Here is a 41,921-nt window from a genome sequence, read left to right on the forward strand (position 1 = left end):
AGATTGTGTTTGGGGGCGGTGTGCCGCATCGTGAGATTCTCTTCCCCTTAGTTCGAGAGAGCTTTGCTGAACAGATGAGTGATTATTTAGATGTTCCACCATTGGATGATTATATTGTGCCAGTGGCAAACGGTGATAATGCCGGCATCTTGGGTTGCTTCTACTTGGCGAAAACTTTGCTATAATGAACAAAAATCGGCAAACTAGTCATTAGTTTGCCGATTTTTTAATGCTTGTAACGCTAAGTTGTGGGCACCAAGATTGTCTTTTTCTGGCAACCATTGGCTGAATACGAGCCGGTGGGACGCTAATAGGGATAAAATGCGATCGACTTCGTCTTGATAATGCTTGGCGTAATGTTTGTGTAGCGCTTCAATGAGTAGTTTTGAATCACTATAGACGGTTAAAATATCCTGATGATCAGTTAATTGTTCTAAAGCCCAAATTAAGCCCTGAAATTCCGCTGCATGGTTGTCCAAGGATTGAAATACCGGGGATTTAAATTGTTGTTGTGCTTTTTGTTGGATGAGCACAGCACCAGCTGCACTTAAACCAGTATTTGGTTCACGAGCAGCGTCAACGTATAGCGTTAGCAATGAAATTTCCTCTTAAATTGACTGCATTTTTTAATTGTAATAGCAGTAAGTCGCATCATATTGGTTAAATTATACCTTTTTTTCTGGAAAATGTGATTAAAATACCAAGAGAATACATGGTAAAATAGTAGGTAGTGAATTCAAAAAACGATTAGTCTATCATACAAAAATCATCACGAGGCAAAAACATGATTCCAAAACGCGGGTTCTTTCAACCCTTAGAAATAACAGGACAAATTGGTTGGTTATGGTGGGGCATTGCTTTAATGGCTGGCCTAATTACATGGAGTGAGTTGGAATTCAAATTAGAAATTGTGGTTTTGGTTTACATTCTAGTCGTGTTAATGCTTGGTGTGATTTTAGTTGTTCGGCGCCGAATTTACATTGCCGGACCACGGCTGTTTTTAGCACATGTTTTGTCATCTGAATATGAGGAAATCTCACTATTGACACTTGAAAATTGGCAACTCAACGGCCATGTATTAAGTTTTACTCGGGCTGGTCGCGAACGCAAATATTGGTTAAGCAAGAATATAACGCAACAAATTAAGGAATATACAGAAACCCATGACGGACGCAATCACAATTAATATTACAGATCAAACTGGCCGTATTGATGCCATTTTGGCAAATGAAAACCTACCGTATTCACGGACAGTTTTGGCTAGTTGGATACAATCAGGCGAAGTGTTGGTCAATGGCCAACGGGTAAAGCGGTCATATCAAGTCGTTTCAGGCGATGTGATTCATATTTTACCACCGGCAGTCCAGACAACAGAGATTGTGCCAGAAGCAATTCCGCTTGACGTCCTCTATGAAGATGACGATTTATTGGTGGTGAATAAACCGCAAGGAATGGTTGTTCATCCAGCTGCAGGGCACACGTCTGGGACGTTGGTCAACGCGCTACTACATCACGCACCATTGTCTACAATTAATGGGGAATTTAGACCAGGAATTGTGCATCGGATCGATCGTGATACGAGTGGTCTGTTGATGGTTGCCAAAAATGATCAAGCACATCAGGCCTTATCGGCACAATTAAAAGCTCATAAGAATGAACGAATTTACTACGCGCTGGTACGCGGTGAATTTGAAGAAAATTCAGGTACGGTCAATGCACCAATTGCACGTCATCCGGTGGATCGCAAAAAACAGGCTATCCAAGAAAATGGTCGCGAAGCCGTAACGCACTTTGAAGTCATCACGCGCTATGTGGGTTATACTTTACTGAAAGTGCGATTGGAGACAGGGCGCACGCATCAGATTCGTGTCCATATGACATATATTGGGCATCCAATTGTTGGTGACCCTGTCTATGGTTCAGCACAGAAGTTGCCAGGTGTGTCATTAGCTGGTCAATTATTACATGCAAAGACCTTGTCATTGACCCAGCCAACGACTGGTGAAAATCTCACATTTGATAGTCCGCTACCTGATAATTTTGAACGTGCTTTAGCCACATTAACCCCCATTAATCCCAATCATGATTGATGACAGCATATGAAAGGAGCTGTGTGGTCAGTAATCACACAACAAAAATATGGCAAATAAAGAAGTTTTGGATAATGCGTCATTACAACGCGCATTAACGCGTATTACCTATGAAATTATTGAACGCAATAAGGGTGGTCAAGATCTCGTCTTGGTGGGAATCAAAACGCGCGGGGAGTTTTTAGCACATCGCATTGCGAATCGATTGGAGCAATTAGAAGGGGTTAAAATCCCGGTAATGGCCATTGATATCACAAATTTTCGGGATGACGTATTAAATCACGATGATAGTTTGGGCTTAAACGAAGAAGAAAAAACCAATATTGCGGACAAAAATATCGTCCTAATTGATGATGTCTTGTTTACAGGTCGGACCATTCGGGCCGCGTTGGATGCTTTGATTCATATTGGTCGACCAAATACGATTGCGTTAGCTGTCTTGGTTGATCGCGGGCATCGCGAACTACCAATTCGCGCTGACTTTGTTGGAAAAAATATTCCAACAGCGCAAAATGAAAAAATTAAAGTCTTTGTCCAAGAAATCGATGGGCGCGATGCCGTCGAAATTGTCCATTAAGAGGAGATAAGATAGGGTATGCCATTGTGGCTGACCTATTATAAGTAATACATATGATGCAACGGCATTTGATTCTTGAAGATGGCACGGTATTTCAAGGCTTAGGCTTTGGTGCACCCGCAACCACTTTTGGCGAAATTATTTTTCATACAGCCATGACCGGCTATCAAGAAATCATCACCGATCCAATCTATGATGGGCAGATGATTGTTTTTGCGATGCCTGTAGTTGGTGCTGCCGGTATTCACGCCGAAGCTTATGAATCGGTCAAACCAACGATTCGCGGGATGATTGTGCATGATTTGGCAGAGGTGTCTGTGAATCGACAACGACGCATGAATTTGGACCGGTTTTTAAAGCAGCACAACATTCCTGGGTTGTATCAGGTGGATACCCGGCAGTTAATTCGTCATTTGCGCGAAACTGGTCCACAAAAGGCGACCATTGTGGATTATGCGGATGAACACGCGGTAGACCAATTGGTTGCGACTGTTTTGACGAACAAACAGGTTCAAAATACGGCGACACCTAAACCTTATGCCAATCCTGGTCGGGGTCGGCACATTGTGGTGATTGATTTTGGCCTCAAGCACGGCATTTTGCGGATGCTTGGGGACTATGATGCCAATGTGTCCGTATTACCCTATACGGCTACCGTCGAAGAGGTCTTAACACTTGATCCTGACGGCATTATTTTGTCTACTGGGCCTGGGGATCCGAGGACGTTACCGGAAAGTGTGCTGACACTAATTCGTGTCTTGCAAACCAAAGTCCCAATGCTTGGGATTGGTTTGGGACACGAATTATTTGCCATGGCCAATGACGCCGAATTGATGCCATTGCCATCAGAGCATCATGGGATGAATCACCCGATTCAAGAAATTATTTCCCAGCAGATTTTTTATGCGATGCAAGGCCAAGGTTATGCGGTGGATGAAACCACGATTAATCGCAAAAAGCTCTTTGTGACGTATCGCGATCTAGTTGATGGGGCAGTCCAAGGCTTAAGACATCGTGAATTTCCCGCCTTTAGCGTCCAATTTTTCCCGGATGCTGCACCAGGCCCACTTGAGGCAACTGCAGTATTTGCAGATTTCTTTGAAACGGTAGAAGATTATGTCGAACATTACAATCAATACTAATATAAAAAAACTGCTGTTTATTGGCGCAGGGGCCAATGATTTTGGGCGCGAGGCGGAACATGATGCTGCCATTTATCAAGTGATGCCAGAATTACGCGGCCACGGAATTGACGTTTTTGTGATTGACGAAAATCCGTACGCATTATCATTGGAAAGTCTAGCCGCAACCAGTTTTTGGCAACCATTAACCGTTGACAATATTAAAATGATTATCCAAGCCAACCAGATTGATACGGTTGTCCCATTGTTTGGCGGGGAAGCCTCGTTACGCATTTGGGCAGAAGTTGTTCAGAGCTGGTCGCATGGGGATGGGGCATTACCGAATACACTTGGACTCAGCATTGATATGCTGTTAAAAGTGAATAATATTCCCGCCATGACGGCTTTTATGGCGGATAATGGCTTGCCGGTGATAAAAAACTATGTGTTAAAAGCCCAAGATGAAGCCAATGAACTCTTGCGGACATTACAATTACCCTTGATGGTGCGAGCGTTACATCCCAACCAGACGAACACGCGACACATTATTGAGCGATTGGATGACTTTGAAGCAGCCATTCATTTGGCAAAGTCCCAGTCAGTCACGCAAGAAGTCATTCTTTCGCGGGCGATTAATGGGTTGAAAGAAGTGAGTTTAGAGGTGTTGCGAGATGTTCGTGGCAATAAAATGCAGATTGGTGCGAGCGAAGATATGGATCCAATCGGTATTCATACTGCCGATTCGCTGAGCGTTTCGCCTATTTTAACCATTCAAGATCAACTCATTAGTCGCATGCGTGACTACGCCTTTCGGGTGGCGGATATGTTGCAATTGCAAGGAATTATGCATGTGCAATTTGCCGTTGATGATGACACGGATAAAATCTATATCATCAAAGTATCCCCCTATATTGATCAAATGGCGTCACGTATGGCGTTAGCAACAGGTTATCCCACGATGCTGGTTGCGATGAATCTGGCGATGGGTGTGCCTTTAGAAGCCATTGTGTTACCTCACAATTTTGGGCCGCAAGCCGCGATGATGGAGCCAATGATGGACCATGTCGTGGTTAAATTACCAGTTTTTCCATTTGGTGAATTGGCCGAAACAGGGATACATGTTAACCGGCAATTAAATAGTGTCCAAAAATCAGTCGGTTCGACACTTGGGTTTGGCCGAACGTTTATTGAAGCCTTGGAAAAAGCCATTCGCTCAGCGCATTTTAACAATGCGAGTTTTTCACCAACCAATATGGCCCACATTAACGATGATGAATTAATTCAGCAACTTATTCATCCCCAAGATAACCGGGTCTTATTGCTAATTGAAGCGATAAAGCGTGGATATGAAATTGACGAATTGGCTGAACTAACGGCTATTGATGAATTCTTTTTCCACCAGTTACAACATTTACATCAATTGGAATCAGAAATTGAGGCGGATGCTGATAGTATTACGTCGCTGAAACGAGGCAAAAAATATGGGCTGTCTGACGGTTTGTTGGCCCGTTTCTGGCATACAGATTTTAAAATTATCCGAACGTTAGCGCAAACCAACAAAATCGAGGTCACATATAAGGCAGTTGAACCATCTGCTGGTGAATTTCCCGAAAATGCCCGCCAATACTATGCCACGTTTGAATCAGAAAATGAGTCAATGCAAGTGGCCGAAGATGCGATTTTAGTCATTGGCTCTGGGGCATTTCGCATGGGAGATGCAGCGTCGGGTGGTTATGCGACAACCATTACCATGTCTGAGCTGCATCGTCTCCAACACCCCACCATCATCATGAATAATAATCCCAGTGATGCGACCTTACTGCCACATCTTGCTGATAAGCAGTATTTGGAACCACTGGAGATTTCTGATGTGATGAAAGTGGTTGAACTTGAACAGCCCAAAACCATAATTATCCCAGGAAATCGTCGAAAATTAATACGCGCCTTACGCGAATTAGGACAACAGGTTGTCATTTTGCCCAAGGAAAAACATACCCCTGGCGGCCCAGATGAAAACGAATCCGAGTTTGCATTAAACCTCTTCTTTGATGGGGAAGAGGTTTATCCAATCAATATCACGCAGCATATGGCAGGTGAAATGCGGGTGATTGCCCCAGTCAACGCAATGCCTAGCACGTTGACATTCACTGCGCTTGAAAATCCAGGGGTTTATCAAATTATTTGGTATGAAAGAACGGTGCTGTGGCGTCAGGCCGTGGACTTTACGCGCATTCAAGAGGCCTCCTGGCTGCGACCAATGCCATTTGGTCAAATTGCTTTTTTGACCAAGGCGATGTGTGTTGAGTGGCTGCGGTTGACAATTCGGGCGGCATTGCATGAGCTGACGGCGCAAGACCGGACGTTGCTGGCTAATGTCCACGATTGGGTTATACCAGAACCAATCGCGATTGTGGCTGCTGATGTGAATTATCGTCTGCACCTACAGCCGAGTGAAGTGATTGATGGGACAAGATTTGAAATTGGGGTCAGTGTGAGTGATTATGGGCGATCGTAAAAAGTATGTCACACATTTATTTGACGGTGTGATTGTTGAACAAAATTTATCTGGGCACTTTGAGCCCAAATCAGATGCCGTACCGCACACTTGGCGAACAGGTAAGCATACCAAGGGCCAATTTAAGCAGATAGGTCAGGTGTTTTTAACAGAGAACGGCCAAATGGTCGCTGTATTACGGCAGACACCATTGGCGTTCAACCAACGCCATGACTATTCGCCACTGCAACGTTGGACCTCAGAACAAGTTGCGCCTGAGTTGTTACAGCAATGGCTTTAAAAAAGACCTGAACAAACGTTCAGGTCTTTTTATGTCGTTTTTGGTTTGATATGTTGACTTGTAAAGTGAAATAGGGTGGCGTTGATGATAATGATCACGGCACTAAAGATGAAAATGGCCCGGTAATCAAAAAGACTGGCAATGACTGCGCCCATCATTGGGCCCATGACCGAACCGAGGGACTGAAAACTCTGATTATAACTAAAAATACGGCTGGTCATTTCAGTGGGTGAATTTTTAGACAATAAGGTTTGGACGGCTGGTAACATTGTGGCATCACTGATACCCACTAAAAATCGGAAGAACATGAGCATGGTGATGCTGGTAACAAATGCCGTTGGAATGAATGCGATCACGGCAATCATGAAACCGATTTTGATCATCCGCTGGGTCCCAACGCGATCCCCAATCCGGCCAAATTGTGGCGCCGCGATCACAGTGGCGATACCGGGCATGGCGGCGACAATACCAGCAATAAAAGTTGTATCCGAAGCGTGTTGCATCAATTCACGAACGAAGAGACTTATGATGGGATTGATTGCCGTGTTGACAGTTTGAACTAACATGGTTGTGACGAAAAGACCAACAATGAGTGGCTTATTGGGAATATTTTGCCACATGGTTTTGGTTGAGACGCGTGCAACACGAATTGAAGCCGGGCGTGGGGCCTCTTTGACGAGAAACAATGTGAATAAAAAGACCAAAAATAAGATGACACCAGTAATATGAAAGGACGTCCGATAGCTAAAGAACGTTGCTAAAACGCCACCAAATAATGGGCCAATAAGATTACCCGCAGTCATACCAGTAACTAAAATACCTAAGGCTTTACCGGCATGTACTTTGGGTGTTTGCGTGGCCACAAGCGCATTGGCATTTGAGATGAAGCCGCCCATGGCCCCTTGCAGGGCACGAAGGACAAAAAGTTCCCAGACGTTTGTGACGTTTCCCATGAGAAACAACACAATGGACATACCCAGTGCTGCGCGTAAAAGCATTAGCTTACGGCCTTTTCGATCGGCTAATTTGCCCCAAAAAGGGGAAACAACAGCAGTGACGAGAAATGAAACTGCGAAGATGGCACCCGAGTAAAAGCTTAGTTCGTTTTTACTAAAGTGACCCAGCGTGTCAATGAAAAGGGATAAGAAAGGCATGACCTCGCTTAAAGCCACCCCTGTCATGAACACGCCAAACCAAAGCACAAAGACGTTTTGCCGCCACAAAGGCTCGCCGTCAGACTGGGCCTCTTGCTTGTTTTCAGGCATATACATTTTCCTCCGAAAAAAATTAATAGTCTTAGTTTATGCTTATTTGTAAAAATATGCACGTTATAAGACTTAACTTGTGAATGCATTAAATTTTTATTATAATAAAGCTACGTTTGAAAACGTAATAAGGCAGATTGCGGTTTAAAAAATAGTGATGTGTCTTCCGGAAATTATGAAGGGAATGTGCTTGCATGCGTTTGTTTGCAGGACATCGGCGATTTTTGGCGATGCATCAAACGACTGGGTGCACGATAGCACGCAAAAATTATGGCAAGAACAAAAAGCTATACGGGCCAAGAGGTGCTCGATCTTGTAGGGCAATACATGGCGCCAGCAGATGCTGACAAAGTCAAATTGGCCTATGAGTGGGCATCGGACTTGCATCATGAGCAATTCCGAAAATCAGGCGAACCCTATATTATTCATCCAATTCAGGTAGCAGGCATTCTGGCCGAACTCAAGATGGATACGGCGACGGTGATCTCGGGTTATTTGCATGATGTTGTCGAAGATACACCCGCAAGTTTAAAAGACATTGAAGATAAGTTTGGCCCAACAATTGCCCAAATTATCGACGGTGTGACCAAAATTAGTAAAATTCAATATCAAAATTCACAAGAACAGCTGGCGGAGAATCACCGTAAGCTGCTTTTAGCCATGTCAAAAGACATTCGTGTCATTATTGTTAAACTAGCAGACCGCTTGCATAATATGCGAACCTTAGGGGCCTTGCGTGAGGAAAAGCAGCGCCGAATTGCCAGTGAAACATTGGATATTTATGCACCACTAGCAGACCGTTTAGGTATTAGTACCATTAAATGGGAGCTTGAAGATCTAGCGTTGAGCTACTTAGATCCTGAAAAATACTATATGATTGCGTCACAGATGAATATGAAGCGTGACGAACGTATTCAGTATGTGCAAGAAGCTGTCTCAGAAATCACACAAGCGATTCAAGATCTTGAGTTGGAAAACGTGAGTGTTTACGGCCGACCTAAACATATCTATTCCATTTATCGGAAAATGACAGATAAGCACAAGGCCTTTGAGGAAATCTATGATTTATCCGCTGTGCGTGTGCTGACCGAAAACATTCCTGATACCTATGCCGTGCTGGGGGCTATCCACTCAAAATGGATGCCTTTGCCCGGACGATTTAAAGACTATATTGCTTTACCAAAGGCCAATGGTTACCAAAGTTTGCACACGACGGTCATTGGACCAAGTGGTCGGCCGTTAGAGGTCCAGATTCGGACGCATGCCATGCATGAAGTGGCGGAATACGGGGTAGCGGCGCATTGGGCATATAAGAAAAACAAAGGTTCCAACAAAGAAGCAAAAGTTAAAGACCATAACCAACAAGCATTGAATGTAATTCAAGGCATTTTGGAATTACAAGAAGATGCGAAGAACGCCGAAGACTTTATGGCTGGTGTCCAAGGGGATCTCTTTAGTGATCGCGTCTATGCGTTTACACCACGTGGGGATGTTTTTGAATTGGCTAAAGGCGCCGGACCGCTTGACATGGCCTTCTCAATTCATACGAATGTTGGGATCAAAACCACTGGCGCCAAGGTCAACGGGCGCATTGTTCCTTTAGATTATAAAATTAAAACTGGGGATATTATTGAAATCATTACCAGTTCAACCGCTAAGCCCAGCCGAGATTGGCTAGACTTAGTATCGACACGGCGCGCGCGCAACAAAATTAAGCAGTATTTTAAACAATTGGATCGCGATGACAACATTGAAGCCGGGCGCGAATTGTTATCGCGTATTCTACGAGAAACCGGTTTTGAACCGTCACATCTTCTAACCATTGAGCGGTTGATTACAACCGCTGATATGTTGCACTATCATACCTATGAAGATATGCTTGCTGCTATCGGGTATGGCGATGTGGCCGTCCCAGGCGTTGCCAATAAGCTCACAGAAGCCATTCGCGAAGCACAACAAGAAGCAGAAACTGCTGAGTTACAACGTGAATTGTTAGAAGAAGGGCACGAAATTAAACGAGACGAGACGGCCTTGACCCAACGGCAAAAGGCGACCGCAGATGATATTGTCATCGCTGGGGTTGATAATTTGCTTGTACGCTTGGGGCGTTGCTGTACACCAGTACCAGGGGATGCAGTCAAAGGTTATATTACCAAAGGGCGTGGTATTTCTGTTCATCGGGTCGGTTGCCCAAATATTCGCGCCGCTGAGACGCAAGGACAACGGTTAGTCGATGTTCAATGGGAAGATGAAAAAGGGCTGAAGCCAAATTATGATGCCGATCTGACAGTGCATGGGGAAAACCGCAATGGTTTATTAAATGATGTTTTGCGGTCCGTGAATGGGCGGACGAAATTCGTTAATTCAGTGAATGGTCATGTCACCAAAAATGGCATGGCGCAAGTTTCCTTATCTATTGGGGTCAAAAACAATGAACAACTCGGATTGATTATGGATGCTTTAAATAACCTACCAGCAGTTTATGATGTGGAGCGGGCTTTTCATTAAAATGGCTGGGGTGAGCTTTTTATCGAACGATAAGGCTTGAATCCATGCTATATTTTAAATCATAATAATGATTTGAAACGAGAGCAAAATGAAAACCCCAATTTTAATGGCTATTGCCCCCATTCAACAAGCTAATCAAAACGGCGTGTTACTTGTTGACAAACAAGCTAAACAGGCTTATTTTACAGCGCAACAATTACCGACCGCCAAAGCACAAAAGTGGCTGTTGTGGTTACTCATTTTCAGCAGTATTTTGGTGACCCCTTACTGGTTGTTTGATCGGATGTTACACTTACCACACTTTCCAATCCATCAACCTATCATTTGGTGGTTGGTGTTAGCACTGACGCTTGGATTACCAATTGTTGCCTGGTATGTCGGGCGACAACGCGCGCATTATGATTTCCAGCGCGTCACGCCGTTGGCAGTTGATCAAGCCACATTGGATCAAGCGCTGAAATACTGGTGGTTTGAACGGTTGTGGGTTGCATTCGTGTTGCTATTACTACCGCCAACGTCAGTGTTATTTTTGGTGTTGTATGTGATTAAAAGTGATCCGCTAGATGCCTTGTTAATTACTGTCCATGCGACGCTCTTTATGCGGCGGTTGATTCCGCATGCATTTTCTCGAATTATGGTATCTAAACAAGCAATACAGGAGTGGCAAAATGAAAGTCGTATTACAACGGGTAACGTCAGCACAAGTGTCAATTGACGATCAAATTGTTGGCCAGATTCAGGCAGGCTATGTCCTACTAGTTGGGGTCGCAGATGGTGATACAGCGACAGATATTGCTTATTTAGTCCGGAAAATTAGTCAGTTGCGTGTGTTTGAAGATGACCAAGGTCGCATGAATTTAAGCATTCAAGCTATTGATGGTGCAATCTTATCGATTTCACAATTCACATTATTTGCAGAGACAAAAAAAGGGAACCGGCCTAGCTTTACCAAAGCGGGCGAACCAGCCTTTGCACGAACAATGTACGCGCAATTTAATGCTGCCTTACGTGAGGTTGGGTTACCTGTTGAAACGGGCGAATTTGGCGCTGATATGGCAGTTAGTCTAGTGAATGACGGGCCAGTTACAATTCTATTTGATACCAATGACAAATAAAAAAGGTCCGGCTCAGTGTGGCGTACCCTAAAAGTGACTTTAACTTTTGGGATATACCGCACAGCCGGACCTTTTTATTTATGATGTGTTTGTTGATAGTGATGATACCAACCAAAGGGCACGGTGCTTTCCGTGCCGTTTATAATGCGCTGAATATTGCTGCGGTGACGATAAAAGACAAAACCAGTCAAGACAGCAGCCACAACGGTTAAAATCCAATCATGGTAGAAAAACGATGTGACTAAGGCAAAGCTAAAGCCAACCATTGAACTGACCGATACCATTGAAGTCAGCAGCAACATCACAATGAAGACGGTTGCAACCATGAAGAAAAATTGCTGGTTATAAGCAAGCAAAACGCCAGCAGAAGTTGCGACAGCCTTGCCACCTTTGAATTTTAGCCAAATGGAGAAAGTGTGTCCAAGAATGGCTGCAATCCCAACGAGCATTGGATTAATTGTACTATGAAAAACGATGGGCAAAAGTCCGGCAGCTGTCCCTTTTAACAGATCTAATACCAATGTGGCAGTCCCGGCAACGGGGCCAAGGACACGAAATGAATTGGTCGTGCCGATGTTACCAGAACCTTCATCGCGAATATCTTTGTGATAAAAGATTAAGCCAATCCAAAATCCTGGTAAAAGTGACCCGAGCAAGTAAGCACAGGCAAACATTATTAGTGTTGAAAACATTTTTAAACTCCTCAATGTTGTGAATAAACACAAAGTTAATTCTATCATAAAAAAAGATTGTAAAGGGGGTAATGGGTTGAAAATGTCATTTTGAGACTTGTCAGAATAACTTTTTTCATCTATGATAATATAGATTGACGCATGGTATCGAACAATTGTTCAATCATGACAATGTTTTAAAATAAGAAAGATATGAGTATTCATGGCAGAAAAAAATCACTATGATTCAGATTCAATAAAAATTCTTGAAGGGTTAGAGGCGGTGCGTAAGCGACCTGGAATGTACATTGGGTCGACTGACGGCCGTGGTTTGCATCACCTAGTTTATGAAATTGTTGACAATGCAGTTGATGAAGCCTTAGGTGGCTATGGTAACGATATCCGGGTGACAATCCATGAAAACAATGCCATTACGGTACAAGATTTTGGTCGTGGGATGCCAGTCGGGATGCATGCATCTGGGAAGCCAACGCCCGAAGTTATTTTAACAGTTTTGCACGCCGGTGGTAAATTTGGCCAAGGGGGCTATGCCACTTCAGGTGGTTTGCATGGTGTTGGTTCATCGGTTGTTAACGCGCTGTCTGAAAGTTTACAAGTCACGATTGTACGCGATGGGCACAAATGGCAAGAAGACTTTATCACAGGGGGGCAACCTGTCGGCACCTTACGTGACCTCGGGGTTACCAAAGAACATACGGGCACCACTGTCACCTTTAAGCCAGACCCTACGTTGTTTAGTGCAACCGTGTATAAGTATGACACGTTGTCTGAACGGTTACGTGAATCGGCCTTTTTGATGTCAGGGGTGAAATTCACCTTGACGGACGAACGTGTGACCCCAGCACGTGTCGAAACGTACCATTATGAAAAAGGCCTTGAAGCATTTGTTGGCTTTTTGAATGAAGATAAAGAAACCATCGGCCCAGTCATGACTTTTGAGGGGAGCCAAAGTGGTATTGCAGTGGAAGTTGCTGCCCAATATAATGATGGTTACTCTGAAACGTTGCTTTCTTTTGTCAATAACGTGCGGACGCAAGACGGTGGGACGCATGAAGTTGGTTTCCGAACAGCTTGGACGAAAGCCTTTAATGAATACGCCCGTAAAGTGAACTTGTTGAAAGAAAAAGACAAGAACTTAGAAGGGACAGATGTTCGTGAAGGTTTGGCAGCTGTCATCTCGTTGCGTGTGCCAGAGCAATTCTTGCAGTTTGAAGGGCAAACCAAGGATAAGTTGGGGACGCCTGAAGCTCGTGGAATTGTAGACGCTGTGGTCAATGAGACGCTTGGGCGTTTCTTGATGGAAAACGGTGATTTTGGACAAAACTTGATTCGTAAGGCAATCCGAGCCCGTGAAGCACGAGAGGCTGCGCGCAAGGCACGTGATGAAAGCCGGACAGGTAAGTCGAAAGGGCAAAAAGAACGGCTATTGTCTGGGAAATTAGCACCAGCACAATCTAAAAATGCGGCACGCAATGAACTGTTCTTAGTCGAGGGTGATTCGGCCGGTGGCTCAGCCAAGCAGGGGCGAGATCGTAAGTTCCAAGCGATTTTGCCACTTCGCGGGAAGGTATTGAATACTGAGAAGGCGAAGTTAGTTGATATTTTAAAAAATGAAGAAATTTCAACGTTGATTTATGCGATTGGTGGCGGCGTTGGCAATGACTTTAAAGTCGCCGACACGGCCTTTGATAAAATTATCATCATGACTGATGCTGATGATGATGGGGCACACATTCAGACGTTGTTATTAACGTTCTTTTACAAGTATATGCGCCCCCTTATTGAAGCTGGACGCGTGTATATTGCGTTACCACCACTTTATCGTGTCAAGTACGCTTCAAAGAAATTTGAAGATCAGTTTGCTTGGACCAATGATGAATTAGAAACGATTACCAGTCGCAATGATGCGCGTTATGAACTCACCCGCTTTAAGGGACTGGGGGAAATGAATGCACCATTACTCTGGGAAACAACCATGAACCCAGAAACACGAACGTTGATTCGTGTCAAAATTGATGATGCCGTCTTAGCCGAAAAACGCGTCACAACTTTGATGGGGGACAAAGTGGAACCTCGCCGTGATTGGATTGAGGCCAACGTCCACTTTACATTAGATGAAGCTGGGTCAATTTTGGACACAGTGGATGGTGAACAAACCAATGCCAGTGATGTCTTTGAAAAGGCACGCCAGCACGAAAACAAGCAAGCAACAGCGACGGAGTCAACGACCACAACCGGGCCAGTCATTACAAATTGGCAAAACGGGCAAGGCGCAGGTGCTTGATTTTTGCGTTGTCAGTCACTAGGCGTGACGGCTGCTTGTCAGCAGATTATTTGAAAGGAAATGTGTTCAATCCATTGATGATGGAGCACAAGTATATATGGCAGATCGTATCACTGAACTGTCACTGGAAGCAGTGATGGGCGAGCGCTTTGGGCGCTATTCAAAATATATTATTCAAGAACGCGCGTTGCCGGATATTCGTGATGGCTTGAAGCCGGTTCAACGCCGTATTCTTTTTGCGATGGCCCAAGATGGCAACACCTATGACCATCCCTATCGTAAGTCTGCAAAGTCCGTCGGGAATGTCATGGGTAATTTTCACCCGCACGGCGATTCTTCAATTTATGAGGCAATGGTGCGGTTGTCACAGGATTGGAAAGTCCGTGAACCATTAATTGATATGAACGGTAACAACGGCTCTGTGGATAATGATCCAGCTGCCGCCATGCGTTATACTGAAGCGCGCTTATCAAAAATTGCTGGCGAAATGATGGCGGATTTGGGCCAAGAAACAGTTGATATGGTGTTGAATTTTGATGATACAACCTATGAACCAACGGTTTTGCCATCACGCATTCCAAGCCTATTGATTAACGGGGCCACGGGGATTTCAGCAGGTTATGCGACGGAAATTCCGCCGCATAACTTGAAGGAAATCAATGCCGCACTCACGTATTTGTTAGACCATCCGGAAGCCCCATTGTCTACATTGATGCGTTACGTTAAAGGGCCTGATTTCCCAACCGGAGGGATTATTCAAGGTCTTGATGGGATTAAAAAAGCCTATAAAACTGGCCGTGGGAAAATTGTTGTCCGCGCCAAAACAGCAATTTCTGAATTGAAGGGCGGTAAGAAAAAGATTGAAATTACCGAGTTGCCTTATGAAGTTGTGAAGTCGACTTTAGTGTCAAAAATTGATGGTATTCGTTTGAATAAAGAGGTTGCCGGTATTGTCGAAGTACGTGATGAATCTGATCGCGAAGGCATGTCGATTGTCATTGAACTCAATAAAGACGCCAATGCCGATGGCATTTTAACTTATTTGTTTAAAAAGACGGATCTGCAAATTTCTTATAACTTCAATATGGTGGCAATTCACGACCAACGACCTGTCTCAGTGAGCCTCAAACAAGGACTGGAAGCATTTTTGGATTTCCGCAAGGAAGTCGTGTTAAAACGTGCCGCCTTTGAGTTAGCGAAAGCACAAGCCCGCCAACATATTGTGTCAGGCTTGATTCGGATGTTGTCAATTCTAGATGAGGTCGTGGCTGCTATTCGTGCATCTAAGAACCGGAAGGATGCCACACAAAATTTGATTGATCAATTTCAATTCACACAGCCACAAGCAGAAGCCATTGTGACCTTGCAACTTTATCGTTTGACCAATACAGATGTCACCCAATTGGAAGAAGAATTTGCAACGTTGACCGCTAAAATCAATCATTTGAATCTCATTTTGACAGAAGAATCTGCTTTGAAAGATGTGATTCGTGAAGAAATTGCCGCCATTACCCAGGCTTACACGTCACCACGCCGATCACAAATTGAAGCAGAAGTGGAAGATTTGGTCATTGACACCGCAGTCACAATTGCTGAAGAAGATGTGCAGGTTTTGGTGTCGCGCAATGGCTATTATAAGCGCGCGTCTTTGCGTTCATATAAGGCTTCTGATGCTGATAATGGTTTGGCAGATGATGATTTACCAGTTTTTGTTGGTCAGTTGAATACAACGCAACACTTATTTATGTTTACCAATAAAGGGAATGTCATTTATCGCCCAGTGCATGAATTGCCAGACTCTAAATGGAAAGATACTGGCGAACATTTCTCCCAGCAACTTGCCAACTGGCGCCCAGATGAGTATGTGCTGCAAGTCATTGCGATTTCAGACTTGGCGCAAGGCGGGGCCTTTATGATTGTGGCCAATGATGGCTTCATCAAGCAAACGGCACTGGCAGATATGGTACCTAAGACCTATAAGAAGAAGACAGCAATGGCCATTAAGCTCAAAACAGCAACAAGTGCTGTGGTCAATGTGGTGTACAGCCAAGCGGTGACAGATCAAGATGTACTCTTGTTATCACATCATGGGGTTGGGTTACGCTTTAGTTTGACTGATGTGCCAGAAATTGGGGCGCGGACAGCTGGTGTCAAAGCGATGGATCTGCGTGGTGATGACACAATCGCTGCAGCCTTGCTGATTACTTCCGCTGCACAGCAAGTGGCCATTGCCGCAGAAAATGGGGCTTTCAAATACATGCCTGTCGCGGAAATTACCCATTCAAAACGTGCTAACAAAGGGCTTTTGATTTTCACGCAAAAGAAGACGGTTGCCTACTATGTCGCTGCTGCCACACTATTTGATGCTGATGTCAGTGCACTAGAAATTTTGACAACGCGTTGGCAAGTCCAGGATTTGCAATTAAGTGATTATCGACCATCTCAACGTATTGGCAATGGCCAATATGTTGTCGATGTCGATAAAAATGGCGCCCCTTGGCTGATTCGCCCATTGAAGATAGCAACGACAAATGCATGATTTTCTGATAAAATAAACGTATTACGAACTAGGAGAGTTTCACTCATGGCTAAGACATTAGTTTTCGGGCATAAGAACCCTGATACAGATACAATCGCTTCAGCAATTGCTGCAAGCTATTTCTTAAACCAAATTGGTGAAGGGGCCGAAGCGGTTGCCCAAGGTACACCAAATGCGGAAACACAATTTGCTTTGGATTACTTCAAAGTTGCTGCGCCACGGGTGATTACTTCAGCAGATACAGATACAGTCGTTTTGGTCGATCATAACGAAGCCGCGCAATCAGTTGATAACTTAGCAGATGTCACAGTCGCTGGTATTTATGACCACCACAAGTTCTCATTTACAAATACAACACCACTCTATATCACGGCGAAGCCATGGGGTTCAGTTGCGACAATTTTGTACTATGAATTCAAGCAAGCACAATTTGACATCCCAACTGAAATTGCTGGTCTATTAGCTTCAGCGATTATTTCAGATACGTTGTTGTTAAAGAGCCCAACCACGACAAACTTTGATGAAACAGCTTTGAAGGCTTTGGCTGATATTGCTGGTCTTGAAGATTACGAAGCTTATGGCTTAGACTTGTTGAAGGCAGGCACAGACTTGTCATCACGCACTGATCAAGAATTAATTGATGGCGACGCCAAGTCATTTGATATGGGTGGTCATCAATTCCGCATTGGTCAAGTTAACACGGTTGCCATTGAAGATGTGTTGTCACGTCAAGCAGGCATTGAAGCTGCGATGACAGCAGAAGGTTATGATAACTTTTTGTTTGTCATCACTGACATCTTGAATTCAAATTCAAAAGCCGTTTTCTTGGGCGAAGCAACAGCTGAAGTTGAAGCTGCATTTGCTGGTCAATTGGTCAATAACGTGATTGATTTGCCTGGTGTTGTTTCACGTAAGAAGCAAGTTGTGCCACCATTGGAAGGTCAATTTTAAATCAGGATCTAGCAGTAAGAGATGGCTGAGATAATAGCTTTTGTCGAACAAATTTTCGTCAAAATTTATCAAAACGCTTTACACTGATGCTGGTATCATGTATAATAACTATTTGTATTGACAAGCAAATAATTTTAACAAACCACACTAAGGAGTAAGGATATGCGTATTCACGTTGTTCTAGGAAATGATGAAACTGGTGAACGTATTTACTTGACGTCAAAAAACCGTCGTAATACACCAGATCGTCTTGAGTTGAAGAAGTACTCACCAAAACTTCGCAAAGTTGTAACATTTAAGGAGATTAAGTAACATGGCAAAAAAGTCAAAAATTGCTAAGGCACAAAAGCGTGAAGCTTTGGTTGCAAAGTACGCTGACAAGCGTGCAGCATTGAAGGCAGCTGGCGATTACATCGGTTTGGCTGCTTTGCCAAAGGATTCATCTCCAGTGCGCGTACACAACCGCGATTTGATTGATGGCCGTCCACACGCTTACATGCGTGAATTTGGTATGTCACGTTTGAACTTCCGTCAATTGGCACACAAGGGTCAAATTCCTGGTGTGCGTAAGGCTTCTTGGTAACATTAAGTTTTCGTTGAAATTGCGTAACTTACACCAGTAAGCATTACGTGGGCGCGTTAAAAGTCAATTATTATAGCATCAGCTAAATACAGTGACTGCCTCAATGAGCATAGCGAATGGGGTCATAAAGGTTCACACACGAGTTAAAACCACAGCGATGTGGTTTTTTATTTTGTTTAAAAGTATTGAAGTTTGCAATTTCTTAAAAATTGCGTTATACTTAAGTTTGTTAATTTACATAGATATTGTAAATGAGCGGGTCACAGCAATGCGGCCGGCTCATTTTTTATGAAATTGGCGCTTGCTTGCAATACAGGGTACAAATTCATCAAAGGAGGGTAGGTAAATGGCAAATAAAGTCGAACAAGCAATTGTTCAATTGATCACACCGATCGTGGCCGAACAAAATAATTTGTTATGGGATTTAACTTTTAGCAAAGAAGGCGGTCAAAAGATTTTACGCATCATGGTGGATAAGCCAGATCATGCCTTGATTACGATGGCAGAAATCACGGACTTTACCCAAGCAGTGAACGAACTTTTGGATACGGTCGAACCAGATCCAATTCCAGAAGCGTATTTATTAGATATTTCATCTCCCGGTGCAGACCGGCCGTTAAAGCAACCATGGCATTACCAATGGGTGCAGGAAGCTGATGAAACCATTTTAGTGGCGCTTTTTGTGGCTAAGTCAGGTCAGAAAAAGTGGCAAGGCAAAGTGAAGTCGGTGACTGAAACGGGTGTCGTCTTGTCCACGACACAAGGTGAGATCGCACTGCAATTTGATGAAATTGCTAAAGCAGTGCTGGATATCCAGTTTTAACCCCCAAGTGTTGCAAATTGTTGCCGAGGTAAATTGGCAGCTTGGTTAAACACCTGTTGGTAATCGTTGCCATAAGCAGCACACTATTAATTAAATGAGGATAGGCGAATGAGTAAAGAATTAGTCGACGCGCTCGATGCCCTTGAAGCTGAACGCGGGATTGAACGCACGATCGTGATCGAAGCATTAGAAGATGCTTTAAGAGCTGCTTATAAAAAGCAATATAATGCAGAACAAAATGTTGAAGCCATTTTTGATACCAAAAAAGGTAATGTTGCGATCAAACAAGTCAAAGTCGTTGTCTTAGACGAAGATTTTGAAAACGAAGATACTGAAATGGCTTTGGAAGATGCCTTGGCCATCAACCGTGCCTATGAACCAGGCGATGAAATTCGTTTTGACGTGACGCCTAAGGACTTTGGTCGCATGGCCGCACAAGCAGCTAAACAAGTGATTGTGCAAAAAATGCGTGAAGCTAGTCGTGAAGCGATTTATAATAAATTTGCAGACTATCAAGATGAAATCATCACAGGTGAAGTGGATCGTCAAGACACACGTTTCTTGTATTTGACGTTGCCAGGCAACCAAGAAGCCGCCATGGCACCGGCTGACCAAATGCCAAATGAACATTACCGGATGGGTGATCGGATCAAGGTTTTGGTCAACAAAGTTGAAAATAACGCTAAGGGGCCACAAATTTTTGTTTCACGAACAGCACCTGACTTGGTGAAGCGTTTGTTTGAACAAGAAGTGCCAGAAGTGTATGACGGCACCGTTGAAATCATGAGTATTTCACGTGAAGCAGGCGACCGCTCAAAGATTGCGGTTTACACGCATGATGCCGACCTTGATCCAGTTGGCGCAATGGTTGGGCAACGTGGTGCCCGTGTGCAAGCAGTTGTCAATGAACTTGGCGGCGAAAACATGGATATTGTCGAGTGGGTTGAAGACGAGGCGCAGTATATTGCCAATGCATTGAACCCATCAGAAGTCACGGATGTGATTTTTGATCCAGAAAATGATCGTGCCGTCACAGTGATTGTCCCAGACAACCAATTGTCATTAGCCATTGGTAAAAAGGGTCAAAATGCCCGTTTGGCAGCCCGCTTGACTGGCTTTAAGATTGATATTAAGTCTGAATCCGAAGCGGCTAACGCCTTAGCAAGTGATGTCGCCGTTGAAAACGACAGCAACGAATAATCTTAAGAAAGGAAACGTGTTTCTGCTCTGCGGAGCATAAAGACACGCTAGATATTATGAAACCAAGAAAAATACCTATGCGAAAAGACATCGTTACCGGTGAAATGTTTCCTAAAAAAGAACTTGTTCGTGTCGTTCGCGATAAAGAAGGACATGTCAGTTTAGACCCAACATCAAAAGCCAATGGTCGCGGTGCTTATATCGGTTTAGATCGTGAAATTGCAGCGACTGCAAAAAAGAAGCGCATCTTTGATAAAGCCTTTGAGGTGAAAATTCCCGATGCGTTTTATGATGAACTCATTGCTTATGTGGATCATCAACAAGCACGACGGGAGTTGTTTGGTGATAAGTAAAGACGACCAAATTTTAAATTTACTTGGCTTAGCCATGCGTGCCGGTAAGTTAGTGTTGGGCTCTGACTCGACATTAACAGCAATTCGCGGCAATAAGGTGCAAATGGCCTTTTTCCCTAGCGATGGTGGTCAAAGTCAAGCTAAAAAATTCGCTGATAAATCAGCATTCTATCAAGTCACACTGATTCAAGACTATACCAAGGCGCAATTAACCGATGCAATCGGCGTAAATCGCAGTGTATTTGCGATTGCGGATCGCGGTTTTAGTCGCAAAATTAAACAATTAATTTCAGAAAAGGAGCGGAACTAAATGGCAGAAGAAAAGAAATTCTCAGGCTCAAACCGTCCTGCACGAAAACAGGCAGTCCCAGAACGTAAGGAGTTGCCCGCATCACAACGCCGCCACGCGGCAAAATTGACAGAAGGATCAGCAGCGTCACAATCAAGTGCTGGTTCACGTTCAAGCCGTCCCGCACGTCCAAATAATGGCCAAGGACAGACGCGTAACGCCTCACGTCCAAATGGTGCTGCTGCAAGTCGCCCAAACAATGCTGGTCAAAACCGCAATGCGCGCCCTGGTTCACGTATGCAACCAACTGGTGGTCGCCCTGAAATTCGTGAAAAGAAGAGCTGGTCAACGAAGCCACGTGAAGGCCAAGTGGATTACTCAAAGCAAACGGATAACAGTTTGAAGCAATACGTGAGTGAAAACGAAAAGCGTAAGCAAGCGGCTGCCGCTGCAAAAGCACCCAAAAAGCCAGCCACGCCAGCAAAGCCTGCGGCGAAGCCAGCTGAAGCCAAGAAACCAGCAGCACAAGCCACTACGACAACAGCGGCTGCCGGCACTGGTAAGTTTGGCGGTGCTTTGGCATCAGGCAACAACTCAGCACGTAACAACTCACGTAAGCGCAACACTACTGGTACTGGGCAACAAACACCGCGCCGTAATGATAAGCCACGTGGTTCAAAGAAGTCACGTCGCATTGCGGCTAAGAAGGGGCCAGTCACACCAGTGACTGAACGTAAGGAACAGCCGCTACCACAAGTATTGGAATACCGTGTGGGGATGAACGTGCAAGACTTGTCTAAGTTGTTGCACCGTGATACAGCTGAAATTATCAAGAAGTTGTTCCTTTTGGGCATCGTCACTAACCAAAACCAATCATTGGATTCAGATACCATTGAAATTTTGGCGGCAGATTATGGCATTGACGCCCAAGTGAAAGAAGACGAGGACGTGGCCGATATCGACAAGTTCTTTGATGATGAAAACATCGATGAAGATAAGTTGGTATCACGTCCACCAGTTGTTACCATCATGGGACACGTCGATCATGGTAAGACAACGTTGTTGGATTACTTGCGTAACTCAAATGTGACTGAAGGTGAAGCCGGCGGTATCACTCAACACATTGGTGCTTATCAAACGCAACTTAACGGTAAGACAATTACCTTCTTGGATACACCAGGTCACGCGGCCTTTACGGAAATGCGTGCGCGTGGTGCTAACGTGACTGATTTGACGATTTTGGTTGTGGCCGCCGATGACGGTGTTATGCCACAAACTATTGAAGCTATCAACCACGCCAAGGCGGCTGAAACACCAATTATCGTGGCAGTGAACAAGATTGATAAGCCAGGTGCGAACCCGGATGACGTCATGAACCAATTGATGGCCTATGATTTGGTGCCGGAAGAATATGGTGGCGACACAATCTTTGTTAAGATTTCTGCGAAGTTTGGTCAAAACGTTGACGAATTGCTAGAAATGATCTTGTTGCAAGCCGAAGTGCTTGAATTAAAGGCTGATCCAGATATGCCAGCACGTGGTTCAGTTGTTGAAGCACGTTTGGATAAGGGGCGTGGTCCAGTTGCGACAGTCTTGGTACAACAAGGGACAATGCGCGTCGGTGACCCCATTGTTGTGGGAAACACTTATGGTCGTGTCCGGACAATGACGAATGAACGTGGTGTTGAACTAGAAGAAGCTTTGCCAGCAACACCGGTACAAATTACTGGTTTGAACGATGTGCCACAAGCTGGTGATCGCTTTATCGTCATGGCGGATGAAAAGACAGCCCGCGCTGCCGGTGAAGAACGTGCCAAGCGTGCACAAGAAGCAGTGCGTAATTCAGGTTCTGTCGTGACTTTGGATACCTTGTTTAGTACAATGTCTGAAAAGGCCATGAAGACAGTCCCAGTTATCGTGAAGGCCGATGTGCAAGGTTCTGTTGAGGCCCTTTCCGGCTCATTGAAGAAGATTGAAGTTGATGGCGTGCGTGTGGATATTATCCATACAGCTGCTGGTGCGATTAATGAATCTGATGTGACGTTGGCATCAGCTTCTGGTGCGATTATTATTGGCTTTAACGTCCGTGCAACACCATTGGCGAAGGCACAAGCAGACACTGATAAGGTAGATATTCGTTTCTATAACGTGATTTATAACGCCATTGATGATGTCGAAGCAGCCATGAAGGGTCAACTTGAACCTGTTTATGAAGAAAAGGTTATCGGAACAGTCCTTGTGAAGGAACTCTTCAAGTTCTCTAAGGTCGGTATTATTGCCGGTGCCATGGTTGAAGAAGGTAAGATTACCAAGGATTCAAAGGTTCGTATCATGCGTGACAGCGTTGTAGTTTATGACGGCGAAGTAGCCTCATTGCAACGTGGTAAGGACGCAGTGAATGAAGTGAAGATGGGTTATGAATTTGGCTTCACAGTGGCCAAGTATAACGATATTCGTGTTGGTGATGTTGTTGAATCATATATCATGGCCGAAGTGAAGGTTAAGTAAGCCATTAGGCATGAACAACGTATAAGTAAGAAATGGGGGCACGAGTTATGGCTAATCCACAACGTGCAGGTCGCCTCGCACAAGAAATTCAACGTGATGTCACAGATCTTTTGTTGAAGCGGATCAATGATCCACGGGTACAAGATGTGACTGTAACGAGTGTTGAATTATCTGGTGATTTGCAAATTGCAACAATTTATTATTCAATTTTGTCTGATTTGGCAAGTGCTGGGCAAAAGGCACAAGCTGGTTTGGAAGCGTCAAGTGGCTTAATTCGTAAAGAATTGGGTGCACGCTTGACAGTTTACAAAACACCAGAATTGCGTTTTGTGCGTGATCAATCAGTCCAATATGGGAATCACATCGAAGATTTGATTCGCAAGCTTCATTCAGAAAATTAAGAAATAATGAACAAATCAACGCTACGCCAAAAGGGGTAGCGTTTTTTGTGTTAAAATAGACTTACGCTAATTTGACTAAAAATGAGGACTTCAAACATGACAAGCTTGCCGCAACCGTTAAATCCAATCATCACCGATCTTGCACCGGATCGGTTATTAGGATTTCAAGCGCAAGTCAGAGACATCCCTGGCATTTTAAAACTGACCTTTGGTGAGCCAGGTTTTGCAGTAGATGAACGGATTAAGGCAGCCGCAGTTGCAGCGATTCATAACGATCGTTCACATTATGCTGAAAGCCAAGGTGAGCGCGCCTTACGTTTGGCAGCGGTCGATTATTTTAATCAAACCTATCATTTGAATTATGCTGGCGAAGAAAACGTGATTGTGACCCTTGGTGTGAGTGAAGCAATCAACGTGGTTTTGCTGACATTGTTAGGTGACCAAGATGGGTTACTGGTACCAGAACCCGCTTATGGGCCTTACTTCACGTCACTTGCCATTGCACGCGGCACGCGGATCGGGATTGATACAACAGCTAATCGTTTTAAGTTGACACCACAAATGATTGATGACGCAGTAGCCAATGCGAAAGTGCCGGTACGCGCTATTTTAATGAATTATCCTAATAACCCAACCGGTGTGACTTATTCGCGGGATGAAATCATGGCCTTGGCAGCGACATTTAAAAAACATGGCATTTGGGTTATTTCTGATGAAATTTATGCGGTCTTGACCTATGATCAAGCGCACGTGTCTTTTGCAGAAATTTTGCCAGAACAAACGATTTACATCAACGGCTTATCTAAGTCTCATGCCATGACGGGGTACCGTGTCGGCTTTATTTTAGGCAGCGCAGCAGTGATTGCGCAAATGCAAAAAGTTCATGGGGCGCTAACATTTGCCATTCCGACATTCATACAAGATGCAGCGTTAGTGGCTTTACGCGATGTGACGGACACTCCCCTTGCAATGCGGGCACAATACAAGGCACGTCGGGATCGCGTTTTACCACAATTAACAGCGTTGGGCTTTGATGTGGTCCAGCCTGAAGGGGCCTTTTATCTCTTTGCCAAGTTACCCGCCGATTTAGGCGATGATGGCGACGCATTTGCGTTAGCGTTGGCTCAGCAAGGGAAGGTTGCCGTTATGCCGGGCTCTGGCTTTAGTACGGCAGCAAAGGCCTATATTCGGATTTCTTATGCGGCATCAGATGCGGACTTGACCGAGGGTATGCGGCGAATGACTGCGTATATTAACCAATTACGTGGGAAATAACTGAGAGGTAATTTATGAACTGGTGGCAAAATTTATTTATTTCATCCAGCAAACACCCAACAATTAAATCAACCGGGCAGATCAATGCCACGCACATTGCGCGCAATTCAGAATTGCCAGTCGTCGTTGCACCAGTGACCGGCCAATTACAAAAAATTGTGGTGGAGAAAGAACAATTAAACCATCGCAATGGTTTTATGATGATTCCAAACGGTAATAATTTAATGTCACCAGTTTCTGGCATCGTTATTGAGGCAAACCCACGGGCCGTGACAATTCAAAATGAGCGTTATGGTAAGGTGGTTGTTCAAGTCATTTCTCAAGATCATCGCGATGTGCGGTTAGCAGCATACGGCACGGGGCAACAATTACATGCGGGCGATTTGATCGGTGCAGTGCGCCAAGCAGAACAACCCGTACAAGTTTATGTTTTATTTGAAGACCAAGTGACACCAAATGTTAACTATGGTGCCGTGTACGCTGGCCAAAACATTTGGCGTCAGCAAGAGGCGACAGATGATGAAGAATAACCCTGTTGACGGTGTCATTGTTGTAAACAAACCAAAAGGGGTCACGTCCTTTGATGTGGTGGCTAAAGTGCGCCGTGCAGTTGGGCAAAAAAAGGTTGGCCACGCCGGTACGTTAGATCCCAATGTTGATGGTGTATTAGTTGTTGCTTTGGGGAAAGCAACAAAGCTCATTGATGAACTTCAGTCGCGACCAAAACGTTATATTGGCGAAATTACCTTAGGATTTGCAACGGAAACGGAAGATTTGGATGGGGCAGTTATTGCAGAACAACCGATTAAAACACCGTTTTCAGATGAGGCAATTGATCAAGCCATTCAAGCCCTAAATGGTGATATTGAACAAGTGCCACCCATGTTTTCAGCAGTCAAGGTGGCGGGTAAGCGATTATACGAATATGCTCGAGCCGGTGAAACCGTGACACGACCAGTGCGTGCGGCAACAATTTACGACTTTCATCGTACCTCACCAATTACTTTTAATCAGGCGCAACAAACGTTTCAATTTGAAGCAACGGTGTCTAAAGGCACCTATATTCGCACCTTAGCGGCCGATACGGGTAAGCAACTTGGGGTACCCGCCACCATGACAAGTTTGACGCGGACCATGGGTAGTGGCATGGATTTATCACAAGCTGTTGATTTAGCACAAATCATTGCCATGGATCGTGAAGCGGTGTTGACTCATGTGGTGCCAGTGAAAACAATATTAACATGGCCAGTTAAGGCATTAACTGATGATGAATGGTTTGCTGTCAAAAATGGGCAAAAAATAACCAGCTGGCCAGCAAGCGATGCTTATTTACAACTGACTTATCAAGGGGAGTTAAAAGCGGTATATGCCTATGATACCGCTGATCAACACTGGCAATCTCGCTATGTGTTTACAAATGAATAATATGGTTGAAACAATTTATTTACATTATCCAATTCAAAATTTACCAACTCCTGAGCGACAAGTTGTCACGATGGGCTTTTTTGATGGCGTGCATTTAGGGCATCAAGCGGTTATCCGACAAGCTAAAGCGACGGCAACACGTTTAGGCTTACCTTTGGCTGTTTTAACCTATGATCCGCATCCTGTGATTGTTTTTAAGGCTTTGACTAGCCCATTACATTATTTAACGCCAATCGATCAAAAGATCGCAGCATTTGAAGCGTTAGGTGTGGATCGGGTGTATGTGATGCGTTTTACATCACAGTTGGCCCAGCTGCCACCACAACAATTCGTCGATGACGTCCTGATGGCCTTGCAGCCAGCAGCTGTGGTCGCAGGTTTTGATCATTTATATGGTAGCCATGAAGAAACAGCAAACATGCAAGCGTTACCGCTGTACGCGGCTAACCGATTTGAAGTGATCACCGTCCCAGCGTTTGAAGAGGCCGCCCAAAAAGTTGGCTCTTCAGGGATTCGCCGCGCACTAGATGCTGGGGATATGACGACGGTCAATCGTCAACTCGGACGTGTGCATCAAACCACTGGGATGGTGGTGCATGGCGAAGCCCGCGGGCGTGAATTAGGCTTTCCAACAGCCAATATCCAAACACCAGAATTAGAATGGTTACCAGGCATTGGCATTTATGCCGTTGGTATCCAGATTGCTGGGACGTGGTACCAAGGGATGGCAAGTATCGGCCGCAATGTAACGTTTGGCGATGCGCGGCCAATTACCGTTGAGATTAATATTTTAGATTTCAAACAAGCTATTTACGGCGAGGCGGTCACGGTCGCGTGGCATCATTATTTACGTGGGGAAGTGAAATTTACCACAGTACCGGATTTAATCGACCAACTCAAACAGGACGAACAGGCGACACGCCGCTATTTTGAAACCCTTAACACGCGTTAAGGGTTTTTATTTGGCACTCAAATAAAAAGAGTGCTAAAGAACTTGCATTTTTTGGAAAAAGGTGTATCATAATAGATGTTAGCAGTTGGTATCTATGAGTGCTAAAACGGAGGTGGTGGCATGCTAACAGAAAGACAAAAATTAATTTTAGGCGCCATCATTTACGAATACACACAAACTGCACGCGCAGTTGGGTCGAAAAGTTTGCAAGAACAACTTGACATTAAAGTGAGTTCGGCAACGATTCGTAATGAAATGGCGGCACTAGAAGCTGCTGATCTTATCAAAAAATTGCATACGTCTGCGGGGCGTGTCCCATCACGTGCAGGGTATCGTTATTATCTGGATCATTTGATGACGACACGCACCGCAACTCATCAAGATGTCGCTATGGTCATGCAATCTTTTCGTGGCATATTTCATGAAATTGATGACTTGCTGGACGAATCAGCTCGCACGCTATCAGAATTGACCGGCGCAACAGCCTTAATTCTCAAGCCTAAACGCTTAAATGTTAAGGTGTCGGGCTTCCGTTTGGTACCTTTAGAAAATCATCAATTGATTGCAGTATTGGTCACCAGTGACGGCAAGGTGACGAGTCAGACGTTCAAACTACCGCGTGAATTGGCTGTTTCGTCATTGGATAGCATGGTGAAGTATATCAACGATCAAATGATCGGACATCCAATTTTGGAAGTTTTGCGGTTGATGCAGTCAGAAGAGTTACCAACTCAAATGAATCGTGTCATCAAGACACCTGCGGCATTTTTGCAGTTGTTCGGTGATGTCTTAGCACGATCAATTGGTGATAACGTGCATATTGGCGGCCGGTTAAACGTTTTAGATTTCGGGGAAAACGTAGACGAAACGAAGAAAGTGAAGCAATTGCTAGAATTTCTCTCGTCAGCACCGGATATTAGACGCGTCGCTACGGCGCAGCCACACCATGTCACTATCAAGATTGGTCAAGAGATTGGTGAGCCGTTACTGAAACAGTTTAGTTTGATTACCAGCGCTTTCCAAGTGCCAAATCAAGGCGATGGGGTCATTGCCCTGCTCGGACCCATTCGAACAGCTTATGGCCGAAATATCTTGTTGATGGATGCATTTGGTGAAGCGTTGAGCCAGAAAATGCTGGAATATACATAAATTAGGAGGTCACCCACGTGGCAGACGAAGTGAAAGAAACAGTGAACCCAGAAGAAGAAGTTGTAACAGAAGACGTGACAACAGATGATGAAGCTGTGACAGAACAAATCGAAGCGGATGCAGATGCGTTACAAGCTGAAGCAACCCCAGAGGCAAGCCAAGTTGCAGCTCTTGAAGCAAAAGTTGCTGAATTAGAAGATAAGCTTTTGCGTTCACAAGCAGAAATTCAAAATATTCAACAACGTCATGCACGCGAAGTGCAAAACGTCCGCAAGTATGACGGTCAGAAATTGGCTGGGGCAGTTTTACCAGCCGTTGATAACCTTGAACGGGCATTGCAAGTTGAAGCAGATGATGCGGTGACCAAGCAAATTAAAACAGGCGTTGAAATGACGTTGAAGACATTAGTTCAAGCATTGACAGATAACGGTATTTCAGCAACGGGTGAAGTTGGTGAAGCCTTTGATCCAACAAAGCACCAAGCCATTCAAAGTGTTGACTCAGAAGACGTTGCGTCTGATGAAATTGCCTCAGTTTTGCAAAAGGGCTACATGATTCAAGACCGTGTTTTGCGACCAGCCATGGTTGCTGTTGCAAAATAAGGTCAATTGCCATGGTGATTCAGCGTCAGCACCACACCTTAAAAAGATAAAAATAGTTGATTAAAAAGTAAAGGAAGAATAAATTCATGTCAAAGATTATCGGTATTGATTTAGGAACAACAAACTCAGCAGTTGCCGTCCTTGAAGGTGGCGAACCAAAAATCATCACAAACCCAGACGGTGGTCGTACCACGCCATCTGTTGTCTCATTTAAGAACGGTGAAACCCAAGTTGGTGACGTGGCTAAGCGTCAAGCCATCACAAACCCAGACACCATTATCTCAATTAAGTCACACATGGGTGAAGCTGGTTACAAAGTCACAGCTGACGGTAAGGACTACACACCACAAGAAATCTCAGCGATGATTTTGCAATACATCAAGGGTTACGCCGAAGATTACTTGGGTGAAAAGGTTGAAAAGGCTGTTATTACAGTGCCTGCCTACTTTAACGATGCCCAACGTCAAGCCACTAAGGATGCGGGTAAGATTGCTGGTCTTGAAGTTGAACGTATCATTAACGAACCAACGGCCGCTGCTTTGGCTTATGGTTTAGACAAGTTGGACAAGGATGAAAAGATTCTTGTTTACGACTTGGGTGGCGGTACATTCGATGTGTCTATCCTTGAATTAGGCGATGGTGTCTTTGAAGTTTTGTCAACAAACGGTGACACACACCTTGGTGGTGATGACTTCGATAACAAGATTATTGATTTCTTGGCTGCACAATTTAAGGCGGATAATGGTATTGACTTGAAGGCTGACAAGTTGGCTTTGCAACGTTTGAAGGATGCCGCAGAATCAGCTAAGAAGACATTGTCTTCTGCAAACGAAGCACAAATTGACTTGCCATTTATCGCTTCTGGTGATCAAGGCCCATTGCACTTGCAAACATCATTGTCACGTGCAAAGTTCAATGAATTGACAGCTGACTTGATCAAGAAGGCGGAACAACCTGTCTTGAACGCTTTGAAGGATGCTGGTTTGTCATTCTCAGACATCGATGAAGTTATCTTGAATGGTGGTTCAACACGTATCCCTGCCGTACAAGAATCAGTTAAGAAGTTGACTGGTAAGGAACCTAACCACTCAATTAACCCTGATGAAGCGGTTGCCCTTGGTGCCGCAGTTCAAGGTGGTGTGATCACTGGTGATGTGAAGGATGTTGTCTTGTTGGATGTGACACCTTTGTCATTGGGTATCGAAACAATGGGTGGTGTCTTCACAAAGTTGATCGATCGTAACACCACAATCCCAACTTCAAAGTCACAAGTCTTCTCAACTGCTGCTGATAACCAACCAGCCGTTGATATCCATGTCTTGCAAGGTGAACGCTCAATGGCTGCCGACAACAAGACTTTGGGACGTTTCCAATTGTCAGATATTCCTGCTGCAAAGCGTGGTGTACCACAAATCGAAGTGACATTTGACATTGACCGTAACGGGATTGTCTCTGTTTCTGCCAAGGATTTGGGTACACAAAAGGAACAAAAGATTACCATCCAAGCCGCTGGTGGTTTGACTGATGAAGAAATCGAACAAATGATGAACGATGCCAAGGCCAATGAAGAAGCCGACGCAAAGAAGAAGGAAGCTGTTGATACACGCAACGAAGCTGACCAATTGATCTTCTCAACGGAAGCGACACTTGAAGAAGTGGGCGACAAGTTGGGTGATGATGACAAGAAGGCAACACAAGAAGCGCTTGAAGCATTGAAGCAAGCCAAAGAAGCTGCTGCCGCTGATGATGCAGATTTGACTGATTTGAAGGCAAAGTCAGAAGAATTAGCCAAGGCTGCACAAGAACTTGCAATGAAGCTTTATCAACAAGCTGCCCCACAAGAAGGCGCTGAAGGTGAAGCTAAGCCAAAGGATGATAACACGGTTGATGGCGACTTCGAAGAAGTAGACCCATCAAAGAAGTAATCATTTCGATGATATATCAGTAACATGCGTCACTGATGAATAGGCGAACCGCATTCGATTGGATGCGGTTCGTGTACATAATATGAAAAAGGAGCGGGCTGTTGAATAATACAGAATATTATGACCGTCTTGGTGTTGATAAGAATGCGAGCCAAGATGATATTAAAAAAGCATACCGAAAGCTATCAAAAAAGTATCATCCTGACTTGAACCAAGAACCAGGTGCCGAAGAAAAATATAAGGGCGTGCAAGAAGCTTTTGAAACATTAGGTGACCCACAAAAGCGTGCCCAATATGATCAATTTGGTCCCGCAGGGGCCAATGGTGGTTTTGGTGGACAAGGTGGCTTTGGTGGCTATCAACAAGGCGGCTTTGGCGACTTTTCCGATTTGGGTGATATCTTCAGCCAAATGTTTGGTGGCGGCTTTGATCCCAACCGACCACGTAAAGGTCAAGATTTGCAGTATCGTATGCGCTTGAGCTTTGAGGAAGCGGTTTTTGGTAAAGAAGAAACCATCAAGTTTAACCGTGGTGATGGGCCACACGAAATTAAGGTCACGGTGCCAGCCGGTGTTGAAACGGGTCAACAGATGCGTTTGGCTGGTCAAGGTGAAGAGGGTGCCAATGGTGGCCCACGTGGTGATTTGTTCGTGGTCTTCCAAGTCGCACCGTCAAAGGATGGCTTTGAACGCGATGGCGCCGATGTTTTCTTGGAACAAAAGTTGAGCTTTACCAGTGCAGCCTTAGGAGATGAAATTCAAATTAAGACCGTGCATGGTGACGTGAAGTTGAAGATTCCTGCCGGCACGCAAACTGGTAAGCAGTTCCGTTTGCGCGGCAAGGGTGCCCCACGTTTGCGTGGCACAGGGAATGGTGACCAATATGTCACAATCTTTGTTGAAGTGCCAACAACGTTGACAAAGGACCAGAAGAAAGCCTTAGAAGTCTTTCAAGAAGCGATGACTGGTAAAAAGAAAAAGAGTTTCTTTGATAAATTAGAAGAATTAGCAGATTAAGTCAAAAAGCACGCGAGATGGCGTGCTTTTTTGTGTCATAATGAAAATTTCATAAGATTGTGGTATAGTAAAATTTAATTTTAACGACAAAGGAGAGCGCCATGCGCTTAAAAGCTCAATTAGCTGGTTTGACACATTTACAAACAGAACGCTTAGTTTTACGACCGGTAGCATTGGAAGATGTTGAGGCGATGTATGACTATTTACAAGATGAGGAAACGGTACGGTTCATCACCGTTCCACCAGTTAAAACACGTCAAGAAGTTCTAGAAAATAGCATTCAAGGTTATTTCATGCTTGATCCGATAGGTAAGTGGGCGATTGTTTATGATCAAAAAATGGTTGGCACCATTGATTTACGGCTTAATGAGGCGCACCGACAGGCAGAGATTGGCTATGTTCTCAATCAAAATTATTGGGGACGCGGGATCATGCCAGAAGCCGCCGCAGCAATTTTGGCCGTTGGCTTTGACGAGTTAAAGCTTGTCCGAATCTTTTCAGAACATGATGTCCGCAACCCAAAATCTGGCCGCGTGATGACCAAGATTGGTATGCAACAAGAGGGCGTCGCTTATAAATCACAAATTATAAAGGGTGAAGTGGTGGATATGGTACATTACGGCATCACCGATACGCAATACCAAGCAAAAAAGTCACAGGCGAACCTGTGACTTTTTAATCGATGTATTTAGTCTCATCATCAACTTCCCAAGGGGATTTCATATCAATGTGATCGTAGTATAAGTGACCATGGAGATGATCAATTTCATGTTGAAAGACGATTGCTGGATAGTCACGCAACTTAATCGTTTTTGTTTCACCTTGTTCGTTTTGATAACGCACAGTGATGCGATTGGCCCGTGGTACAAAGCCTGGCACATCTTCATCCACTGACAAGCACCCTTCACCAACATCTAAGGCGGCACGCTTAACGGATTCTGAAATAATCACTGGGTTAAAGATGGTGCCTTTAAAGTAAGGTTCTTCATCGTGTTCATGTGGATCAAGTGACGGAATCAAAACAGCGGCCATTTGGAGTGACTCACCAACTTGTGGGGCAGCCAAACCAACCCCTGGGCGAAGCCCGTACTTTTCGTTTTGTGTCTCATCTTGAGAGATGACAAGATAAGTCATCATATCTTCAGCCAATTGCGCATGGTCTTTGCTCAGTGGAAACGGCACTGATGCGGCAACTTGTCTGAGCACTGGATCGCCATCACGCGTGATTTTGTCCATTGTAAATCGAATTGTCATGTATTTTCACCTCTTTAATAGTATATCAAACTGCACAACATGTTAAAATAGACCTATGAGTGAAAATTATACCTTACCAATTGATAGTAGTTGGACTGTTGACGAGATTGTGGCGGTTTCAAATTTTATTGATAGTGTCTTGGCGGTTTATGAGACTGGTGTTGCCAAGGCCACATTAATGGCGCACTACGCCCAATTTCGCGATGTGATGCCAGCTAAAAGTGAACAAAAGCAATTTGACCGGGATTTTGAACGCCAAACAGGGCGCAGCATTTACCAGACAATGAAACTTGCCCAAACCACGACAAAAGATCGGGTGCGGGGATGACATTAAGCCAGTTTGAAATACAAGAAATTGACCAAACCGTTCTGCTGTGGCTTGATGAAGCCCGGAAACAAACATTGGCAGCCATGGCCCAACAATTGGACGTGGGCACCAAAAGCAATCGTCGCGATTTGGTGACAAACGTTGACCAAGCCAATGAAGCCTTTTTAAACGCAAAAATTCGTGCTTTTGACCCTGAGGCCCATATTGTGAGTGAAGAGGGATTTGGCGATCATCAGCTAGACATGCAAGGTAATGTCTGGTTTGTGGATCCGATTGATGGCACGATGAACTTTGTCAAAGAGCAAACGGATTTTGCCATCATGATTGGCTTTTATGTCGGGAGCCAACCTGTTTTAGGTTGGATTTTGGATGTGGTGAACAACGTGGTTTATCACGGTGGGCCTGAAATTGGGGTTTATGCTAACCAATTGCGCATCAGCGCGCCCAAAAACGAACCTTTGGCAGAAGGCTTGGTTTTGTTAAGTGGTGCACGGTTGCTTTATGGCATGTTTGGTTATGACGAAATTGCCAAGGCCGCTTTAGGCTTTCGCATTATCGGGGCCGCAGGGCCATCGTTTATTCGCGTCATTTTAGGGCAAGCCGTCGGCTATTCCTCAAAAATGATGCCGTGGGATTTTGCAGCCGGGCAAGTTTTAGCAAAAACACTGGGTTTATCTGTTTCAGATATTGACGGTCAGCCACTAGATATGTTATCATCAAACATAGTATTAGTGGCTACAAATCGTGCGCATCGTGATATTTTAACGTTGCATCAAAGCTAGGGCACATTGGACCCTAGCTTTTACTATGAGATAAGTAGCATTAAATTAAAGGAGCACTAGGAAATTGGCAAATCGCGAAGATATTCGTAACATCGCTATCATCGCCCACGTCGATCACGGAAAGACGACGTTGGTTAACGAACTTTTGAAGCAATCAGATACATTGGACTCACGCAAGGAATTGGGTGATCGTGCGATGGATACAAACGACATCGAAAAAGAACGTGGTATCACGATCTTGTCAAAGAACACAGCTGTTAAGGTTGGCGACAAGCAAATCAACATCTTGGATACACCAGGACACGCGGACTTCGGTGGTGAAGTTGAACGTATCATGGGTATGGTTGATGGCGTTTTGTTGGTTGTTGATGCCTTTGAAGGAACCATGCCACAAACACGTTTCGTGTTGAAGAAGGCCTTCGAACAAAACTTGACACCAATTGTTGTTGTCAACAAGGTTGACCGTCCTGGTGCACGTCCTGAAGAAGTTGTCGATGAAGTGTTGGATTTGTTCATTGAACTTGGTGCCGATGAAGAAGACTTGGATTTCCCAGTGATCTTTGCGTCAGCTATGAACGGGACATCATCATTGTCACCAGATGTTGCGGATCAAGAACACACAATGACACCAGTCTTTGACAAGGTGTTTGAAACAATCCCAGCCCCTGTTGATAACTCAGACGAACCTTTGCAATTCCAAGTGGCGATGTTGGATTATAACGACTTCGTTGGTCGTATTGGTATCGGACGTGTGAAGCGTGGGACAATCAAGATTGGTGATAACGTTGAAGTGTTGAAGCTTGACGGTACATCACAATCATTCCGTGTGACAAAGCTTTCAGGTTTCATTGGTCTTGACCAAGTTGAAATCGAAGAAGCTAAGGCCGGTGATTTGATCGCTGTTTCTGGTATGGAAGATATCTCAGTTGGTGAAACTGTTGCTGACCCAGCACACCCAGAAGCTTTGCCAATTTTGCGTATTGACGAACCAACTTTGCAAATGACTTTCCGTCAAAACGACAGCCCATTTGCTGGTAAAGAAGGTAAGTTCGTGACTGCACGTCAAATCGAAGACCGTTTGCGTCGCGAATTGCACACTGATGTTTCTTTGCGTGTTGAAGACACAGATCAAGCTGGTGCTTGGTTGGTTTCAGGACGTGGTGAATTGCACTTGTCAATCTTGATTGAAACAATGCGTCGTGAAGGCTTCGAATTGCAAGCATCACGTCCACAAGTTATCTATCGTGACATCGATGGTGTGCAATCAGAACCATACGAATCAGTGCAAATTGACACACCTGATGAATATGCTTCAACAGTGATTGACTCATTGAACCAACGTAAGGGTGAAATGGAAAACATGGAATCTGTTGGTAATGGTCAAACACGTTTGACTTATATGGCACCTTCACGTGGTTTGATTGGTTATGCCACTGAATTCATGTCAGCAACGCGCGGTTATGGTATCTTCAACCACACATATGCTGAATATCGTCCAGTTGTCCGCAACTGGGAACCAGGCCGTCGTAACGGGGCGTTGGTTTCAATCAACCAAGGTACAACTTCTAACTACGCCATCATGGGTGTTGAAGACCGTGGACAAATGTTCGTCGGTGCCGGTGTTGAAGTTTATGAAGGTATGATCGTTGGTATGAACGCGCGTGACAATGACATCTCTGTCAACGTGACAAAGTTGAAGCCACAATCAAACGTGCGTTCATCAAACAAGGACCAAACAGCTTCAATCAAGACACCACGTGTCATGAACTTGGAAGCCAGCTTGGAATTCTTGAATGATGATGAATACGTTGAAGTAACACCTGAAAACGTTCGTATCCGTAAGGCAATCTTGAACACGGCTGAACGTGAAAAGGCTGCTAAGCGTCGTAAGGCATCAAAGTAATTTAATTTAACAAGAACCCTTTGTGGTTCTTGGTTATGGAGATATGGCACAATCTGGTACTGCAACGGACTCGAAATCCGTCGAGCCGCATTTCGCGGTGTGCGGGTTCAAATCCCGCTATCTCCTTAAGGGTATTTCATATACAGCCAAAATATGTACTAAAACGTTGATATATCAACGTTTTTTTGTTTCTCATCACGTAATAGAACATCTCACGCGGAGCCAAATTGGCGCCACGCTAAATTTGTCTTAACCTAAATGCTCAAGTGATTGTCACTCTGGATTAAAGGCGTAGCATGCGTTGTTCAGGAGTTTTAGGCCTAATCGGTGTGTCTTCACATATATGAGCAAGTAGTCCGGTTTCATTTAATGATTTTTCTCTATTGGGTGCTGCCAATGAAAATATCAGACGTTCTTCCCATGATGTTTGGGACAGTGTATTTCTAAACATCAACTTATGCTTATTGTGACATTCATTTTGTTGAGGTAACAGAGACGGCCTTTCTGGTCTTCTCGATTTAAAAATCATGCAACGTGAAGAGAATTTAAGGCGATCACATGCTGATGACGAGGACAAATACCAAGAGATCGTTAAGAAAGACAAGTTGACTGGCAAAATCTACACCACGTGGAAGAAAGTTTATTCCAGAACAGATGATGACAACAATGGAGGTGGTAGAGCACAGAACAAGCACTCACGGCCCGCTGATGATGAATTTATTCGGGTTCAGATGGATCCAGTCCTGAACAAGTTGAAAAGCCAACGAGAAGATATTCAGCGCTGGTTAACCACCTATGAACCTCACAAGCGAATGGTTGTAGGCTACTATTATTCCAGTAGGTTGATAACTTGGACTAAAGTTGCCAAAAAATATCATATATCTGAGCGTACTGCGATGGGGTGGCGTGCAGAAATCAAACACATATTAGGCGCAGTGCTATAATGCTGCATTTTTTGTGCAGTTTTATGGTTAATATATGGTGTAAATTTGTAGTGTTGAATGATTATAAGGTTGAACACTTCATTTAAATTCTAATCCAATTCATTTTTTCTGGTGGTATGATTAGTGACATGGACGAAAATAGCAGACAGAACAGTAAATGAAGGAAGAGGAAAAGTAATGACGTATCATCTTAATTTAAAAGAAACCGATAAGTTGGCATTTGTTGGTTATAAAGAAATCGATAAGGTGCTAGTTGTTTGTGATGATAAACCCGATCGTAATTTTTGGTATTTTACAAAAGACGGCAAGAAGCTTTCAGCGCAAGACATTGCAGATGTTCTAAAAACAACAAAATGGAATAACGCATTCGATGACGATGGTTATATCAGCAGTGACGCTGATGCCCGCTCAATAGACAACGAACTAAAACAACTTTAATTATTTAATTTGATCAATAAGCGTTTAGGCGCTTTTTATTTTGTGGTGATTTAAGGCCGTTATTAGGTTGTGAGAGAATAAAAGTGCGGAACTCTAATAATATTACGTTTCCTTTAATGGTATGATTATTGCTATTGGAGGATTGAAATGCAGAGGTTAGTAAAAATTATTAGTAACAAATGGACATATTTTATAATATTAGGATTGTTCATTGCTATTCCGGTAGTTATTCAAATTTCCCAAGCCTTTCTTGGCGATAAGACAACCCATGGTGATTGGTTAGGGTTTTGGGGTAGCTATTTGGGGATTATTCCAGCTGGTTTAATTACCTATTTTATGTATTTGAAAGAAAGGGAAATAGACAGAAAGAAAAATACGAGTGCGCTTTTAGTGAAAGATACCGATTTGTTCATTTCGCAATGTGAAGAAATAATCAGTGACATTGATAAGCTAGAAGAAAATGTCAACAACGCAATAAAACAGATGGGTTTTCTCCAACAGAAGTATGCGGTAAAGGAAAGTATTTGGCGTTTTCAAGATGAAATATCAACAATTTATGAGAAGGAAATACCTGCGGTAAACGATAATTTTAGAGACGATACTTTGGATGAAATAAACAAAATAGTGAAAAAATCCCTTGATTTAGTCGAAGAATCTCAAAATACAATCGAACTTCCAGATAAAGCATATTACGTGACTGACCGGTTGAAACCTATTAAACAAGCTTTAAAATACGAATTGGTTAATTCGAGAAAAGAACAACTCAAGGCAAAAAGGATGATACTTGAATAAGCGCATAAGCGCTTTTTATTTTGCAGTAAAACGTTGAAAGGAACACTTTATGGATGCGTACTGGACTTGCATATTTGCATTATTACTATCCTCAAGTATAGAAATTACCGTGGGAACAATTACACTGGTCTGTATTTATAAGTCGTTGTGTGCCATTAAAGAATTAATTGAAACCTATTTTGGTGTTTAGCTAAGGAGTCAGAAATGCAAGTCAGAACATGCAAACAATCTAATTGTCATAACTTAGCACCATTGCCACATTGGTATTGTGAAGCACATCGTGCGTTAGAGGATGATTACCTGAATTCACGCATGAAATATAGCCGAACGAGCAGTGATGCATACCGCAAACGTTACGATAAAGTGGACCGCAACGCGAACGAAGTTAAACGTTCACAAGTTAAGTTTTATCGTAGTAAGGTGTGGCAATCATTGCGAGAAGTAGTGTTAACCAAGCAGCATCTTTTGAACCAGAATTATTTAGATAATCGGTCAGAATATGTTGGAAGTTACACACCGGTAATATCGAGGCTTCTATAGAATAAAGGATGATTTATATGTTCACGACAAACACATAAGATTGGCTCTTTCGTATAATTACCTTTAAAAGAATAACTAGTTTTAGATTGAGAGAAAAGAATGAAAATTAGATATATTGCTTTAAGCATTCTGGGGACAGCAACGATTGTTGCTGGCGGTTTGGTATATTGGGGTAGCCAAAATCAAAAACCTATTCAAGCGGAAACCGCTAAGCAATCCCCTTCAACGATAAAAAAAAAGAGTGACACCAATGTTCTTGTTGCAAGTGGCGTTGACTACAAGATAATACAACCCAATGGTTTGGGTGGTGTTATTGCGCCACCTATTCCAATAAATAAGATAATGAGTAAAAAAGTTGCATTAGACGTTGTTGCTTCAACGCCAAACTTCAACCACTCGAAGTTAGTGCATATCAATCCTGATGGTGATAATTGGATTATCGAAGTTAATAATAAAGGGATTAATTACACAGTCACTCTTAATCATTATCAAGATAAGTATGGAACAATAGTAGTAAAAGATTTAACGAGTTATGGATTCACAATACCTGAAAAATATTATGCGCCTTACAGAGAGAAACAAGAAAGTATTAATACCGCGTTTTCCGCATCATTGGCTGCTGGGAATAACGGATCGACAAATAATAGCGATTCTGATGAGTATTATGTGAACGCATATGGGCATACTATCAAAAAAGGTGAGACTGATAACACAGGAATTGCGCAGCGAGATCGCGAAGCCCATGCTGCTGAACAAAGTGCGTCTAATCATACTGTAGATGACGGTTATGATTATGTATTGAACTTTTCTGATGGGACACAACGGTTAACAAATACAGCGCCAACGGGGCCTTATTGGCAAAAAGGCACAACTTCAGCGCCTGGTAGCAATCAAACGGGTAGGACGAATTTTAATCAAATAAAGCCGAGTGATCCAAGTCAAATGGAATCCTTCAACAATGATAATCAACAAAAAATTGACAATTCTAAATTGTATACAAATTCAAATTAAGGAAGAGAATACTAACTAGTTATTCCAACAAATGCCGTTGGCATCAAGTATGGTCAATATGGCGAAGTTTGGTTCAACGCAGATGCATTCTTGCGACTTTAATTAAATATATTTAAAGCCCGACTGGATTAAATTCTGGTCGGGTCTTTTTGTTTTTAGTAAATAACTGGTTTTATGCGGGATTATACATATTGTTACATATTAATAAACTCTTTCGGTGGAAAACCAGTATAGATATATCGAATCTTTTATAAAAGAAAATTTCAACAATGTTTTCTGTGGATGTAATATTAATTTATTTCATTTAATGCTAATGCATCTAATTCTTCATCTTTTATATTAATAAAAAATAAAAATTTACATTTTTAATCCTATTTTTGGTAATATAGGCGTATGAAGCAAAATATGTACAAAATCTATGTTCCGACAATGGTCGAAGATTCTAATGAAAAAGCATTTACAACTTTATCAAATTTTGATAAACAAGTTAATGCTACCTTAAATAGGTTAGATAGTACGGAATCAATGCTACCAGTTGTTTTTAGTTTTGAAAAATGTAAAGGATTGAGTACATATGCAATCGCATACATGGCAATTATTTCAAACTATATTAAGACAAGGGGGAGAAAACTTTTTTATAGTTGGGCAACAGCTACCGATGAAGTAAAAAAGGATTTTGAACTCAGCGGATTTATTAGTAGGTATTTTAAAAAATTCGTAGAAACATCACCATATATTCAAGATGAGGAACACAATGAAATTCAGTTCCGAGATTTTATCGGTAGTGAACTTGATGATATTATTGATGATGTTTTTGAGTATTTAGAAAAACAATGGTTTGAAAACATGCAATTTAAATTTGATGAAAGTTTATATAGCGAAATGGTAGGAAGTTTCGTAGAAATGTTTGCAAACGCAATTGAACACTCTGGAAATGGTCGCGATGTAGGTATTGCTGCATACGGTAAACTAAATAATAACGCAAGTGAAATATATCTTTGTATAGTAGATCGAGGAGTTGGCATTGTAAATAATGTCAAAAAGTATTGGGATAAACATCATGCTGAAGACGATACGCTTGATGATATACAAGCAATGAGATGGGCCTTAAAAGTAAATAATACCACTAGAGAGAAGAGGCTGGGTGGACAAGGTTTTAGTAATATTAGACAATTCATAAGGGCAAATCAGGGAAGTTTAGATATTTATTCAAATTCGGTGCACGCACGAATGGAAAGTGACTTGCCGGATAACATTACTTTAGCAAATGAAAGTTTCCCTGGAACGATGTTGATATTCAAGCTAAAAAATGCGCGAATACTTTACAAAAGAAAGGCTTAATAATATGACTACAACTTATAAGATTATGGCAGATTGTAAAATTAAACCGAACACCTTGCATAAAAAAACTGCAGAGACTTTAATGGTAATTGACTAAAATCAACCATAAAGGATCTGCAGCTTATGTCTTCTAGTTTATCAGCTCACGAA

42 protein-coding genes and 1 tRNA gene are annotated in these 41,921 nt (G+C 43.4%); 39 read left to right on the forward strand and 4 right to left on the reverse strand.

The window, feature by feature from the left end:
- A partial coding sequence (locus HF966_RS07875) for an ROK family protein (RefSeq protein WP_168677710.1) occupies positions 1-185 on the forward strand: 185 nt, incomplete at its 5' end.
- Between the two features lie 18 nt (positions 186-203).
- Here the strand turns inward: HF966_RS07875 and HF966_RS07880 are convergent.
- Complete coding sequence (locus tag HF966_RS07880) at positions 204-596, reverse strand: ribonuclease HI family protein (protein WP_168677718.1); 393 nt, start codon at positions 594-596, stop codon at positions 204-206.
- 188 nt (positions 597-784) lie between these two features.
- Between HF966_RS07880 and HF966_RS07885 the strand changes: the two genes are divergently transcribed.
- The 6 genes from HF966_RS07885 to HF966_RS07910 are packed head-to-tail and all read left to right on the forward strand — an operon-like array spanning position 785 to position 6,583.
- Positions 785-1,186, forward strand: a complete 402-nt coding sequence (locus HF966_RS07885) for an EbsA family protein (protein ID WP_168677721.1) — start codon at positions 785-787, stop codon at positions 1,184-1,186.
- The gene (locus HF966_RS07890) at positions 1,164-2,090 is read left to right on the forward strand and encodes an RluA family pseudouridine synthase (RefSeq protein WP_168677723.1); all 927 of its coding nucleotides are present in this window, start codon (positions 1,164-1,166) and stop codon (positions 2,088-2,090) included. Before HF966_RS07885 ends, HF966_RS07890 begins: the two co-directional genes overlap by 23 nt.
- 49 nt (positions 2,091-2,139) lie before the next feature.
- On the forward strand, positions 2,140-2,667 hold the full coding sequence (pyrR, locus tag HF966_RS07895; RefSeq protein WP_168677725.1) for a bifunctional pyr operon transcriptional regulator/uracil phosphoribosyltransferase PyrR: 528 nt from the start codon (positions 2,140-2,142) through the stop codon (positions 2,665-2,667).
- Between the two features lie 56 nt (positions 2,668-2,723).
- Positions 2,724-3,809: a carbamoyl phosphate synthase small subunit gene (locus tag HF966_RS07900; protein ID WP_210729373.1), complete on the forward strand. Its 1,086-nt coding sequence runs from the start codon at positions 2,724-2,726 to the stop codon at positions 3,807-3,809.
- Complete coding sequence (locus tag HF966_RS07905; RefSeq protein WP_168677728.1) at positions 3,784-6,303, forward strand: carbamoyl phosphate synthase preATP-grasp domain-containing protein; 2,520 nt, start codon at positions 3,784-3,786, stop codon at positions 6,301-6,303. The genes HF966_RS07900 and HF966_RS07905 overlap by 26 nt, the downstream gene beginning before the upstream one ends.
- Positions 6,290-6,583 carry a DUF7671 family protein gene (locus HF966_RS07910; RefSeq protein WP_168677730.1) on the forward strand — a complete coding sequence of 98 codons (294 nt, stop codon included), beginning with the start codon at positions 6,290-6,292 and terminating at the stop codon, positions 6,581-6,583. Before HF966_RS07905 ends, HF966_RS07910 begins: the two co-directional genes overlap by 14 nt.
- 29 nt (positions 6,584-6,612) lie before the next feature.
- On the opposite strand, the gene HF966_RS07915 is transcribed toward HF966_RS07910, so the two are convergent.
- Positions 6,613-7,848 carry an MFS transporter gene (locus tag HF966_RS07915; RefSeq protein ID WP_168677731.1) on the reverse strand — a complete coding sequence of 412 codons (1,236 nt, stop codon included), beginning with the start codon at positions 7,846-7,848 and terminating at the stop codon, positions 6,613-6,615.
- A gap of 270 nt (positions 7,849-8,118) precedes the next feature.
- Here HF966_RS07915 and HF966_RS07920 point away from each other — a divergent pair, with 270 nt between their 5' ends.
- The 3 genes from HF966_RS07920 to dtd all read left to right on the forward strand — a co-directional run bounded on the left by HF966_RS07920 (position 8,119) and on the right by dtd (position 11,471).
- Complete coding sequence (locus HF966_RS07920) at positions 8,119-10,356, forward strand: RelA/SpoT family protein (protein ID WP_168677733.1); 2,238 nt, start codon at positions 8,119-8,121, stop codon at positions 10,354-10,356.
- A gap of 88 nt (positions 10,357-10,444) precedes the next feature.
- Positions 10,445-11,071: a hypothetical protein gene (locus HF966_RS07925; protein WP_168677735.1), complete on the forward strand. Its 627-nt coding sequence runs from the start codon at positions 10,445-10,447 to the stop codon at positions 11,069-11,071.
- On the forward strand, positions 11,025-11,471 hold the full coding sequence (gene dtd, locus HF966_RS07930) for a D-aminoacyl-tRNA deacylase (RefSeq protein WP_168677737.1): 447 nt from the start codon (positions 11,025-11,027) through the stop codon (positions 11,469-11,471). Before HF966_RS07925 ends, dtd begins: the two co-directional genes overlap by 47 nt.
- Positions 11,472-11,545: 74 nt before the next feature.
- Here the strand turns inward: dtd and plsY are convergent, their stop codons facing one another.
- Complete coding sequence (gene plsY / locus HF966_RS07935; protein WP_168677739.1) at positions 11,546-12,163, reverse strand: glycerol-3-phosphate 1-O-acyltransferase PlsY; 618 nt, start codon at positions 12,161-12,163, stop codon at positions 11,546-11,548.
- 202 nt (positions 12,164-12,365) lie between these two features.
- Here plsY and parE point away from each other — a divergent pair, with 202 nt between their 5' ends.
- The 20 genes from parE (at position 12,366) to HF966_RS08035 (ending at position 33,109) form a co-directional block, all read left to right on the forward strand.
- Entirely contained in the window at positions 12,366-14,447 is a 2,082-nt protein-coding gene (parE, locus tag HF966_RS07940; RefSeq protein WP_168677741.1) for a DNA topoisomerase IV subunit B, read from the forward strand.
- Positions 14,448-14,544: 97 nt separating this feature from the next.
- Entirely contained in the window at positions 14,545-16,986 is a 2,442-nt protein-coding gene (gene parC, locus HF966_RS07945) for a DNA topoisomerase IV subunit A (RefSeq protein WP_168677743.1), read from the forward strand.
- Between the two features lie 45 nt (positions 16,987-17,031).
- Positions 17,032-17,937 carry a manganese-dependent inorganic pyrophosphatase gene (locus tag HF966_RS07950; RefSeq protein ID WP_168677745.1) on the forward strand — a complete coding sequence of 302 codons (906 nt, stop codon included), beginning with the start codon at positions 17,032-17,034 and terminating at the stop codon, positions 17,935-17,937.
- 162 nt (positions 17,938-18,099) lie between these two features.
- A complete protein-coding gene (rpmG, locus tag HF966_RS07955; RefSeq protein ID WP_002815032.1) occupies positions 18,100-18,249 on the forward strand; it encodes a 50S ribosomal protein L33 in 150 nt (49 codons plus the stop codon).
- A gap of 1 nt (position 18,250) precedes the next feature.
- Entirely contained in the window at positions 18,251-18,520 is a 270-nt protein-coding gene (gene rpsN, locus HF966_RS07960) for a 30S ribosomal protein S14 (RefSeq protein ID WP_168677746.1), read from the forward strand.
- Positions 18,521-18,866: 346 nt separating this feature from the next.
- Positions 18,867-19,343 carry a ribosome maturation factor RimP gene (locus HF966_RS07965; RefSeq protein ID WP_168677747.1) on the forward strand — a complete coding sequence of 159 codons (477 nt, stop codon included), beginning with the start codon at positions 18,867-18,869 and terminating at the stop codon, positions 19,341-19,343.
- Between the two features lie 108 nt (positions 19,344-19,451).
- Positions 19,452-20,543, forward strand: coding sequence for a transcription termination factor NusA (gene nusA, locus HF966_RS07970; RefSeq protein WP_168677748.1), 1,092 nt, complete (start codon positions 19,452-19,454; stop codon positions 20,541-20,543).
- A gap of 56 nt (positions 20,544-20,599) precedes the next feature.
- Complete coding sequence (gene rnpM / locus HF966_RS07975; protein WP_168677749.1) at positions 20,600-20,896, forward strand: RNase P modulator RnpM; 297 nt, start codon at positions 20,600-20,602, stop codon at positions 20,894-20,896.
- A complete protein-coding gene (locus HF966_RS07980; protein WP_168677750.1) occupies positions 20,886-21,206 on the forward strand; it encodes a L7Ae/L30e/S12e/Gadd45 family ribosomal protein in 321 nt (106 codons plus the stop codon). The genes rnpM and HF966_RS07980 overlap by 11 nt, the downstream gene beginning before the upstream one ends.
- On the forward strand, positions 21,207-23,693 hold the full coding sequence (gene infB, locus HF966_RS07985; RefSeq protein WP_168677751.1) for a translation initiation factor IF-2: 2,487 nt from the start codon (positions 21,207-21,209) through the stop codon (positions 23,691-23,693).
- A 47-nt stretch (positions 23,694-23,740) separates the two neighbouring features.
- Positions 23,741-24,094: a 30S ribosome-binding factor RbfA gene (gene rbfA, locus HF966_RS07990; RefSeq protein WP_168677753.1), complete on the forward strand. Its 354-nt coding sequence runs from the start codon at positions 23,741-23,743 to the stop codon at positions 24,092-24,094.
- Between the two features lie 96 nt (positions 24,095-24,190).
- Complete coding sequence (locus HF966_RS07995; RefSeq protein ID WP_168677755.1) at positions 24,191-25,369, forward strand: aminotransferase class I/II-fold pyridoxal phosphate-dependent enzyme; 1,179 nt, start codon at positions 24,191-24,193, stop codon at positions 25,367-25,369.
- A 14-nt stretch (positions 25,370-25,383) separates the two neighbouring features.
- Positions 25,384-25,899: a PTS sugar transporter subunit IIA gene (locus HF966_RS08000; RefSeq protein ID WP_168677757.1), complete on the forward strand. Its 516-nt coding sequence runs from the start codon at positions 25,384-25,386 to the stop codon at positions 25,897-25,899.
- Positions 25,886-26,794 carry a tRNA pseudouridine(55) synthase TruB gene (gene truB / locus HF966_RS08005; RefSeq protein WP_168677759.1) on the forward strand — a complete coding sequence of 303 codons (909 nt, stop codon included), beginning with the start codon at positions 25,886-25,888 and terminating at the stop codon, positions 26,792-26,794. The genes HF966_RS08000 and truB overlap by 14 nt, the downstream gene beginning before the upstream one ends.
- Before the next feature lies 1 nt (position 26,795).
- A complete protein-coding gene (gene ribF, locus HF966_RS08010) occupies positions 26,796-27,746 on the forward strand; it encodes a riboflavin biosynthesis protein RibF (RefSeq protein ID WP_168677761.1) in 951 nt (316 codons plus the stop codon).
- A gap of 120 nt (positions 27,747-27,866) precedes the next feature.
- Complete coding sequence (hrcA, locus tag HF966_RS08015) at positions 27,867-28,895, forward strand: heat-inducible transcriptional repressor HrcA (protein WP_168677763.1); 1,029 nt, start codon at positions 27,867-27,869, stop codon at positions 28,893-28,895.
- 17 nt (positions 28,896-28,912) lie between these two features.
- Positions 28,913-29,497, forward strand: coding sequence for a nucleotide exchange factor GrpE (gene grpE / locus HF966_RS08020; RefSeq protein ID WP_168677765.1), 585 nt, complete (start codon positions 28,913-28,915; stop codon positions 29,495-29,497).
- Between the two features lie 86 nt (positions 29,498-29,583).
- Positions 29,584-31,422, forward strand: coding sequence for a molecular chaperone DnaK (gene dnaK / locus HF966_RS08025; RefSeq protein ID WP_168677767.1), 1,839 nt, complete (start codon positions 29,584-29,586; stop codon positions 31,420-31,422).
- Positions 31,423-31,523: 101 nt separating this feature from the next.
- On the forward strand, positions 31,524-32,438 hold the full coding sequence (locus tag HF966_RS08030) for a DnaJ C-terminal domain-containing protein (protein WP_168677769.1): 915 nt from the start codon (positions 31,524-31,526) through the stop codon (positions 32,436-32,438).
- Between the two features lie 101 nt (positions 32,439-32,539).
- Positions 32,540-33,109, forward strand: coding sequence for a GNAT family N-acetyltransferase (locus HF966_RS08035; RefSeq protein WP_168677771.1), 570 nt, complete (start codon positions 32,540-32,542; stop codon positions 33,107-33,109).
- A gap of 4 nt (positions 33,110-33,113) precedes the next feature.
- On the opposite strand, the gene def is transcribed toward HF966_RS08035, so the two are convergent.
- Complete coding sequence (gene def / locus HF966_RS08040; RefSeq protein WP_168677773.1) at positions 33,114-33,692, reverse strand: peptide deformylase; 579 nt, start codon at positions 33,690-33,692, stop codon at positions 33,114-33,116.
- 55 nt (positions 33,693-33,747) lie between these two features.
- Between def and HF966_RS08045 the strand changes: the two genes are divergently transcribed.
- From HF966_RS08045 to HF966_RS08085, 9 genes are all read left to right on the forward strand, one after another.
- Entirely contained in the window at positions 33,748-34,020 is a 273-nt protein-coding gene (locus tag HF966_RS08045; protein ID WP_168677775.1) for a UPF0223 family protein, read from the forward strand.
- Positions 34,017-34,802 carry an inositol monophosphatase family protein gene (locus HF966_RS08050; protein ID WP_168677777.1) on the forward strand — a complete coding sequence of 262 codons (786 nt, stop codon included), beginning with the start codon at positions 34,017-34,019 and terminating at the stop codon, positions 34,800-34,802. The genes HF966_RS08045 and HF966_RS08050 overlap by 4 nt, the downstream gene beginning before the upstream one ends.
- A 64-nt stretch (positions 34,803-34,866) precedes the next feature.
- The gene (gene typA, locus HF966_RS08055) at positions 34,867-36,705 is read left to right on the forward strand and encodes a translational GTPase TypA (protein WP_168677779.1); all 1,839 of its coding nucleotides are present in this window, start codon (positions 34,867-34,869) and stop codon (positions 36,703-36,705) included.
- A 37-nt stretch (positions 36,706-36,742) separates the two neighbouring features.
- Positions 36,743-36,831: transfer RNA gene (locus tag HF966_RS08060), tRNA-Ser, on the forward strand.
- 401 nt (positions 36,832-37,232) lie between these two features.
- Positions 37,233-37,649 carry a DUF722 domain-containing protein gene (locus HF966_RS08065; protein WP_168677781.1) on the forward strand — a complete coding sequence of 139 codons (417 nt, stop codon included), beginning with the start codon at positions 37,233-37,235 and terminating at the stop codon, positions 37,647-37,649.
- A gap of 123 nt (positions 37,650-37,772) precedes the next feature.
- Entirely contained in the window at positions 37,773-38,087 is a 315-nt protein-coding gene (locus HF966_RS08070; RefSeq protein ID WP_168677783.1) for a hypothetical protein, read from the forward strand.
- A 147-nt stretch (positions 38,088-38,234) separates the two neighbouring features.
- Entirely contained in the window at positions 38,235-38,879 is a 645-nt protein-coding gene (locus HF966_RS08075) for a hypothetical protein (protein WP_168677785.1), read from the forward strand.
- A 639-nt stretch (positions 38,880-39,518) separates the two neighbouring features.
- Positions 39,519-40,430 (forward strand): hypothetical protein, encoded by a 912-nt coding sequence (locus tag HF966_RS08080; RefSeq protein WP_168677787.1) that lies wholly within the window; start codon positions 39,519-39,521, stop codon positions 40,428-40,430.
- A 393-nt stretch (positions 40,431-40,823) separates the two neighbouring features.
- On the forward strand, positions 40,824-41,771 hold the full coding sequence (locus HF966_RS08085; RefSeq protein ID WP_168677789.1) for a sensor histidine kinase: 948 nt from the start codon (positions 40,824-40,826) through the stop codon (positions 41,769-41,771).
- The last annotated feature ends 150 nt before the right edge of the window (positions 41,772-41,921 follow it).

Origin of the sequence: Leuconostoc holzapfelii (assembly GCF_012396485.1) — a bacterium.
Taxonomy (GTDB): domain Bacteria; phylum Bacillota; class Bacilli; order Lactobacillales; family Lactobacillaceae; genus Leuconostoc; species Leuconostoc holzapfelii.

Excerpts from the sequence above, each read along its gene's own strand:
- HF966_RS07885 (WP_168677721.1), top strand. The coding sequence starts at position 785 with ATGATTCCAAAACGCGGGTTCTTTCAACCCTTAGAAATAACAGGACAA.
- HF966_RS07890 (WP_168677723.1), top strand. The coding sequence starts at position 1,164 with ATGACGGACGCAATCACAATTAATATTACAGATCAAACTGGCCGTATT.
- pyrR (WP_168677725.1), top strand. The coding sequence starts at position 2,140 with ATGGCAAATAAAGAAGTTTTGGATAATGCGTCATTACAACGCGCATTA.
- HF966_RS07900 (WP_210729373.1), top strand. The coding sequence starts at position 2,724 with ATGCAACGGCATTTGATTCTTGAAGATGGCACGGTATTTCAAGGCTTA.
- HF966_RS07905 (WP_168677728.1), top strand. The coding sequence starts at position 3,784 with ATGTCGAACATTACAATCAATACTAATATAAAAAAACTGCTGTTTATT.
- HF966_RS07910 (WP_168677730.1), top strand. The coding sequence starts at position 6,290 with ATGGGCGATCGTAAAAAGTATGTCACACATTTATTTGACGGTGTGATT.
- HF966_RS07915 (WP_168677731.1), bottom strand. The coding sequence starts at position 7,848 with ATGCCTGAAAACAAGCAAGAGGCCCAGTCTGACGGCGAGCCTTTGTGG.
- HF966_RS07920 (WP_168677733.1), top strand. The coding sequence starts at position 8,119 with ATGGCAAGAACAAAAAGCTATACGGGCCAAGAGGTGCTCGATCTTGTA.
- HF966_RS07925 (WP_168677735.1), top strand. The coding sequence starts at position 10,445 with ATGAAAACCCCAATTTTAATGGCTATTGCCCCCATTCAACAAGCTAAT.
- dtd (WP_168677737.1), top strand. The coding sequence starts at position 11,025 with ATGAAAGTCGTATTACAACGGGTAACGTCAGCACAAGTGTCAATTGAC.
- plsY (WP_168677739.1), bottom strand. The coding sequence starts at position 12,163 with ATGTTTTCAACACTAATAATGTTTGCCTGTGCTTACTTGCTCGGGTCA.
- parE (WP_168677741.1), top strand. The coding sequence starts at position 12,366 with ATGGCAGAAAAAAATCACTATGATTCAGATTCAATAAAAATTCTTGAA.
- parC (WP_168677743.1), top strand. The coding sequence starts at position 14,545 with ATGGCAGATCGTATCACTGAACTGTCACTGGAAGCAGTGATGGGCGAG.
- HF966_RS07950 (WP_168677745.1), top strand. The coding sequence starts at position 17,032 with ATGGCTAAGACATTAGTTTTCGGGCATAAGAACCCTGATACAGATACA.
- rpmG (WP_002815032.1), top strand. The coding sequence starts at position 18,100 with ATGCGTATTCACGTTGTTCTAGGAAATGATGAAACTGGTGAACGTATT.
- rpsN (WP_168677746.1), top strand. The coding sequence starts at position 18,251 with ATGGCAAAAAAGTCAAAAATTGCTAAGGCACAAAAGCGTGAAGCTTTG.
- HF966_RS07965 (WP_168677747.1), top strand. The coding sequence starts at position 18,867 with ATGGCAAATAAAGTCGAACAAGCAATTGTTCAATTGATCACACCGATC.
- nusA (WP_168677748.1), top strand. The coding sequence starts at position 19,452 with ATGAGTAAAGAATTAGTCGACGCGCTCGATGCCCTTGAAGCTGAACGC.
- rnpM (WP_168677749.1), top strand. The coding sequence starts at position 20,600 with ATGAAACCAAGAAAAATACCTATGCGAAAAGACATCGTTACCGGTGAA.
- infB (WP_168677751.1), top strand. The coding sequence starts at position 21,207 with ATGGCAGAAGAAAAGAAATTCTCAGGCTCAAACCGTCCTGCACGAAAA.
- rbfA (WP_168677753.1), top strand. The coding sequence starts at position 23,741 with ATGGCTAATCCACAACGTGCAGGTCGCCTCGCACAAGAAATTCAACGT.
- HF966_RS07995 (WP_168677755.1), top strand. The coding sequence starts at position 24,191 with ATGACAAGCTTGCCGCAACCGTTAAATCCAATCATCACCGATCTTGCA.
- HF966_RS08000 (WP_168677757.1), top strand. The coding sequence starts at position 25,384 with ATGAACTGGTGGCAAAATTTATTTATTTCATCCAGCAAACACCCAACA.
- truB (WP_168677759.1), top strand. The coding sequence starts at position 25,886 with ATGATGAAGAATAACCCTGTTGACGGTGTCATTGTTGTAAACAAACCA.
- ribF (WP_168677761.1), top strand. The coding sequence starts at position 26,796 with ATGGTTGAAACAATTTATTTACATTATCCAATTCAAAATTTACCAACT.
- hrcA (WP_168677763.1), top strand. The coding sequence starts at position 27,867 with ATGCTAACAGAAAGACAAAAATTAATTTTAGGCGCCATCATTTACGAA.
- dnaK (WP_168677767.1), top strand. The coding sequence starts at position 29,584 with ATGTCAAAGATTATCGGTATTGATTTAGGAACAACAAACTCAGCAGTT.
- HF966_RS08035 (WP_168677771.1), top strand. The coding sequence starts at position 32,540 with ATGCGCTTAAAAGCTCAATTAGCTGGTTTGACACATTTACAAACAGAA.
- def (WP_168677773.1), bottom strand. The coding sequence starts at position 33,692 with ATGACAATTCGATTTACAATGGACAAAATCACGCGTGATGGCGATCCA.
- HF966_RS08045 (WP_168677775.1), top strand. The coding sequence starts at position 33,748 with ATGAGTGAAAATTATACCTTACCAATTGATAGTAGTTGGACTGTTGAC.
- HF966_RS08050 (WP_168677777.1), top strand. The coding sequence starts at position 34,017 with ATGACATTAAGCCAGTTTGAAATACAAGAAATTGACCAAACCGTTCTG.
- HF966_RS08065 (WP_168677781.1), top strand. The coding sequence starts at position 37,233 with ATGCAACGTGAAGAGAATTTAAGGCGATCACATGCTGATGACGAGGAC.
- HF966_RS08075 (WP_168677785.1), top strand. The coding sequence starts at position 38,235 with ATGCAGAGGTTAGTAAAAATTATTAGTAACAAATGGACATATTTTATA.
- HF966_RS08080 (WP_168677787.1), top strand. The coding sequence starts at position 39,519 with ATGAAAATTAGATATATTGCTTTAAGCATTCTGGGGACAGCAACGATT.
- HF966_RS08085 (WP_168677789.1), top strand. The coding sequence starts at position 40,824 with ATGAAGCAAAATATGTACAAAATCTATGTTCCGACAATGGTCGAAGAT.